General features: G+C 67.8%; 53 protein-coding genes (1 of these 53 only partly in view). 20 read left to right on the top strand and 33 right to left on the bottom strand.

Going from position 1 to position 55,455, the window contains the following annotated elements:
• Positions 1–51, top strand: the end of a protein-coding gene (locus AB4083_RS16385; protein WP_441609150.1) for an HlyD family secretion protein. The gene continues 966 nt to the left of window position 1, outside the view; only the last 51 of its 1,017 coding nucleotides appear in the window; its start codon lies beyond the left edge, outside the window; its stop codon occupies positions 49–51.
• Between the two features lie 100 nt (positions 52–151).
• On the opposite strand, the gene AB4083_RS16380 is transcribed toward AB4083_RS16385, so the two are convergent.
• The 4 genes from AB4083_RS16380 to hemH form a co-directional block, all read right to left on the bottom strand.
• Entirely contained in the window at positions 152–2,023 is a 1,872-nt protein-coding gene (locus AB4083_RS16380) for an aspartyl protease family protein (RefSeq protein ID WP_441609149.1), read from the bottom strand.
• Between the two features lie 74 nt (positions 2,024–2,097).
• Positions 2,098–2,844, bottom strand: coding sequence for a helix-turn-helix transcriptional regulator (locus tag AB4083_RS16375; RefSeq protein ID WP_441609148.1), 747 nt, complete (start codon positions 2,842–2,844; stop codon positions 2,098–2,100).
• Between the two features lie 105 nt (positions 2,845–2,949).
• The gene (locus AB4083_RS16370; RefSeq protein ID WP_441609147.1) at positions 2,950–3,798 is read right to left on the bottom strand and encodes an alpha/beta fold hydrolase; all 849 of its coding nucleotides are present in this window, start codon (positions 3,796–3,798) and stop codon (positions 2,950–2,952) included.
• On the bottom strand, positions 3,795–4,841 hold the full coding sequence (gene hemH, locus AB4083_RS16365; RefSeq protein WP_441609146.1) for a ferrochelatase: 1,047 nt from the start codon (positions 4,839–4,841) through the stop codon (positions 3,795–3,797). The genes AB4083_RS16370 and hemH overlap by 4 nt, the downstream gene beginning before the upstream one ends.
• 109 nt (positions 4,842–4,950) lie before the next feature.
• Here hemH and AB4083_RS16360 point away from each other — a divergent pair, with 109 nt between their 5' ends.
• From AB4083_RS16360 to AB4083_RS16340, 5 genes are all read left to right on the top strand, one after another.
• On the top strand, positions 4,951–5,637 hold the full coding sequence (locus tag AB4083_RS16360; protein ID WP_441609145.1) for a lipid-binding SYLF domain-containing protein: 687 nt from the start codon (positions 4,951–4,953) through the stop codon (positions 5,635–5,637).
• A gap of 67 nt (positions 5,638–5,704) precedes the next feature.
• Positions 5,705–5,935 carry a twin-arginine translocase TatA/TatE family subunit gene (gene tatA, locus AB4083_RS16355; protein ID WP_441609144.1) on the top strand — a complete coding sequence of 77 codons (231 nt, stop codon included), beginning with the start codon at positions 5,705–5,707 and terminating at the stop codon, positions 5,933–5,935.
• A gap of 21 nt (positions 5,936–5,956) precedes the next feature.
• Positions 5,957–6,349: a Sec-independent protein translocase protein TatB gene (gene tatB / locus AB4083_RS16350; RefSeq protein ID WP_441609143.1), complete on the top strand. Its 393-nt coding sequence runs from the start codon at positions 5,957–5,959 to the stop codon at positions 6,347–6,349.
• Entirely contained in the window at positions 6,336–7,094 is a 759-nt protein-coding gene (gene tatC / locus AB4083_RS16345) for a twin-arginine translocase subunit TatC (protein ID WP_441609142.1), read from the top strand. Before tatB ends, tatC begins: the two co-directional genes overlap by 14 nt.
• Positions 7,091–7,543 carry a cupin domain-containing protein gene (locus AB4083_RS16340; protein WP_441609141.1) on the top strand — a complete coding sequence of 151 codons (453 nt, stop codon included), beginning with the start codon at positions 7,091–7,093 and terminating at the stop codon, positions 7,541–7,543. Before tatC ends, AB4083_RS16340 begins: the two co-directional genes overlap by 4 nt.
• Before the next feature lie 92 nt (positions 7,544–7,635).
• On the opposite strand, the gene AB4083_RS16335 is transcribed toward AB4083_RS16340, so the two are convergent.
• The gene (locus AB4083_RS16335) at positions 7,636–9,732 is read right to left on the bottom strand and encodes a TonB-dependent receptor domain-containing protein (RefSeq protein WP_441609140.1); all 2,097 of its coding nucleotides are present in this window, start codon (positions 9,730–9,732) and stop codon (positions 7,636–7,638) included.
• A gap of 110 nt (positions 9,733–9,842) precedes the next feature.
• Between AB4083_RS16335 and AB4083_RS16330 the strand changes: the two genes are divergently transcribed.
• The 4 genes from AB4083_RS16330 (at position 9,843) to AB4083_RS16315 (ending at position 14,068) form a co-directional block, all read left to right on the top strand.
• Positions 9,843–11,030: a murein hydrolase activator EnvC family protein gene (locus tag AB4083_RS16330; RefSeq protein WP_441609139.1), complete on the top strand. Its 1,188-nt coding sequence runs from the start codon at positions 9,843–9,845 to the stop codon at positions 11,028–11,030.
• 119 nt (positions 11,031–11,149) lie between these two features.
• Positions 11,150–12,508 carry a S41 family peptidase gene (locus AB4083_RS16325; RefSeq protein ID WP_441609138.1) on the top strand — a complete coding sequence of 453 codons (1,359 nt, stop codon included), beginning with the start codon at positions 11,150–11,152 and terminating at the stop codon, positions 12,506–12,508.
• Between the two features lie 124 nt (positions 12,509–12,632).
• On the top strand, positions 12,633–13,262 hold the full coding sequence (locus tag AB4083_RS16320) for a thymidine kinase (protein WP_441609230.1): 630 nt from the start codon (positions 12,633–12,635) through the stop codon (positions 13,260–13,262).
• 41 nt (positions 13,263–13,303) lie between these two features.
• The gene (locus AB4083_RS16315) at positions 13,304–14,068 is read left to right on the top strand and encodes a hypothetical protein (protein ID WP_441609137.1); all 765 of its coding nucleotides are present in this window, start codon (positions 13,304–13,306) and stop codon (positions 14,066–14,068) included.
• A gap of 124 nt (positions 14,069–14,192) precedes the next feature.
• Here AB4083_RS16315 and mutM read toward each other — a convergent pair whose 3' ends face one another.
• From mutM to AB4083_RS16285, 6 genes are all read right to left on the bottom strand, one after another.
• The gene (mutM, locus tag AB4083_RS16310) at positions 14,193–15,020 is read right to left on the bottom strand and encodes a bifunctional DNA-formamidopyrimidine glycosylase/DNA-(apurinic or apyrimidinic site) lyase (protein ID WP_441609136.1); all 828 of its coding nucleotides are present in this window, start codon (positions 15,018–15,020) and stop codon (positions 14,193–14,195) included.
• A 12-nt stretch (positions 15,021–15,032) separates the two neighbouring features.
• A complete protein-coding gene (gene gndA, locus AB4083_RS16305) occupies positions 15,033–16,454 on the bottom strand; it encodes an NADP-dependent phosphogluconate dehydrogenase (RefSeq protein ID WP_441609135.1) in 1,422 nt (473 codons plus the stop codon).
• Positions 16,455–16,551: 97 nt separating this feature from the next.
• The gene (locus AB4083_RS16300) at positions 16,552–17,034 is read right to left on the bottom strand and encodes a hypothetical protein (RefSeq protein ID WP_441609134.1); all 483 of its coding nucleotides are present in this window, start codon (positions 17,032–17,034) and stop codon (positions 16,552–16,554) included.
• Complete coding sequence (locus AB4083_RS16295) at positions 17,031–18,383, bottom strand: GldG family protein (protein WP_441609133.1); 1,353 nt, start codon at positions 18,381–18,383, stop codon at positions 17,031–17,033. Before AB4083_RS16295 ends, AB4083_RS16300 begins: the two co-directional genes overlap by 4 nt.
• Entirely contained in the window at positions 18,383–19,171 is a 789-nt protein-coding gene (locus AB4083_RS16290; RefSeq protein ID WP_441609132.1) for an ABC transporter permease, read from the bottom strand. Before AB4083_RS16290 ends, AB4083_RS16295 begins: the two co-directional genes overlap by 1 nt.
• Positions 19,168–19,905, bottom strand: a complete 738-nt coding sequence (locus AB4083_RS16285; RefSeq protein ID WP_441609131.1) for an ABC transporter ATP-binding protein — start codon at positions 19,903–19,905, stop codon at positions 19,168–19,170. The genes AB4083_RS16290 and AB4083_RS16285 overlap by 4 nt, the downstream gene beginning before the upstream one ends.
• A gap of 161 nt (positions 19,906–20,066) precedes the next feature.
• Here AB4083_RS16285 and AB4083_RS16280 point away from each other — a divergent pair, with 161 nt between their 5' ends.
• The gene (locus tag AB4083_RS16280) at positions 20,067–21,263 is read left to right on the top strand and encodes a DesA family fatty acid desaturase (protein ID WP_441609130.1); all 1,197 of its coding nucleotides are present in this window, start codon (positions 20,067–20,069) and stop codon (positions 21,261–21,263) included.
• 54 nt (positions 21,264–21,317) lie between these two features.
• Here AB4083_RS16280 and AB4083_RS16275 read toward each other — a convergent pair whose 3' ends face one another.
• On the bottom strand, positions 21,318–23,102 hold the full coding sequence (locus AB4083_RS16275; RefSeq protein ID WP_441609129.1) for a hypothetical protein: 1,785 nt from the start codon (positions 23,100–23,102) through the stop codon (positions 21,318–21,320).
• Between the two features lie 100 nt (positions 23,103–23,202).
• On the opposite strand from AB4083_RS16275, the gene AB4083_RS16270 reads away from it, so the two are divergent.
• Positions 23,203–23,751: a DUF4166 domain-containing protein gene (locus tag AB4083_RS16270; RefSeq protein WP_441609128.1), complete on the top strand. Its 549-nt coding sequence runs from the start codon at positions 23,203–23,205 to the stop codon at positions 23,749–23,751.
• A 1-nt stretch (position 23,752) separates the two neighbouring features.
• Here AB4083_RS16270 and AB4083_RS16265 read toward each other — a convergent pair whose 3' ends face one another.
• Positions 23,753–24,862, bottom strand: a complete 1,110-nt coding sequence (locus AB4083_RS16265) for a saccharopine dehydrogenase family protein (RefSeq protein ID WP_441609127.1) — start codon at positions 24,860–24,862, stop codon at positions 23,753–23,755.
• A gap of 145 nt (positions 24,863–25,007) precedes the next feature.
• On the opposite strand from AB4083_RS16265, the gene AB4083_RS16260 reads away from it, so the two are divergent.
• The 3 genes from AB4083_RS16260 to AB4083_RS16250 all read left to right on the top strand — a co-directional run bounded on the left by AB4083_RS16260 (position 25,008) and on the right by AB4083_RS16250 (position 29,421).
• On the top strand, positions 25,008–25,856 hold the full coding sequence (locus AB4083_RS16260) for a C2 family cysteine protease (protein ID WP_441609126.1): 849 nt from the start codon (positions 25,008–25,010) through the stop codon (positions 25,854–25,856).
• Between the two features lie 189 nt (positions 25,857–26,045).
• The gene (locus tag AB4083_RS16255) at positions 26,046–26,696 is read left to right on the top strand and encodes a hypothetical protein (RefSeq protein WP_441609125.1); all 651 of its coding nucleotides are present in this window, start codon (positions 26,046–26,048) and stop codon (positions 26,694–26,696) included.
• 226 nt (positions 26,697–26,922) lie between these two features.
• Positions 26,923–29,421 (top strand): prolyl oligopeptidase family serine peptidase, encoded by a 2,499-nt coding sequence (locus AB4083_RS16250; RefSeq protein ID WP_441609124.1) that lies wholly within the window; start codon positions 26,923–26,925, stop codon positions 29,419–29,421.
• A gap of 81 nt (positions 29,422–29,502) precedes the next feature.
• On the opposite strand, the gene AB4083_RS16245 is transcribed toward AB4083_RS16250, so the two are convergent.
• From AB4083_RS16245 to rpmB, 4 genes are all read right to left on the bottom strand, one after another.
• Entirely contained in the window at positions 29,503–29,769 is a 267-nt protein-coding gene (locus AB4083_RS16245) for a Txe/YoeB family addiction module toxin (RefSeq protein ID WP_441609123.1), read from the bottom strand.
• A 17-nt stretch (positions 29,770–29,786) separates the two neighbouring features.
• Positions 29,787–30,041, bottom strand: coding sequence for a type II toxin-antitoxin system Phd/YefM family antitoxin (locus tag AB4083_RS16240; RefSeq protein WP_441609122.1), 255 nt, complete (start codon positions 30,039–30,041; stop codon positions 29,787–29,789).
• Between the two features lie 312 nt (positions 30,042–30,353).
• Positions 30,354–30,521 (bottom strand): 50S ribosomal protein L33, encoded by a 168-nt coding sequence (gene rpmG, locus AB4083_RS16235; protein ID WP_126685625.1) that lies wholly within the window; start codon positions 30,519–30,521, stop codon positions 30,354–30,356.
• Positions 30,522–30,534: 13 nt separating this feature from the next.
• Positions 30,535–30,771, bottom strand: coding sequence for a 50S ribosomal protein L28 (gene rpmB / locus AB4083_RS16230; protein WP_026635436.1), 237 nt, complete (start codon positions 30,769–30,771; stop codon positions 30,535–30,537).
• Between the two features lie 326 nt (positions 30,772–31,097).
• Between rpmB and secB the strand changes: the two genes are divergently transcribed.
• The 4 genes from secB (at position 31,098) to AB4083_RS16210 (ending at position 36,405) form a co-directional block, all read left to right on the top strand.
• A complete protein-coding gene (gene secB / locus AB4083_RS16225; RefSeq protein ID WP_441609121.1) occupies positions 31,098–31,589 on the top strand; it encodes a protein-export chaperone SecB in 492 nt (163 codons plus the stop codon).
• Between the two features lie 9 nt (positions 31,590–31,598).
• Entirely contained in the window at positions 31,599–32,624 is a 1,026-nt protein-coding gene (locus AB4083_RS16220; RefSeq protein WP_441609120.1) for an NAD(P)H-dependent glycerol-3-phosphate dehydrogenase, read from the top strand.
• 114 nt (positions 32,625–32,738) lie between these two features.
• The gene (locus AB4083_RS16215; RefSeq protein ID WP_441609119.1) at positions 32,739–35,765 is read left to right on the top strand and encodes a DEAD/DEAH box helicase; all 3,027 of its coding nucleotides are present in this window, start codon (positions 32,739–32,741) and stop codon (positions 35,763–35,765) included.
• 22 nt (positions 35,766–35,787) lie between these two features.
• Positions 35,788–36,405 (top strand): class I SAM-dependent methyltransferase, encoded by a 618-nt coding sequence (locus tag AB4083_RS16210; RefSeq protein WP_441609118.1) that lies wholly within the window; start codon positions 35,788–35,790, stop codon positions 36,403–36,405.
• Between the two features lie 102 nt (positions 36,406–36,507).
• Here AB4083_RS16210 and AB4083_RS16205 read toward each other — a convergent pair whose 3' ends face one another.
• From AB4083_RS16205 to kdpF, 16 genes are all read right to left on the bottom strand, one after another.
• Positions 36,508–36,831 carry a hypothetical protein gene (locus tag AB4083_RS16205; protein ID WP_441609117.1) on the bottom strand — a complete coding sequence of 108 codons (324 nt, stop codon included), beginning with the start codon at positions 36,829–36,831 and terminating at the stop codon, positions 36,508–36,510.
• Between the two features lie 84 nt (positions 36,832–36,915).
• Entirely contained in the window at positions 36,916–37,296 is a 381-nt protein-coding gene (locus AB4083_RS16200) for a nuclear transport factor 2 family protein (RefSeq protein ID WP_441609116.1), read from the bottom strand.
• Between the two features lie 16 nt (positions 37,297–37,312).
• Positions 37,313–38,002, bottom strand: coding sequence for an HAD family hydrolase (locus AB4083_RS16195; protein WP_441609115.1), 690 nt, complete (start codon positions 38,000–38,002; stop codon positions 37,313–37,315).
• A gap of 92 nt (positions 38,003–38,094) precedes the next feature.
• Positions 38,095–38,574 carry a DUF4189 domain-containing protein gene (locus tag AB4083_RS16190; protein ID WP_441609114.1) on the bottom strand — a complete coding sequence of 160 codons (480 nt, stop codon included), beginning with the start codon at positions 38,572–38,574 and terminating at the stop codon, positions 38,095–38,097.
• Between the two features lie 54 nt (positions 38,575–38,628).
• Positions 38,629–39,771, bottom strand: coding sequence for a type IV secretion system protein (locus AB4083_RS16185; RefSeq protein ID WP_441609113.1), 1,143 nt, complete (start codon positions 39,769–39,771; stop codon positions 38,629–38,631).
• A 43-nt stretch (positions 39,772–39,814) separates the two neighbouring features.
• Entirely contained in the window at positions 39,815–40,546 is a 732-nt protein-coding gene (locus AB4083_RS16180) for a hypothetical protein (protein WP_441609112.1), read from the bottom strand.
• Between the two features lie 136 nt (positions 40,547–40,682).
• The gene (locus tag AB4083_RS16175; RefSeq protein WP_441609111.1) at positions 40,683–41,534 is read right to left on the bottom strand and encodes a helix-turn-helix domain-containing protein; all 852 of its coding nucleotides are present in this window, start codon (positions 41,532–41,534) and stop codon (positions 40,683–40,685) included.
• 496 nt (positions 41,535–42,030) lie between these two features.
• Positions 42,031–43,374: an SGNH/GDSL hydrolase family protein gene (locus AB4083_RS16170; RefSeq protein ID WP_441609110.1), complete on the bottom strand. Its 1,344-nt coding sequence runs from the start codon at positions 43,372–43,374 to the stop codon at positions 42,031–42,033.
• 326 nt (positions 43,375–43,700) lie between these two features.
• Positions 43,701–44,396, bottom strand: coding sequence for a response regulator (locus tag AB4083_RS16165; RefSeq protein WP_441609109.1), 696 nt, complete (start codon positions 44,394–44,396; stop codon positions 43,701–43,703).
• A complete protein-coding gene (locus AB4083_RS16160) occupies positions 44,396–47,050 on the bottom strand; it encodes an ATP-binding protein (RefSeq protein ID WP_441609108.1) in 2,655 nt (884 codons plus the stop codon). Before AB4083_RS16160 ends, AB4083_RS16165 begins: the two co-directional genes overlap by 1 nt.
• 91 nt (positions 47,051–47,141) lie before the next feature.
• Complete coding sequence (gene kdpC, locus AB4083_RS16155) at positions 47,142–47,711, bottom strand: potassium-transporting ATPase subunit KdpC (protein WP_441609107.1); 570 nt, start codon at positions 47,709–47,711, stop codon at positions 47,142–47,144.
• Positions 47,712–47,721: 10 nt separating this feature from the next.
• Positions 47,722–49,188 carry an outer membrane beta-barrel protein gene (locus tag AB4083_RS16150; protein ID WP_441609106.1) on the bottom strand — a complete coding sequence of 489 codons (1,467 nt, stop codon included), beginning with the start codon at positions 49,186–49,188 and terminating at the stop codon, positions 47,722–47,724.
• Positions 49,189–49,278: 90 nt separating this feature from the next.
• Positions 49,279–49,473 (bottom strand): hypothetical protein, encoded by a 195-nt coding sequence (locus tag AB4083_RS16145; RefSeq protein WP_441609105.1) that lies wholly within the window; start codon positions 49,471–49,473, stop codon positions 49,279–49,281.
• Between the two features lie 31 nt (positions 49,474–49,504).
• A complete protein-coding gene (kdpB, locus tag AB4083_RS16140; RefSeq protein ID WP_441609104.1) occupies positions 49,505–51,577 on the bottom strand; it encodes a potassium-transporting ATPase subunit KdpB in 2,073 nt (690 codons plus the stop codon).
• Between the two features lie 19 nt (positions 51,578–51,596).
• Positions 51,597–53,399, bottom strand: coding sequence for a potassium-transporting ATPase subunit KdpA (kdpA, locus tag AB4083_RS16135; protein WP_441609103.1), 1,803 nt, complete (start codon positions 53,397–53,399; stop codon positions 51,597–51,599).
• Complete coding sequence (gene kdpF, locus AB4083_RS16130) at positions 53,396–53,488, bottom strand: K(+)-transporting ATPase subunit F (protein WP_081805176.1); 93 nt, start codon at positions 53,486–53,488, stop codon at positions 53,396–53,398. Before kdpF ends, kdpA begins: the two co-directional genes overlap by 4 nt.
• Positions 53,489–53,962: 474 nt before the next feature.
• On the opposite strand from kdpF, the gene AB4083_RS16125 reads away from it, so the two are divergent.
• Positions 53,963–54,988, top strand: coding sequence for a TraB/GumN family protein (locus tag AB4083_RS16125; protein WP_441609102.1), 1,026 nt, complete (start codon positions 53,963–53,965; stop codon positions 54,986–54,988).
• Positions 54,989–55,455: the final 467 nt, after the last annotated feature.

Below are 55,455 nucleotides of genomic sequence, written 5' to 3'. Positions count from 1 at the left end.
GCGACGATCGAAGTGCAGCCCCGCGCCGACGGGCGCAAGACGCTCGACTGAAGCATCTGTAGGTTGGGGTGAGCGCCAGCGAACCCCAACGGAGGTGACAGGCGCTGCACCATGTTGGGGTTCGCTGGTGCTCACCCCAACCTACGCCGGTTCAGCGTGGCGCTACGTCGCGCAGGCGCATCTCCAGCACCTTGCCGCCATCCAGCGTCAGCTTCAGCGGCGTGCCTTCCGGCAGGTTCATGACGGCGTCGCGCAGTTCGCCCAGGCCGATCGACTTCGCCGCCTTGTCGTTCACCGCCACGATAAAGTCGCCGGCCTTGAGTCCGGCCTCGGCCGCGGGACTGCCCGCCAACACCCAGGTCACCTTGTAGCGATCCGGCTGTTCCGCCGACTTGCCCGCGCGGAAGCCGGCCATCGCGTACTGCCGCGTGATGGCCGGACTGCGCGGCAGCAGCACCATCTCGCCGCGCCGGTAGTCGAAGTGCACGTTGAAGCGCGACAGGATGTCCTGCCCGATATTGCCCGCCTCGGTGGGATTGCCGGTGGCGCCGGCATCGGCGCGGGTCAGCATGGCCACCACGTTGTCCAGGCGCCGGCCGCCGAGCTGCAGCGACTGCGCATGCGCGAAGTGCGCGGTGAACAGGCCGCCGACACCGCCGGTGGGCGCTGGAGCGCCATGCTCATAATGCGTAGCAATGCCATTGCGCTCCGCCCACTGCGGAAACAGCAGGACCATGCCGCTGTTGCCGGTGTCGATGCCGAACACGCCGGGCTTGCCATCGAGGCTGGCATCGACCAGCGGCATATCGTCGGTGAACTTCAGCGGCACTCGCTCGCCGGGCTCTGCTGCCGGCGCTTCGCCGTGGTCGTAGGCCTGCAGCACCAGCTGCCGTTTGTCGTAGTCGAAGGTGACGGCGAAACGCTCGAAGATCTCCAGGCCCAGGATGCCCGCGATCGGCTCGCGGCCTTCGCCGCGTTCGTTGAACTCGTGCGGATACGGCATCACCAGGAAGGTGAGATCGCGGATGTCTGCATCGCCCATGCCCAGATGGCCCACCCGCGCATACGCCGTCGACATCGAGCCGGGACCGGAGCCGGTGCTGACGCCGGCGCCTTGAGTGGCGATGCCGAGCTTCTTCGCCGCATCCGTCGTGAGAATGGCATGGCCGCCGGTATCGAGGATGAAAGGCATCGGCCCTTTGCCGTCGATGGTCGCCTCGACCAGCAACATGCCTCCGGACAACTGCATCGGCACCGTGGTGCGGCGCGCGCCGCCGGCCAGGCTCACATCGCGCACGGTGTTGCCGGGACGGGCCAGCGCATCGGCCGGTACGCGTTCGAGCCAGCGGTAGTTCTGCACGATGTCGGTGCTGCTGCTGTCGGCGCCGCCCCCGGCGGTCACCGCGCTGGCGGTGATGCGGAACGGCAGTGGCACGCCGTCCACGTCGCGATAGTCGGCGTAGGCCTCGGTGGCGAGCAGGAAGGAGCTGGCCCAGGTGGCGTGGTCGAGGCGATGGGTGGACGGATCCAGCCACAGCGTGATCGCGCGGCCGCCGGCCGGGGTGGCTTCCAGGCGCTGGTAGTGGTGGCCGTTGGCGTCCGCTTCCGGCAATGCGCGGTAACGCGTGTCGTCGTTCGCGGCGAGGAAGGCGAAGCGGCGCAGCCAGTCCTGGTTGGTGGCGACGATCTTTGCCTCCGCCGAGTCGTACGGATGGCTCAGGCCGGTGATGTCCTGATGCCAGCGGCCCTGTTCGTTGGTTCCGTCGGCGCGGGTGAACATCGGCGTGCTGGCGTGTTCGGCGTAGTGGCCGTTGCGCAGGTCCACGGCCATCCGCCATTCGCCGCTGAAGCCATCGGCTTCCTCGCGGCCTTGCGCGACGAGCGCGCCGTGGCGGCGCCAGGCCTCCGCGCCATGCGCTTCGCGCAACTGGCGCAGCAGCGTGTCGGCGTCGCTGGCGCAGGCGAGCGCCGGCAATAGCAGGCTGGCGAGGATCAGCCGGCGGGGCAGGGATGGTTTCAGCATGGCGTTCGTCTCCGTGGCGTGCGGAACGCATGCTGCCGGCTGCGCTCCGTGCCGACTAGGACGAAGCTGAGGTTTCAGGACGCGCGTTGCGTTTTGTGCCGGTAGTCACGCGGCGTCTGGCCGGTGACGCGCTTGAACACGCGCGCGAAATGGCTCTGGTCGGCGAAGCCTGCTTCGGCGGCGACCTCGGCAATCGGCCGCACGCCATCGGCCAGGGCGCGGCAGGCCTGGCGGATGCGCAAGGCGCGCCGGTAGTCCCCCACCGACATGCCCTGCGCCTGCTGGAAGCGCCGCGCCAGATGCGCCGGATGCACACCGGCCAATCGCCCCAGTTCCGGCAGCGAGAGTTCGCTCAGCGGATCGTCGTGCAGCCGCTGCAGCACTTTCGCCAGCCAGGCCGGGCGCTTGTCCTCGCGCTCGTTGCGGCAGGCCAATGCGACCAGTTCGAACACCGCCGATTGCAGCGCCAGCGGCGCGGCATCGTCGTCGGCCGCCAGCTCGCGTTCGATGCGCGCCAGCAGGCGCGCGGCATCGGGCAGGCGCAGCGCCTGGTAGTCGCCGAGCAGCCGCTGCAATCCGCCGCTGTCGGCCAGTTCGCGCGAAGGAAAGATGCTGAGGCAGCGCGCGCCGCGCGTCGAAAAGCGATTGGCGTGGCGATGCCCTTGCGGATGCGTCAGCAGCAGGCCGGGCGAGCAGTCGGTGTGCGCGCCCGAGGCCTGCTGCGTATAGGCGCCGTCGGCGACCAGGCACAGGTAGGCGTCGTCATGCTCGTGCAGCGGCAATACGCCTTCGCCCGCATAGGTGGTGGCGGTGACCAGCATCCCGCCGATTGACAGGCGGTGCTGCGGAGATCCGAAGTTGGCGCGCCCTAGGTGCTGCATGGCTTGCAGTGTACGGACGCGCTGCGCCGCGCCGCGTGCCGTTGGTCAGGGGCCGAGCCGGGCCAGGGCCCAGGCCGCGACCGCTTGCGGGTGTTCCAGGTGCAGATGGTGGCCGCCTTGCAGGTGGCTGACCGCGATGTCGGCGACGCAGGCCGCGCGCTGCAGCATCGGCCCGCTGGGCAGGTACGAGGTGGCCGGTTCGGCCAGCAGCAGCGCCGTGGGCGCCGCGATGCCGCGCAGCAAGGCATGGATCTGCGCCTCGGCGATACGCAGCGGCGAGGTGCGGGTCAGGCGCGGATCGCTGCGCCAGCACCATCCGTCCGCGACTTCCGCCAGGCCGCGCTCGACGATCGGCCGGGCCAGCTCGGCGCGCAGGCCACCGGCGATGGCGCGTGCCGCGATGGCCTGGTCGATCTCGCGGAACACGCGCAGCCCCTTGCCGTTCGGCGCGGTGGCGATGCCGTCGCGGAAGCGCTGCAAGGTATGCGTGCCGTCGTCGCCCAGCGGGCCGAGTCCTTCGATCAGCAGCAGCTGGCCAATGCGCGCAGGCGCCGCGGCGGCCGACAGCGCGGCGATGCCGGCGCCGAGCGAATGGCCGAGCAGGTCGAAGCGTTCCAGGCCGAGCGCGTCCGCCGCGGCCAGCACGCAGCGCACGTAATCGACGAAGTGGTAGTGCAGGCCTGGCGGGAGATGGTCGGAGTGGCCGTGGCCGGGCAGTTCCAGCGCGATCACCTGGCGCTGTTGCGCCAGCAGCGGCGCCAGCCGCGCATAGCTGCCGGCGTTGTCCAGCCAGCCGTGCAGGGCAAGCAGCGGCGGCAGGCCGTCTTCGCCCCATACCAGGGCGCGCAGCGCCAGCGCCGGCAGTTCGATCGCGCGCTCGGTTGGCGCGCTCATGCGCCGTCGCGCTCCGGCCAGCCCTGCATATGGCGCAGGGCCAGCTCGGCCAGGCTGTCGACCTGGCCCGGGCTGTGGTTGAGCGCGGGGATGTAGCGCAGCTCCTGGCCGCCGGCCTCGATAAAGAAATCGCGGTTCTGCATGGCGATCTCTTCCAGCGTCTCCAGGCAATCGACCGCAAAGCCGGGGCAGGCCACATCGAGCCGCTTTACGCCCTGCGCCGCCAGTTCGCGCACGGTGGCGTCGGTGTACGGCTGCAGCCATGGCTCGCGGCCCACGCGGGACTGGAAGCTGACGATCAGCTGCTCAGGCGTCAGGCCCAGGCGTTCGCGCAGCAGTCGCGCGGTGGCCTGGCAGTGCAGGAAGTACGGGTCGCCGGCTTCGGTATAGCGCTGGGGAATGCCGTGGAAGGACAGCAGCAGCTTGTCGCCGCGCCCGTTGATGTTCCACCAGCCCTCGATGCTGCGCGCCAGCGCGTCGATATGGCCGGGATCGTCGTGATAGTCGTTGACCACGCGCAGCTCCGGTGGCCAGCGCAGGGTCTTGAAGCTGTCCGCCACCGCATCCAGCACCGAGCCGGTCGAGGTGGCCGAATACTGCGGATACAGCGGCAGCACCAGCAGCCGGCGCACGCCTTCGCGCATCATCTGTTCGATCTGCGCCGCCACCGACGGCTGGCCGTAGCGCATGGCCAGGGCCACCTTGAGCGGACCCGGCATGCGCCGCGACAGGGTTTCCTGCAGCGCCGCGGCCAGCGCCTCGCTGCCGACCCGCAGCGGCGAGCCCTGCGGCGTCCAGACGCGCTGGTAGGCATGCGCCGAGCGCGGCGGCCGGATGCGCAGGATCACCCCGTGCAGGATCAGCCACCACAGCCAGCGCGGAGACTCGATCACGCGCGGATCGCCGAGGAACTCCGCCAAATACGGACGCAACGCGCGCGCCGTGGGCGCCGCGGGCGTGCCCAGGTTCACCAGCAGCAATCCCGCCTGAACGGGCAGGTCATCGGAAAGTCCGGTGAGGCCGGTATAGTGACTGCGAGGCATGGTGGCGAGGTGGCGAATGCGGCCCCGAAGTCTGCCACAAGCCATGCGGCGCCCCCTGTGACTCACCGTCGCGGGCGCCAGTTAAGGAACCCCGGAACCGGAGTCACCCATGTTCAAAGCATCGCTGCGCCGTCTGCTGCTCGCCGCCCTGGTCATGCTGCCCGCCATGGCCGTCCACGCCGAGGACCCGCCGCTGGTGCGCGCCGAGAACGCAGTGCGCGTGCTGAAGGAAATCATGGAGGCGCCGGATAAATCGGTCCCGGTCGACCTGCTGAAGGAAGCCCATGCGATCGCGGTGATCCCGGACATGGTCAAGGCCGGCTTTATCTTCGGCGGCCGCCGCGGCGAGGGCCTGATCTCGGTCAAGGGTGCGGACGGCACCTGGTCCAACCCCAGCTTCATCTCGATCACCGGCGGCAGCGTCGGCTTCCAGGCCGGCGTCTCGTCCACCGACGTGATCCTGGTGTTCCGCACCCAGCGCGGCGTGGATTCCATCGTCAACGGCAAGTTCACCCTGGGCGCGGACGCCGCCGCGGCGGCCGGTCCGGTCGGCCGCACCGCCACCGCTTCCACCGATGCGCAGTTCAAGGCCGAGATCTATTCGTACTCGCGCTCGCGCGGCCTGTTCGCCGGCGTGGCCCTGGATGGCTCCGCTCTGCGCATCGACTACGACGCCAACGAGGCGATCTACGGCAAGGGCATCACCCCGCGCCGCATCTTCGAGGGTGGCGTCGGCAATGTTCCGTCCCAGGTCGTCGATTTCCGCGACCGCCTGGAGGAGTACACTCAGCGATGATTCGGAAAGACCGGCGCACCCGCGTGCGAACGTTTTCCAGTCTTCTTCCGTATTGAGGCCATCCCCCATGAGCATGACCCATCTCCTCATTCTGCTGGTCGTCGTGGTGCTGATCTTCGGCACCCGGAAACTGCGCAATATCGGTTCGGACCTCGGCGGCGCCGTGCGCGACTTCAAGAAGGGCCTGGACGGCGGCGAAGAGGGCAGCAAGCCCAAGGACGAGCGCCTGCAGGCCGATCCGCCGCCGGCTGCCGGCAGCCAGAACCAGTCGCAGCGCGACCCCAACGAAACCAAGTAAGCCTCGGCGGATTCTGCAGGCATGATCGAGATCAGCTTCGGCAAGCTGGTGCTGCTGGCGCTCGTCGCGCTGATCGTGCTCGGCCCGGAAAAGCTGCCCCACGCCGCGCGCACCGCCGGCGCCCTGCTGCGCCGCGTGCGCCTGGGTTGGGACAGCGTGCGGGCCGAGGTCGAGCGCGAGCTGCAACTGGAAGAAATCAAGCGCCAGGCGCGCGAGGCGGCGGACCACGCCCAGGCGGCGCAGTCCGAGCTGGACGCCACCTTGCGCAAGGTGCGCGACGCGGGCGCGGAGACGGTCGGGCCTGCCACCATCGCGCCGGCTGCCACCGAAACCGCCAGCGTGAAGGAGGAGCCGGCGCTCGGCTCCGAGACGCCACCCAAGGATCCGAAGGACTCCCCGCATGGCGGCGCCTGAGCAAGAACAAGAACCTGACGCAGTCGAAGAAGGCCTGTTCTCCCACCTGATCGAGCTGCGCTCGCGGCTGATGCGCGCGATCGTCACCCTCGCGCTGGTGCTGCTGGCGCTGATTCCGATCGCCAACCGGCTGTATGCGGAACTGGCCGCGCCGCTGGTGGCGCGCCTGCCGCAGGGTGCGCACCTGATCGCCACCGAGGTGGCGAGCCCGTTCGTCACGCCGTTGAAGCTGGCCTTCTACGCGGCGCTGTTCATCAGCATGCCGATGATCCTGTACCAGCTGTGGTCCTTCGTCAGCCCCGGCCTGTACAAGCATGAAAAGCGCCTGGCGCGGCCGCTGCTGGCGGCGGCGCTGGTGCTGTTCTACACCGGCTGCGCGTTCGCCTATTTCCTGGTGCTGCCGGCGGCGTTCCGCTTCCTTACCGCGGTGACGCCGGAAGGGGTGGAGATGATGACCGACATCACCCATTACCTCGATTTCGTGATGCTGATGTTCTTCGCCTTCGGCCTGTGCTTCGAGGTGCCGGTGGCGGTGGTGATCCTGGCCGCGATCGGCATCGTGAACCTGCAGCAGCTGCGCGACGGCCGCCGCTACGCCGTCGTCGGCGCGTTCACCATCGCCGCCTTCATCACGCCGCCGGACATCACCTCGATGATCATGCTGGCGGTGCCGATGTGCTTCCTCTACGAGGTCGGCCTGCTGGCCGTGCGCTGGCTGGTGAAGCCGGCCGCGGCGACGCCGTGAGCGGGTCCGGGCGCGCGGCGGAACTGATCGCCGAGCTGCGCCTGGAGCCGCATATCGAAGGCGGCCACTACCGCCGCTTCCACACCGCTGCCGCCCGGCATGGCGAGCGGCCGGTGCTCAGCGCCATCCATTACCTGATCGCCGCCGGCCAGGTCGGCGCCTGGCATGCGATCGATGCCGAGGAAGCCTGGCATTACGTGGAAGGCGATCCGCTGGAACTGCTGATCTATCACCCCGCCGAGCGCCGGCTGGAGCGCTATCGGCTTGGGCCCCTGGCGCAGGGCGCGACGCCGGTGTGCGTGGTGCCGGCGCATGCCTGGCAGGCGTCGCGCCCGCTGGGTGGGTACACCCTGGTGACCTGCACGGTCGCGCCCGCGTTCGAGTTCGGCGGTTTCCGCCTGCTTACCGACGAGCCGTTCGCCAACACGTTGCGGCAAGCGCTGGCGTAGGTTGGGGTGAGCCATCGGCGAACCCCAACAGTGCGGCGCGTTTGCAGGTGACGATGTTGGGGTTCGCCGATGGCTCACCCCAACCTACGCGATCAGAATTCCAGCTGCGCACCCAGCATGGCCGTGCGCCCCGGTGACGGTTCGTCATAGCGACCGTTACTCTCGTTGACGATCACCGAGCCGATCACCCGGCGGTCGAACAGGTTGTCTACGCGCGCGCTCAGATGCAGCTTCGCCGCGCCCAGCGCCACGCCGTAGCCGAGATCGACGCCAGTCAGCACATAGCCCGGCGCGCGCTCGCTGCCGCGGTCGTCCACGGTCACCGCGCCCACGCCCTGCCACTCCACGCCCATGCGCCAGCCGAGCGCACCGCCGCGTTCGATGCGCAGCGAGCCGTAGTTGTCCGGCACACCAGGCATGCGCGCGCCGGCGGGAATGCGCACCGTCGGCGTGCCGCTGAGAAAGGCATCGCGGAAGCGCGCCTGCAGATGGGTGGCACCCAGCGCCAGCCGCCAGTCGTCGCCGAGTTCGCCGCGCAGCGCAAGCTCGGCGCCCTGGCGCCGGCTGCGTCCGATATTGCGATAGCTGGAACGCCCGCCGTTGTTGCTGGCCACCGCCAGTTCATGGCGGGTGTCGGCGCGGAACAGCGCGGCCTCCAGTTGCCAGTCCGCCGCCGCCTGCCACTTCATGCCCAGCTCGCCTTGCCGGCTGCGCGCGGGCTGCAGGTCGAAGGCGAGGCCGGCGCCGCCGTCGGCCCGATAGCCCAGCTCGGCGAAGGTCGGCGTCTCGAAGCCTTCGCCGTAGCTGGCGTAGAAACGCAGCCGCTCGCCGGGGCGGTACTGCAGGCCGAGCACCGGCGTGGTCGCGCCGTAGCTGACGCTGCCGCTGTCGTCGGGATTGCCGGGCGCGATGTAGTGGTCGCGCGCCCGGAAGCGCACCTCGCTATGGCGCACGCCGGCCAGCAGGGACCACTGCTCGGTGAAGCGCCAGTAAAGCTGTGCGTAGGGGTCGAGATTCCATACCCGGTCGTCCTCGTCGCGGCGCAGCCGGCCGCTGACGCCCAGCGTGCTGCCGGCGAAATTCTCGTAGCCGCGGCGACGCTGCTGCTGGTCGTCGTAGGCCAGGCCGAGCACGGCTTCCAGCGGCCGGCCGGCCAGTTCGGCGCGGCGGGTCCAGCGCGCATCCAGGCCGCCATAGCTGCTGTCCAGGTCCACCACGCCGCCGGCGCTGAGCGGATTGCGCTGTGCCGCCACCGGCACCGACAGCACCTGCTGCACGCCGCGCTGGCCGTAATAAGCCATCAAACGCCATTGCGTATGCGCATCCGGCGACAGCTCGTAGATCGCGCCGCCCTGGGCCTGGTGCACGCTCTTGCGCGTGTCGAACTGGTCGGCGGCGGCGATCGCCTGGCGCGGATCGGCCATGGCCTGCGCGCGGGTCAGCCCGAGCGGATCGCGCGCCTGCGGCAGCGCCACCGTATTGAGCAGCACGGTGAGCTGGCCACGGGTGCCCAGATCGAAGCCCAGCCGCGCATTGCCCGATTCGCGCCGCGCGCGGCTGTGCTCGCGGTAACCCGCGCTCTGGAAGTGCGATAGCGCCAGGTTGTAATCGAAGCCGCCATCCTTGCCGCGCGTGGACAGCCCCACCCGCGCCGTGCCGTTGCTGCCGCCGAACAGGCCCACCCGCGTCAGCGGCGGATCGCTGCCCTCCGCGCTCCACAGTTGCACCACGCCACCGGAGGCGTTGCCGTACAGCGCCGAGAACGGACCGCGCAGCACCTCCACCCGCTCGGCCGCATCCAGGCTGAAGTGCGAAACCTGGCCCTGGCCGTCCGGCATCGTCGCCGGAATGCCGTCCGCATACAGCCGCACGCCGCGCACGCCGAAGGTGGAGCGCGCGCCGTAGCCGCGCAGCGAGATCTGTTCGTCCTGCGCGTAGTTCTGGCGGTCGCGGGCGAGCACGCCGGGGACGCCGACCAGCGCCTCGGAAAGATTGACGCCCGGCTTGCCGCTGTCGCCCGGCGCCACCGTCGCCACGCTCAGCGAGGCCGGCAGGTCCAGCGGCGGAATATCCAATCGGGTGGCATTGACCCGTACCGGCGGCAGCTCGGTGGTGTCGGTGGCCTGCGCCGTGCACGCCAGGCACAGCAGCAATGCACCGGTGGCGATCGACTTGCCGCTGCCGCGCATTGCTGCTCCGAACCCGGGGGAAGCTCGCGATGGTAGGGGATGTGCGGTGCGGGAGCAGTGGCCGGCGTCGGCCTCTCGCCACGTTCAGCCGGCCACCGCATAATCGCGCGATGCCCAATCCTCGCTGCTCCGTCCGTCTGATCGGCGCCGTCGCCCTGCTGTTCGCCGCGCTGGCGGCGGTCCCCGCGTTCGCGCAGGAAAAGACCAAGGCCGAACAGGCCGAGGCGCAGAAGAAGCTGGCCGACGTGCGCAGCAAGATGGAGGAGCTGGCCAGGGAGCAGGCCGATACCGCGAGCAAGCGCGACTCCGCCAACGCCGAACTGGCCAAGCGCGCCAACGCCGTGGCCGGCGCCGCCAAGGCGGTGCGCCAGACCGACGCGGAGCTGAGCTCCAAGCAGCGCGAACTGGAGAAACTGCAGCAGGAGCGCACCGCCCTGCAGAAGAACCTCGACGGCCAGCGCGCCGCGATTGCCGATCTGCTGCGCGCCACCTACACCCTGGGCCGCGGTTCGGACCTGCGCCTGCTGCTGGGCGACGACGACATCGCGCGGGTGGCACGGGCGCTGGCCTATTCGAAGTACTTCCAGGAAGACCGCGTCCAGAAAGTGCAGAAGCTGATGGGCGACCTGGCCCAGCTGCAGGACCTGGAAGCGCGCATCGCCACCGAACAGCAGGCGCTGCAGGCGACCAGGACGCAGCGCCAGGAACAGGCCAAGGCGCTGGAGCAGCAGCGCGCCGAACAGGCCCGGCTGGCGGCCCGGACCGACGCCCAGTACAAGGACCAGGGCGAGCGCCTGGCGCAGCTCAAGCAGAACGCGCAATCGCTCAACAGCCTGGTCGACAAGCTGCAGAAGGCTATCGACGAAGCCGCGCGCGAGGCAGCCAAGGCGGCCAAGGCCAATCCGGCCGGGCCCAGCGTGGCGCCGGGCAAGGGCAGCGCCAATATCCGCGGCAACCTGCCGTGGCCGGCCAACGGCGTGGTCAATACCTATGGCAACGGCGTACTGATCAAGGCCGGCGGCGGCAGCGAAGTGCGCGCGGTGGCGCGCGGCCGGGTGGTCTATGCGGCCTTCCTGCGCGGCTACGGCATGCTGCTGATCCTCAACCACGGCGGCGGCTGGCTCAGCATGTACGGCAACAACGAGACCCTGCTGCACGGCGTCGGCGACGAGATCGACGTCGGCCAGGCGGTCGGCACCGCGGCGGCGCCCACCGGTGTCAACACCGGCGTGTATTTCGAGTTGCGCCAGAACAACAAACCGGTCGACCCGCGCAGCTGGCTGGCGCGCCAGCGTTGACGTGGCGCGTACGCCGCAGCAGGCTAGCCTGCGTTGAATTCAGGCGTCCCCCCGCGGTCCAACCGGCCTGTCGCCGTCCCAGCCCGCGGTGCGTCCCCAAGCTTTCCCGGAGCAAGTTCATGCGGTTTTCCTCCCTGACCCTCGTCGCGCTGCTGCTGGCGGCGCCCATGCTGCCGCTGCAGGCCCTGCCCGCGAAGGGCGCCAAGCCGGCGGCCGAGCCGGCCAAGGCCGCGTCCACCGCCGCGCCGGACGTGGTCGACATGGACGACATCCGCAACTTCAGCCGCGTCTACGAGATGGTGCGGCAGGCCTATGTGGAAAAGGTCGACAACAAGACCCTGATGAAGGCTGCGATCAGCGGCATGCTCACCGGCCTGGACCCGCACAGCGAATACCTGGACAAGGACGGCCTGGCCGAACTGAGCGAAGACACCACCGGCCAGTACGGCGGCCTCGGCATCGAGGTGCTGCAGGTGGACGGCACGTTGCGCATCGTCGCGCCGATCGACGACACGCCCGCCTCGCGCGCCGGCATCAAGCCCGGCGACACCATCGTCAAGATCGACGGCACGCCGGTGGATTCGGAAAACATCGACGACATGTTCAAGAAGCTGCGCGGCGACCCGGGCAGCAAGATCGTGCTGAGCGTGCTGCACGAGAAGGGCGACAAGCCGGTGGACATGAGCCTGGTGCGCGAGCGCATCTCGGTCACCAGCGTGAAGGTGCGCGAACTGGAGCCCGGCTATGCCTATGTGCGGCTCAGCCAGTTCCAGGACGACACCACCGCGGACCTGGAAAAGAAGCTCGGCGAGCTGGTCAAGAAGAACGGCCAGCAGCGCGGCGTGGTGCTGGACCTGCGCTCCAATCCCGGCGGCCTGCTTACCGCGGCCGTGGGCGTGAGCGACGCCTTCCTCGACAGCGGCACCATCGTCACCACGCGCGGCCGCCTGCAGGACGCCAACCTCAGCTTCACCGCGCATCCGGGCGACCTGCTCAACGGCGCGCCGATGGTGGTGCTGGTGGACAACGGCACGGCCTCGGCGGCAGAAATCGTCTCCGGCGCGCTGAAGGACAACCATCGCGCGCTGATCATCGGCCGGCGCACCTTCGGCAAGGGCGTGGTGCAGACCGTGCTGCCGCTGGATGCCGAGCACGCGGTGAAGATCACCACGGCGCGCTACTACACGCCCAGCGGCACCTCGATCCAGGCCGAAGGCATCAAGCCGGACATCGCGCTGGCCGACCTGGCCGTGAACAAGGCCGACAGCGCCGCCAGCCTGATCGGTTCGGAAGCGGACCTGCGCAACCACCTCGCGAACGAGGACGGCGGCAAGGACCGCAAGGCGATCGACAACGACGGCAGCGCCGAGAACGCCGAGCTGGCCACCAAGGACTACGCGCTGTCGCAGGCACTGAACGTGCTCAAGGGCCTTTCGCTGAACCGCGGCAAGGCGGCGCAGACGGCCAAGCAGCAGTAGGCCAGCAGCAGGGCAGTTGTGGCTGGAGCGTGAAAAGCGCCGCTTGCGGCGCTTTTTGCTGGCTTACGCCAACCCCGAGTTGGCACGCGTTACCATGCGGACCTTCTATCGTCCCGGCGCGATCATGGCCAAGCTCTACTTCTACTATTCGGCAATGAACGCCGGCAAGACCACGACGCTGCTGCAGAGCGCGTACAACTACCACGAGCGCGGCATGCGCACGGTCATCCTCACGCCGGCGCTGGACAACCGCTATGGCGAAGGCGTGGTGGCCTCGCGCATCGGGCTGAAGGCCAACGCGCGGCGCTTCGGCACCGACGAAAACCTGCTGGCGCTGGTGGAGGCCGACATCGCCGCGCGCGGGCCGCTGCACTGCGTATTCATCGACGAGGCGCAGTTCCTGACCAAGGCGCAGGTGTGGCAGGCCAGCGACGTGGTGGACAAGCTCAATATCCCGGTGCTCGCGTTCGGCCTGCGCACCGATTTCCGCGGCGAGCTGTTCGAAGGCAGCCGTTACCTCCTGGCCTGGGCCGATAACCTGGAAGAGATCAAGACCATCTGCCATACCGGCCGCAAGGCCACCATGGTGGTGCGCGTGGATGAACGCGGCCGCGCCGTCACCGAAGGCCCGCAGGTTGAGATAGGCGGCAACGACCGCTATGTCTCGGTCAGCCGCGCCGAGTTCAAGAAGATCACCGAAGGCCACGGCCGCATCGAATTGCAGCAACCCGTATTGCCCCTGGGCGAGCACTGACCCAGGGCGCGGCACCGCCGCTCACTATAAGGAATTCCCCCATGACCGCACCGATCCGCATCCCCGCCTGGCAGCGTCCCCACTGGCATCCCGGCGGCGAGGAGATCTACCTGCACTACTACGTGTTCGGGAATTTCCAGAACGTGCGCGTGCCGTCCGCGCCCTATGGCAGTGATGGCCTGCCGCGCGGGATCGAAGTGACCAATCACCATCACTCGGTACTGCGCTCGTGGGAGGGTTATCCGCTCAAGGGCGAGCTGGGCCGGTTGTTCAAGGAAGAGGCGCCGGATGCGTACCGCGTCGCGGTGGATGCGCCGCAGGTGATGATCCTGCGCGGCACGCTGCCGGACCAGGGCGACGTCGGTTACCTGCGCGACACGCTGGGCGTGGTCGCCGGCCTGCTCGATATCGGTGGCGTGGCCGTGCTCGATCCGCAGATCGTCACGCTGTTCGGTGTGGATGCCTGGCGCGGCCACTACCTGGTGCGCGATGGCGCGCCGATCCGCAATCATTTGCTGATCCTGCGCGACGACGAAGAGGATGGCGACGGTTACTGGATCCGCAGCCGCGGCATGCGCAAGTTCGGCCGTCCGGATATCAGCCTGCGCCACGTGCCTGCCGGCGATACCGATCGCGCCGGCCTGATGTGCGAGCGGCTGTCGGAGATGCAGGCGCTGGGCGCCGGCTTTGTCGACGGGCAGGCGCTGGAAGCAGATGGCATGCGCGGCTTCATCGCGAAGCTGGGCGGCAGCGCGGTGGAAGCGCCGTTCTACAACACCTACGTCGAGTTCCACTGGCCGCATTGAGCCTCGCCGCCGAAGTAGGTTGGGGTGAGCGCAGCGAACCCCAACGATGCGCTGCGTTTGAAGGTCGCCACGTTGGGGTTCGCTGCGCTCACCCCAACCTACGCCGGACGTTGCGGGCCGGAGTTTATTTCTGGCAGGACGGGCACCAGAACGTCGAACGCTGCCCCAGCACCACCTGGCGAATCGCCGTGCCGCACACCCGGCACGGCTCGCCTTCGCGGCCATACACCTGCAGCTCGCGCACGAAATAGCCGGGCATGCCATCCGGGTTGATGAAGTCGCGCAGCGTGGTGCCGCCGCGCTCGATCGCCCACGCCAGGATGCGCTTCACTTCGCCAGCCAGGCGCGCATAGCGCGCACGCGATACCGAACCCGCCGCGCGGCGCGGATCGATGCCGGCCGCGAACAGCGCCTCGCTCGCATAGATATTGCCCACGCCCACCACCACCGCGTTGTCCATCAGGAACAGCTTCACCGCCGCGGTGCGCTTGCGCGATAGATGCCACAGCAGGTCGCCGTCGAACGCGTCGGTCAACGGTTCCGGGCCGAGGTTTTCCAGCAATTCGTGCGTCGTCCCGGGTGCTTGCCATAACAGGCAGCCGAAGCGCCGCGCGTCAGTAAAGCGCAGCACGCGGGCGCCGGCGGTCTGCGTCGCCTCCAGCGCAAGATCGACATGATCGTGCTTGCCCACTGGCGCATCCGGCGGCAGCACGCGCAGCACGCCGGTCATGCCCAGGTGCAGCAGCGCGCTGCCGACTTCGGTGTGCAGCAGCAGGTATTTCGCGCGGCGTTCGACATCCTCGATGCGCTGCCCGGGCAACAACTCGCGGATCTCGGGCGGAATCGGCCAGCGCAGATCCGGCCGGCGCAGCACCACCGAGGCGATGCGCCGGCCGATCAGATGCGGGGCGATGCCGCGCCGGGTGGTTTCGACTTCGGGCAGCTCAGGCACGACGCAGCGCGCTCAGGTCCAGTCGGCGTGGAAGCTGCCGGGACGGTCGATGCGTTCGAAGGTATGCGCACCGAAGTAATCGCGCTGCGCCTGCACCAGGTTCGCCGGCAAACGCTCGGCGCGGTAGCTGTCGTAGTAGGCGATCGCGGACGCAAAACCCGGCACCGGCACGCCGGCCTGCACCGCGGCGGCGACCACGTCGCGCAGCGCCTGCTGGTATTGCGCGGCGATATCGCGGAAATACGGGTCGAGCAGCAGGTTGGCCAGCGCCGCATCGTGCGCATAGGCGTCGGTGATCTTCTGCAGGAAGCGCGCGCGGATGATGCAGCCGGCGCGGAAGATCTTCGCGATGGTGCCGTAGGGCAGTTTCCACTGGTACTCATCGGATGCCGCGCGCAGCTGCGCGAAGCCCTGCGCGTAGGAGACGATCTTGCTCAGGTACAGCGCACGGCGCACGGATTCGATAAAGGCCGCGCGGTCGCCGGCAAAGGGCTTCGGCGCAGGGCCCGCCAGCACCTTGCTCGCCGCAACGCGTTCGTCCTTCAGCGCCGACAGCAGGCGCGCGAATACCGACTCGGTGATCAGCGGCAGCGGCACCGCCAGATCCAGCGCGCTCTGGCTGGTCCACTTGCCGGTGCCCTTCTGCGCGGCGCGGTCGAGGATGATGTCGACCATCGCCTTGCCGGTTTCCGGATCCTTCTTGCCGAAGATGTCGGCGGTGATCGCGATCAGATAACTGTCCAGCTCGCCCTGGTTCCAGTCGGTATAGACCTTGCCCAGCTCTTCGTTGGAGAGGCCGAGCACCTGCTTGAGCACGGCGTAGCTCTCCGAGATCAGCTGCATATCGCCGTACTCGATGCCGTTGTGCACCATCTTCACGTAATGGCCGGCGCCGTTAGGGCCCATATAGGCCACGCAGGGCTCGCCATCCGGCGCGCGTGCGGCGATCTCGGTCAGCACCGGCGCGACCAGGTCGTAGGCGTCGCGCGGACCGCCCGGCATGATCGACGGGCCATGCAGCGCGCCTTCCTCGCCGCCGGACACGCCGGTGCCGATGAAATGCAGGCCGGCCTCGTTCAATTCGCGCTCGCGGCGGATGGTGTCCTGGAAGAAGGTATTGCCGCCGTCGATCAGCACGTCGCCCTTGTCCAGCAGCGGCTTCAGTTCCGCGATGGTGGCGTCGGTGGGCTCGCCCGCCTTCACCATCAGCAGGATGCGGCGCGGCTTCTGCAGCGCGTCGACGAACTCCTGCACGGCGTACGTGGGCACCAGGCGCTTGTCGGGATGTTCGGCGACGACTTCGTCAGTCTTCTCGCGGCTGCGGTTGTAGATGGCCACGGTGTGGCCGCGGCTTTCGATATTGAGCGCGAGATTGCGGCCCATCACGGCCATGCCGACGACGCCGATGACGGGTTGCTCGACCGAACGATTCATGCGGATGCTCCCAGGGAGGATGACGGGAATGCCTCGGATATGGGGAGGTCGCCGGGGCATGCAAGGTGCCCGGCATCATACGCAGACGGTGGGTGGCTCAGGGCGCCTTGGTGGTGTTGGCCTTGGCCGGGCGCGGGGTGAAGCGCACCGAGACCAGGGCCACGCGATCGCCGGCGCGCACATAGCGCAGCGGACCGGTCACGGCGACTTCGCCGAAGCTGAGCGCCTGCCCGTCCAGCGTCAGCACCACCGGCGATGGTGCAAGACCGATCCTGGCCGGATCGAACTCCGCCAGCGGCCGCCAGCTCTGCACCGGCGCGGCCGCGGTGGCGGCGAGATCGGCCAGGCGGCCTTCGTCGACGGGCAGGGTGGTGCCGTCGACGGCCTGCCAGTGACCGTCGCGCCTGGCGTAGTGCTCGGTGACGCCGCCATGCCAGGCCAGGTCGATGCGCTGCACGGCCGTCGGATCCAGATCGAGCAGCGTGCCCAGCGCCTGCTGCTGGTCGTGACGCCATTGCCAGCCGGCGCCAAGCAGCAGCGCGGCGGCGATCACCACGAACAGCACGGTGCCGCGCTTCATGCGCGGCGTCGCCGCCACGCGATCCAGCCGCCGAGGACGAGCAGGCCCAGCGGCAGTGCCAGCAGGAAGCCGAAGGTGACCGCGTTGAGCTCGCCCTGGCTGAGCTGCATCGCGCGATCCGGCGCGCCGCGCGGCGGCAGGTTGACCAGCGTGTCGTCGCCCAGCACCCAGTCGAACACGCGCTCGCCCAGCGCGCGGTTGCCGCCGTTGCCGAGGAAGGTGTTGGAGAGGAAATCGCCGTCGCCGATCATCGCCACGCGCTGTTCGCTCTTGTCGGGGCTGGGCGAGAGGCGCGCGAAGGTGAGGCCGAAATCGAGCGGGCCTTTCAGCTCGCCGGCGTCCGCGTCGTAATGGATGCTGGAGCTGCCGGCATTGTCGATCGGCTGGAATTCGGTCCAGCTCTGCGGCCCGGAGCGCAGGAAGGGCTGCACTTCCCAATCGCTGCGCCGGGCCACCGCCAGCGCGGAAACCTGCGGGAACAGCGTGGTCAGCGTGAGGCCGCGCGTGATGGCGTGCACGGGGTAGCTGCCCACGGTGATCAGGCGGGGATCCTGCAGGCCCAGCGCGGTGCCCTGGCCGTCCACCAACACGCCGGACAGCACGTGCACGCCCAGCGCATCGGCCAGCGGCTGCAGGCCGAGATCGTCGTTGGCAGGCTCGGTCAGCCACAGCAGGTTGCCGCCCGCGGCGACGTAGTCGGTCAGCGCCTTCACCGCGCCCTGCGGCAGGGCCAGCGTGGGGCCGGCCAGTACCACCAGGTCGGTGTGCTGCGGCACCGCGGTGACCTGCGCGAAATTCAGCGGCACCGCGCGCATGCCGCGGCTTTCGAGCTGGGTCATGAACATGCCGAGGTCGGCGTTCGCCTTGCCGTCCGCGCGGCGTTCGCCGTCGCCGGTGACGAAGGCCACGATGCGTTCGCCGCCGCGCGCCAGGCGTTCCAGCGCATTGGTGAGGCTGCGCTCGGACAGCTCGTCCAGGCGTTCCTCGCGCTTGCCGTAATGCAGGATCAGCGCACCGTCGACGGTGATGCCGAGCTCGCGCATCTTCGCCGGGTCCTGCTGCGGGTCGACGAAGCGCACGCTGAGGTCGTGCTTGAAGCGGCGATAGCGTTCGACGAAGCCGCTCACCGTCTGCCGCAGGTCGCCCTGCGGATTGGCGTAGCTGACGATCTCGACCGGGCCGTTGAGCGCGTCGAGCACCGCGCGGCTCTCCTGCGACAGGCTGGAGCGGCTGTCGTGGCTCCAGTCGGCGACGTGGTCGTGGCGATAAGTGAGATAGCCGATCGCGCCCGCCGCGGCGAACAGCGCCAGCGTGAACAGCCATCCGTGCAGACGTCCCAGGCCGCGCATCAGCCACGCTCCTTGTCGGCACCGACCCGGCGCACGGCCAGGGTCAGCGCGAGCACGCTCACCAGCACGAACCAGATCAGGTCGGCGCTCGATACCAGGCCACGCAGCAAGGCTTCCAGATGCGTGCTCAGCGACAGCCAGTTCCAGAAGCCGTTGCCGATGCCGGCCTTCTGCGCGGCCAGGTTGGCGGTGAACAGCGCCAGGCCCAGGGTGAGGCTGGCGGTGGCGGCCACCGCGGGCAGTGAGGCGAAGGCCGAGCAGGCCACGCCGATCGCGCCCAGCGCGGCCAGGGTCAGCGCCAGGCCAAGTACCGCGGCGGCGAACTTGCCCCAGTCCAGCTGGGTGCCGTGGGCCAGGCTCAGCGGCATCGCCACCGTCAGCACCAGCCAGCCCAGCAGCCACAGCAGCACCGCCAGGTACTTGCCCAGCACGATGGCGGCGGGCGAGGTGCCGCTCGCTGCCAGCAGCGGCAAGGTGCCGTTGGCGCGGTCGCCGGCCAGGGTCGACATGGTCAGCAGCGGCACCACCAGCAGGGCCAGCTCGGTCAGGCCGAACGGCAGCACGCCCATGGTCAGCGTGCTGCCCAGCAGCGGGATGCCGACGAGGTCGGTATAGCCGGGGCCGCCGGGCAGGCCGGCCAGCTTCACCTGGTTGTCGAGGAAGCTGCCCAGCAGCAGCATGAAGCGCCAGGCGAGCTGGGCCAGGGTGAGCGCGGCCAGCACCCAGGCCAGGGGACGAACCAGCAGGCGGCGCAGCTCCAGGCGGGCCACGGACAAGGTCGAACTCATGCGGTCACGCCCTTTCCGCTCATCGCGATGTCAAAAAAGGTCTGCTCCAGCGCGCCATGCCCGCCATCGAGCGCGGCGTCGTGACGCAGCTGGCCTTCGTGCAGGATCGCCACGCGGTCGCATACGGCCGTGGTTTCGGCCAGCAGGTGGGTGGACAGGATCACCGCGGCACCGGCGGCGGCTTCCTCGCGGATCACCTTGCGCAGCGCCGACACCTGTACCGGGTCGAGCGCATTGGCCGGCTCGTCCAGCACCAGCAGCTTCGGTTTGTGCAGCAGCGCGCAGGCCAGACCCAGCCGCTGGCGCTGTCCCTGCGACAGCACACCGGCGAGGCGGCGCAGCAGCGCGGCCAGTTCCAGGCGCTCGATGCTGGACTCGCAGGCCTGCTTCAGTCCGCTGCCGCGCAAGCCACGCAGGCGGCCATGGGCCTGCAGGTGTTCCAAAACGGTCAGTTCCGGCCAATGCGGGGCACGTTCGGGCAGCCAGCCGATCCGCTCGCGGGCCAGTTCGGGGTGCTCGGCGAAGTCCTGGCCATCCAGTTCGATGCGGCCTTCGTGGGGCTTCAGCGCCCCGGCGATCATGGCCAGCGTGGTCGACTTGCCGGCCCCGTTGACGCCCAGCAGGCCCAGGATCTGCCCCCTGTCCAGCGTCAGGCTGAGACGCTCCACGGCCGGGCGCCCGGCGCGAAGGCGCCGAACCTGATCAAGCTTTAACAGGGGTTGTGGCAGAGTCATTGCATGATTGTCGGGGCGCCCCCACCGTTTGAACAGACGGCGGGGGCGTTCTTGCGCGTTAAAACACGTTCTGCGGCATAGCTACGCAGGCATGCTTTCCCATGCTGGTGGGTACGGAAACCCTCGATTAGACTGACTTTTCACCCTACTGAGTGTTTCCCATGCTCGATGCAGTGCTGAACTTCCTGTCCAACGGCCTTACCGGGGCCGGCTGGGTGTCCATGCTGGTCTACGTGCTGGTAGTGACGCAGCTCACCATCTTCACGGTGACGCTCTACCTGCATCGCAGCCAGACGCATCGCGGCGTGGACTTCCACCCCGTGCTGGCCAACTTCTTCCGTTTCTGGAACTGGCTGACCACCGGCATGGTGGTGCGTGAGTGGGTGGCGGTGCACCGCAAGCACCACGCCAAGGTCGAGACCGAAGAGGATCCGCATAGCCCGCAGATCTACGGCATCAAGAAGGTGTTCTGGGATGGCGTGTCGCTGTACCGCGACGCCAGCTACATCAAGGAAGACCTGGAGAAGTACGGCCGCGGCACCCCGGACGACTGGATCGAGCGCAAGCTGTTCGGCGGCCACCCGTACTGGGGTCCGACCCTGATGCTGCTGATCGACCTGGCGCTGTTCGGCGTCATCGGCGCGGCGATCTGGGCGCTGCAGATGATCTGGATTCCGTTCTGGGCCGCCGGCTTCGTCAACGGCATCGGCCACTGGTGGGGCTACCGCAACTTCGAGAGCGCCGACACCGCCACCAACCTGGCGCCGTGGGGCGTGTGGATCGGCGGCGAAGAGCTGCACAACAACCACCACGCGTTCCCGAGCTCGGCCAAGTTCGCCCTGCGCAAGTGGGAGTTCGATATCGGCTGGGCGGCGATCTGCACCCTGCGTGCGGTGGGCCTGGCCAAGGTGATGCGCGTGGCGCCGACGCTGGACGTCCGCCCGAACGTGCACCTGCCCGACGCCGAGACGCTGAAGGCCGTGCTCACCCATCGCTTCCAGGCGATGACCGACTACTACCGCGGCGTGATCGTCCCGACCCTGCGCGACGAAGCCCAGCACGCCGGCGAAAGCCTCAAGGCGATGCCGCGCCGCATGCGCCGCTCGCTGGCCGACGGTGGCCGCTGGCTGGACAACGAAGGCCGCGAGCGCCTGCAGGCCGCCCTGGCCAAGCGCCCGACCCTGCGCGTGGTGTGCGACTTCCGCACCCGCCTGGCCGAACTGATGGAACAGCGCGGCGCCGAGCAGAGCCTCAAGGGCCTGCAGCAGTGGATCGCGGAGGCCGAACAGAGCGGTATCCGCGTGCTGCAGGACTTCGCGCAGCGCCTGAAGAGCTACGCGGTCAGCGGCGCAGCGTAAGCGCGCTGTCCCGGTTCGACGAAAAGCCCGCCTCATGGCGGGCTTTTTTTATGCTCATTTCGCGCGCACGTGCACCGCGCCGAAGGTGGCGACATCGGGCTTGCCTCGGCCGGCCTGCTGGCCCGGCTCATCGATATCCACGCGCAGCCGCGCCTCGCCGAACATCTGCGCACTGCGTGGCAACGGCGCGAGATACGCCGACAGGTAGCCGGCGGCGTCCGTGTCCTGCGCGAAGTCGTACGCCGGCGCCGCCTTGGCCAGATAGGCGAACCACATGCCGTAGTAATACGGCTGCGGCGTCTCGCCCAGCGCCACCGGATGGCCGGCGGCGAGCGCGGGCAGGACTTCGCCGGCGTGCACCAGATCGGCGGTGACGCAGCGCTCCTTCGCCCAGGCCCAGGACTTGCGCAGCAAACTCGCCGACTTGCCCGCCATCACCAGCACGATCGCCAAGGCCAGCGCGGTTCCCGCACGCGCCAGCATCGAACGTTCGCCGTCTAGCGCCGCCAGCAGGACCGGCAGGCACGCCAGCAGCACGCCCAGCAGCAGCGGTGCGAAGTACTCGGAGATCTTCAGGCCGCCGTAGTCGAAGCCGCGCCAGCACATCAGCAACTGCGCCAGGGCGAACGCCGCGAGGATGCCGCACAGGAAGGAACGCATGCCGGCGCATGCAGCGTCGCGCGCCAACCCGCGCCAGGCCAGCGCGAGAGCCGCGGCGGCCGCGGCGGCCAGCGGCGCGCCCGCATACATGTTGCCCACCAGCGCGGCATGGCCGGCGCTCAAGCTGAAGGTGGTGCGATAGACGATGTAGCTGCCATGCGCAGCCCATGGGAAGGCGGCGCAGGCGAGGGCCAACTCGGCGGCCATCAGCGCCGCTTCGAGCAGCATGCCGCGAAGGTCGCGCCGGGCCACGCCCTGGAACACCACGCCCAGCCCACGCGCCATCGCCGCGAACACCATCATCTCCGGATAGCCGGACATCAATGCGCCAAGCAGCAATGCACCCACGATGCCGCGCATCCACCCGCGCGGCATCAGTGCGAGGGCAACGTACGCGGTGAGCGCAGGCAGGCCCAGCAGGTTGGCGAAATTCGAATTGACCGCGACGAACAGCAAGGTCGGGCAGGCCATGACGGTGAGCGTCGAGACCATCCACACCCAGCGCGAACGCGGTCGCCAATCCATCGGCGCGAACACCCATACCGTCCACCCGGCCAGCACTGCGCCGGCTGCCTGCACGGCGTTGTAGAGATACATCGGGTCCACCCCGCGCAAGGCGCTCAACCACGCGAGCAGGCCCTCCGCCGCCGGCCGCGGCTGGGTCGCGTACTGGCCGAGGTAGCTGCGCGTGATGGTGTAGACGGGATGTTCCGGGGTGAAGTCGTACGCGCCGTTGTAGGCATGCGCCAGCATGTACTGCGCGGTGGAGACGAAGGTGAAGCTGTCCGCATTGCGGTTGCCTTCGAACTCGATCGCGTTGCCGAACAGGGTCGGCGCATCCAGCAGCACGCCAACCAGCAGCGCCAGCACCAGCAGCGCAGCCAGGCGCCCGCCGTGCTCGCGCAGCAGCGCCATCGCGTCGCCGCGGACACCGCGCATGCTCCACAGCAGCAGCACTGCCAGACCCAGGCCGGCCAGCAGCCACCAGGCGAACGCCGCCACCGGCCACGCCATCTGCAAGCCGCGACAGGCGATCAGCAGCAGCGCCAGGCCGCACGCCATGCCATAGCCGGCGCCGCGCAGACCACGCCCGCATCCCGCCAGGGCGGCGAGCGGATAGCCGATCAGCCAGGGCAGCAGCAGGCAGGCCGCGAATGCGTAGATGAAATGCAAAGCCATGCCGATCCGTCACCGAGCCTGGAAGGCCGCCATGATCGCCGCTTTGCGGCCCCAGCGTCATGCGCTTGCCCGCCGCGCTGGCGCCGCCGATGATCGCGGCATGACCTCCGACGTCCTGTTTCCTTCGCTGCTCGGCCGCACCGACTGGTCGCTGCTGGCCGAGCCCGTGCGGCGAATGCATGGCGGGCGCGCTTCGCTGCGCGCCAGCGGCGAAGCCCAGGTCGAAGGCGCGACGCATCCATTCGCGCGCCTGCTGCGGCGCCTGCTCGGCTTGCCCGAACCCGGTGCGGGCCAGGCACTGACGGTGACCATCGAACGCCACGGCACCCGTGAAGTGTGGACCCGCCACTTCGCCGCCGGGCGCATGCGCTCCACGCTGGAACACGCCGCCGGCTCTTTGCTGCGCGAGCGGCTGGGCCCGGTGTGGCTCTACTTCGAACTGCGCCGCGAAGGCGACGCCATCGATTGGCGGCTGCGCCAGGGCAAGCTGCTGGGGCTGCCGCTGCCGCGCGCCTGCTTCGGCAGCGTGTTCTCGCGCAGCCTGGCCGAGCAGGGGCGCTATGTGTTCCAGATCGAGACGCGCTTGCCGGGCGTGGGTTTGTTGATCGCCTATCGTGGCTGGCTGGAGATCGAAGCGGCGCAGGACTGATTCACTCGAACGGCTCGACACCGGTACGCAACGCGTACCCGTCGAAGCCCGCTTCGATCTGCTCCAGCGTGATCAGGCCCATGCACGGCATGGCGCCTTGCGCAGCGATCAGCCCGTCGGCCATGCAGCGCGCCAGCACCACCGCGGGGGTCACCGGCACCTGCGGGCCATCGCCGGCATCCGCCGTCAGCCACCAGCGCAGCTTCAATGGATGACCATCCGTGCCGGTGCCGCTCAACTCCACCGTCATGCCGCCGACTTCGGAACCGAAGCGCAGAAACAGCTCGCTGAAGCGACGCAGCGTGGGCGCATATGCGGCCAGCTTGCGGATCAGCCCCAGCCGCACCAGCAGCGCCGCGCACCAGGTGCCGCCTTGTAGCAGCGGCAGTTCGAGGCCGGCGTGGAACATCACGGTGCGCACCTGCGGATAGCGCGCGGGGAACAGATCCAGATCCGGGATCTCGCAGGCGCCCACGCGGCGCCGGCCGAACGGAAACGCCTGCTGCTTGCTGTCCATCCAGCCATGCACCACCTGCCAGCGCCCGTCGCGCCATACCCGGATCGGACGGCCGCAATAGCCGAGGATCGAGGCGACCGTGGCATCGCCGCGCGGCGTCCGGTTGCCCGGATTGATGGTGTGCTCGATCGAGTCCAGCCTGGCGAAACGCGGCAGCAGCGCATCCACAGCCGCCGCGCTCAGCGCCGGCACGCTGGAGGCGCCGGTGACCAGCAGGCGTCCCGCCGCCTGCGCGCGTTCGTTCAAGCGCTCGATGCCGGTGACGAAACCGCGGCCGTCGGCGAGATCGACATAGTCGCTGCCTGCATCGAGGCAGGCTTCCGCCACGCGGTAGTCCTGGCCCTGGAACGGTCCGGCGGTATGAATTACCAGCTGCGGCTGCAGCGCGGCGAGCGCGCCGGCGAAACCCGCATCGTCCGTGTCGAGCGTAGCGATGCGCACTGACGGATCGTCGAAGGACGCACGCATGGCTTCGAGCGCATCGCGCCGGCGGCCCGCCAGCACCAGTTCGAAGCGCGCATCGTGCGCCAGGCGCCGCGCCACGCGCGAACCGAACACGCCGGTCGCACCGATCACCACCACACGCAAGGCCATCCCCGGGCGCTCCACTGTCCAAAGCGGGCATTACAGCATGACCTGGGGCTGGCCCTAGGTAGGGATCGACCTAGCTAGGCCCTGCGTGAGTGCATCGGGTTTCATTCGATGCAACAGGGTAAGCCACGGTTCGGAGCAAGCCATCATGTCCAGCGTCAACGTCGCGTTCGCCGGTGTCGATATCCAGCGCTACCTGGGCCTGGCCGAACACAACCCGGTGCTGGATCCGAAGATCGGCCCCGACACCAGCGCGCCGAACCGCTCGCTGTACAACAACGCCAGCGGCCAGCCGGACTTCTCCAACAACAGCCAGCCCAACCCGAACGACGTGAAGCAGGAAGGCTACGGCGACTGCTATTTCGACTCGACCCTGGCCGCGCTGGCGCAGCAGCATCCGGATCAGATCAAGAACATGATCCACGACAACGGCAATGGCACCTTCACCGTGACCTTCCCGCACCAGAAGGACAACGGCGCCGGCAATCTGTGGGGCCTGTTCGGCGACGACTATCACGACGTGAAGATCACGGTCAGCGACAAGGACCTGCCGACGAACGCCACCAGCTCCAGCGACGGCACCGCCAAATGGCCGGAGGTGCTGGAAGCGGCCTACGCCAAGCTGCGCGGCGGCTACGACGAGATCGGCCACGGCGGCAATCCCACCGCCGCGATGGCCGCGCTGACCGGCAAGAGCGCCGACTACTACTCGCCCAAGGACGGCGCCGGCAAGATCGAGCAGGCGCTGAAGGATGGCAAGCTGGTGACCATCTCCACGCCCGAATCCGACGGCGACCAGGGCGGCATGGAGGCCGGCAAGAACCCGCACGGTCTGGTGGGCGGCCACGCGTACACGGTGACCGGCGTATGCACCGGACCGGACGGCAAGAAGTACCTGGAGCTGCGCAATCCCTGGGGCTTCGACCATCCGCAGAACATCCCGCTCGACCAGGTGAACGACGGTTCGATCGCGGAAGTGGAGATCGGCAACGCCTGAGCCGCGCGCCACGCTGTGATGGCGGTCATCCGCCATCGACTACCCGCGTGGCAAGCTCGACCGATGACGATCATTCACGCACGCCCAGCCGAGTCGAGGCGCCCCAGCGCGGGGCGCCTTGTCGCGTTTGCGGCGCTGCTGCTACTTTCGGCCGGCACTTCCGCATGGTCGACGCAGGCAGGGAAATCCATGTCCAGCTCCAGCGATCAGCACCAGGCCGCTCCGGCCGACGCCGCTCCCACCGAAATCGAGATCCTGCGCGGCCGCGCCGGCGTGGTCGGCCGCTCCCGCGTGGGCGTGTCGTCCATCGTCGCCACGCCGCCGCCGTTCCAGGGCGGCTTGCCCGGCGCGCGCGCCACGCTGATCGAAATGCGTGACGCGCCGATGCATGTCGAAAGCACCCTGGTGGTGGGCGAGAAGATGCTGCTGCCGCTGGCGGATGGTTTGCATCGCGTGAGCAAGCTGGCCACGCCCAGCGAAAGCGATCGCCAGGGCCATGTGGTGATCGACACCGAAGCGGCGCGTGCGGGTTCGCCCCATACGGTGTTCGTCAGCGAAGAAGGGCGGCTGCGGATCGGCGGGCCCGAAGTGAAGGCCGCCTACGATGTGCGCGTGCTGGCGTGGACGCCCGACAAGCACGCACCGCAGAGCGCCACGCTGGAGTGGCTCACCGCGGCTTTTCCGCGCGACAGCGTGCCGGCGCAGCAGATCAAGCAGCAGGCGGTGAAAGTGGGCGATCGCCTGCAGGTCGGTGCTGCCACGCTTACCGTCAAGGCAGTCGAAGGACAGACGCAGGACCATCCGGCCTGGATCGAGTTCGAGCTCTCGCCCGGCGGTTGAGCGTGCAGATGTGTAGGTTGGGGTGAGCCGCAGGCGAACCCCAACAAAGTGAGGCGCATTGGAATATCGATGTTGGGGTTCGCCTGCGGCTCACCCCAACCTACGCTCTCTCCGGGCGAAGCCACCCCCCCTACATGACTAACGACACGGCGATGCCCCCACCGCCCGCGGTGTAACTTCCTACGGTCGCGCCCGCCACCCGGGCGCCCCTGCAGGAGACCGCACGATGCCGTCCGCCGCCCACAAGGGACTTTCCCTCGCCGTTGCCTTGCTCGCCGGCCTGCCCGCCGCCGTGCTGGCCGGCTACGACAAGCCGCCGGAGCCGCTGCTCGGCGTGATGCATGCGCCGCTGCCGGCGATCCCGCTGCTCGATCCCACCCGCACGCGCATGCTGCTGGTCGAGCAATCGCAGTACCCGCCGATCACGCGCGTGGCCGAGCCATATCTCAAGCTTGCAGGCCTGCGTATCGAGCCGGCCAATCATGCGCGGCACGATGCGTCGAGCGGCTATGGCATCCGCACCTGCCTGAAGAGCTTCACCGTGGAAGACGTGGCCAGCCACAAGCAACTGCCGGTGACGCTGCCGGCCGGCGCCTGCCCGAGCGTGCCGCAGTGGTCGCCCGACGGCCGTCGCTTCGCTTTCGCCAACACCACCAAAGAGCGCACCGAACTGTGGCTGGGCGATGCGCTCACCGGTCAGGTGCGCCGCGTGGAAGGCGTGTGGCTCAACCCGGTGATGGAAGACGACGTGCAATGGCTGCACGGCAGCGATTCGCTGCTGGTGAAGCAGGTGCCGGCGAATCTCGGCGCGGCGCCGAAGGTGAGCGAGACCGCCGGGCCGGAGATCAAGGAGTCGATCGGCGGCAAGGGCGAGAGCAGCACCTACGAAGCCCGCGACACGCTGGGCAGTCCCGAAGACGAAGCGCTGTTCGAGTATTACGGCACCGCGCAGCTTGCAGTGATCGACGCGGCCAGCGGCAGCGTCAAGGCGGTGGGCAAGCCGGGCGTGCTTGCCGGTGTTTCCGGCGCGCCGGATGGCGAGCACGTGCTGGTGGAAACGCTGAAGAAGCCGTACTCGTACGTCACCACCTATGAGCGGTTCGCGCGCGACGTCAGCGTGCTGGACGTGAGCACCGGCCAGTCCGCCGCGATTGCCTCGCTGCCGGTGGCCGACCGCGTGCCGGTGCGCGGCGTGCCGGTGGGGCCGCGCGATTTCGACTGGCGCGCCAATGCGCCGGCTACCCTGGTGTGGCCGGAGGCGCTGGACCAGGGTGACTGGAAGGTCAATGTCCCGCAGCGCGACAAGGTGATGCTGTGGAGCGCGCCGTTCAACGGCAAGCCGCAGGAAGTAGCGCGCACCACCCAGCGCTACAGCGGCATGCGCTGGCTGGCGCAGGGCGAGGAGCCCTTCGTCTACGAGTACGACGCCAACAAGCGCTGGATCCATATCGCACGCATCGACGTCGCGCATCCATCGAAGCCCGCGCGCACGGTGTGGGACTACTCGATGGACGAGAACTACAAGCAGCCCGGCTCGCTGCTGATGCAGCAGCTGCCGAACGGCGCGCGCGTGGTGCGGCAGGAAGGCGACTACGTCTATCTGGCCGGCACCGGCGGCACGCCGCAGGGCGACCGTCCTTTCCTCGATCGCTACGCCTTGTCGAGCGGACGCACCGAGCGCCTGTTCCGCGGCGACGGCGCGGACCACTACGAAAGCGCGCAGGCAGTGCTGCCGGGCGGCGAGCGCTTCATCACCGCGCGGCAGTCGCCGGCGGAGCCGCCGAACCTGTTTCTGCATGCGCTGGGCGCGCCGGTGAGCGACGCCAAGCCGGGCGAAGCGGTGTTCGCTTCCAGCAGCGACGCGATCACCCATATCGCCGACCCCACGCCGCAGGTGCGCGGCATCGCCAAGCGGCTGGTCACCTACAAGCGCAAGGACGGCGTGGAGCTGTCGTTCACCCTGTACACGCCGCCGGGCTACAAGGAAGGCACGCGCCTGCCGGCCGTGCTGTACGCCTATCCGCAGGACTTCGCCGACCCGAGCAAGGCCGGGCAGGTGAGCGGATCGCAGCAGAAGTTCGACATCCTGCGCGGCTATCGCCTGTTGCTGCTGTCGGGCTACGCCATCATCGACAATGCTTCGTTTCCGATCGTCGGCGATCCGCGTACCGCCTACGACACCTATGTCGAGCAGCTGGTGATGGACGCGCAGGCGGCGGTGGACAAGGCGGTGGAGCTGGGTGTGGTCGACCGCGAGCGGATCGGCGTCACCGGCCACAGCCACGGCGCGCTGATGACCGCCAACCTGCTGGCGCATACCGGGCTGTTCCGCGCCGGCGTCGCCACCAGCGGCGGCTACAACAAGGACCTCACTCCATTCGGCTTCCAGAACGAGCGCCGCTCGCTATGGCAGGCGCCGAAGGTGTACGAGCAGGCCTCGGCCTTCTTCAACGCGGACAAGATCAAGGCGCCGCTGTTGCTGATGCACGGCATGGACGATGCCAACCCCGGCACCGAGCCGATCCAGTCGCCCAAGCTGTTCCAGGCGATCCGCGGCCTGGGCGGCACCACCCGGCTGGTGATGCTGCCGCACGAGCCGCACTGGTACACCGCGATGGAGTCGAACGAGCAGCAGGTGTACGAGATGCTGACGTGGTTCGACAAATACGTGAAGAACGCCGCGCCCGCTGCGGCGGCGAAGGAGCAGGGCAAGGCCGCACCCTGAAGTCGGCATCGGCGCGGACGTTTCGTCCGCGCCGGCATCGTGTCGCCATGCTTGAAAGAGCGCGTATCTCGCGCTCCGATTTCAGTGATCGCCGTAGTGGAACTTGCAGCCGATGATGCAGATGCACTCATCATCGAAGGCATAGACAAGGCGATCCTTCTTGTTGATGGATCGGGACCAGAAGCCGGCCAGATCGCCGCTCAACTCGTGAGGATCGCCCAGGCCGTCGTTCGGAATCCTTTGCGCCTCTTTGATGAGGGCATGAATCTTCTTCAGGGTTTTCTTGTCTTCGGCCCAGTCCTGGTAGTCCTTCCAGGCTTCATCCGTGAACTTGATACTTCGTGCCATCAAGCGCGCTCCTTTTCCTACTCCTCGATCAGCGTGCGCTTCTTGGTCTTGCCCGCCTTGAACTGAGCGATGGACTTGGCGAGGTGATCGCGGTTGGCCTTGCTGCTGAGCAGGTGCACGGTGTCCGCCATCGAGTTGTAGTCCGCCAGGGACATGACTACGGCGTCTTCGTGATCGCGGCGATGGATGATGGTGATTGAGCAATCGCTTGCCACGGTATCCAGCACCTCTTTGAGATTGTTACGGGCGTCGGAAAAACTGACGACTCGCATGGGGTTCTCCTGTCTTGCCGATGTTCTGATGCCCTTCTTGACTTGTGCAGGTTATTGCACAAGTCAAGTTTAGGGCATGTCCTAAAGCCGCAACAAGCGGTCAGCTCAGACCTGTCCAGACACCCATGGCAAGACTTTCTTGATTCCCTATGGCTTGCCGAGGCTACTCGCCGGGCCTGACCTCAAGCCAGCTTCACGGCCAGAATTCAGACAAAAGGTGACTGCGCAAAGCGAAAAAAAACCCGCCACAAGGGCGGGGTTTTCATAAGGCATAGATCCTGGCTTTCGCCAGGATGACCCGCTAGACGCGGGTCACTTGATCTTGCCTTCCTTGTAGATCACGTGCTTGCGCACGACCGGATCGTACTTCTTGAATTCGAACTTTTCCGGCGTGTTCTTCTTGTTCTTCTGCGTCGTGTAGAAGTGGCCGGTACCGGCCGAGGAGATCAGGCGGATCTTGTCGCTTTTGCTCTTGGACATGGCTCAGGCTCCCTCAGATCTTCTCGCCGCGGGCACGCAGGTCGGCGATCACGGCCTCGATGCCCTTCTTGTCGATGGTGCGCAGCGCCTGGTTGGAGACGCGCAGTTTCACCCAGCGGTTCTCGCTGGCGACCCAGAAGCGACGCTCATGCAGGTTCGGCAACCAGCGGCGACGGGTCTTGTTGTTGGCATGCGAGACGTTGTTACCAGTCTGCACGCCTTTTCCGGTGACTTGGCATACACGGGCCATGATGACCTCCGTAGATTCGTTTACCGCCCGTTAGCCAGGGCGACATCGGCCCAGCGGCGCCATGCGCCACGCGATGCTGGAGGGTGCTGCTTGTCGGGGGCTGCCGTGAGGACCGCATCGCGTCGCGGACGTGCCCGTAAGGCCGGGCCGGCTTGGCCGAGCCGTGAATTCTCTCAGAAACCCGGGGGGTTGCGCAATCTTTAAGCAGGGGCCGGGGCTTGGGGCTGGTCCGAAAGCCTGGATAGATCGCATGGCGGCCTGCCGGGATGTATGGAACAATCGGCCTCTTTGTCCTTTTCCGTAATCCAGATCGAGGGGTTTCACAGATGGCAGACGTCAACGCCAACGGCCAGGCCGGCCAGCCGCAGCTGGTGCTGCAGAAGATCTATGTGAAGGACGTGTCGTTCGAGGCGCCCAACGCTCCGCACATCTTCCAGGAGATCGGCGAGACCGAGCAGCAGCCGCAGGTCCAGCTCAACCTGGGCCAGCAGGCCACCGAGCTGGGCAACGACCTGTACGAAGTGGTGCTCAGCCTCACCCTGACCTGCACCCTGGGCGAGCGCACCGCTTACCTGGCCGAGGTCAAGCAGGCCGGCGTGTTCGGCGTGTCCGGCTTCAACGAGGCCGACCATGCCGGCATCATCGGCAGCTACTGCCCGAACCTGCTGTTCCCCTACGCCCGCCAGGTGATCTCCTCGCTGGTGATGGAGGGCGGCTTCCCGCCGTTCCTGCTGCAGCCGATCAACTTCGACGCGCTCTACGCCGAGCAGCAGCGCCGCAGCACCGGCGGCGACGAGGCTCCGGTCCTCAACAGCTGAGTCACCCTCATGGCTGAACGTCCGACCCTGGCGGTCCTGGGAGCCGGCTCGTGGGGGACGGCGCTGGCCGCCCTGACCGCGCGCAACGGCGTGCCGACCCGTTTGTGGGGCCGGGACGCCGCAGCGCTCGCGGCGATGGCCGCAAGCGGGCAGAACCTGCGCTACCTGCCGGAGATCCAGCTGCCCGCCGAGCTGCGCTACGAAAGCGACCTGGCCGCCGCCGTGCGCGGCGCCGGGATCGTGCTGATCGTGGTGCCCAGCCATGCGTTCGCCGCCATGCTGGACGAACTGGCGCCCCTGCTCGATGCGGGCGCGAGCATCGCCTGGGCCACCAAGGGCTTCGAGCCCGGCACCGGCCGCTTCCTGCACGAACTGGTCGACGAGAAGCTGCCCGGCCGCGCCGCGGCGGTCATCACCGGCCCGTCCTTCGCCAAGGAAGTCGCACTGGGGCTGCCCAGCGCGGTCACCGTGCATTCCGACGACGAAGCCTTCGCCCAGCAGCTCGCCTCCATGCTGCACGCGCCGAATTTCCGCGCGTACTCCGGCGGCGACGTGCTCGGCGCGGAGCTGGGCGGCGCGATGAAGAACGTGCTGGCGGTCGCTACCGGCGTCGCCGATGGCATGGACCTGGGGCTCAACGCCCGTGCCGGCCTGATCACCCGCGGCATGAACGAGATGCTGCGCCTGGGCGTCGCGCTCGGCGCCCGTCCCGAGACCTTGATGGGCCTGTCGGGCCTGGGCGACCTGGTGCTGACCTGCACCGGCGATCTCTCGCGCAACCGCCGCCTGGGCCTGGCCCTGGGCCGCGGCATCGCCATCGACGAAGCGGTGCGCCAGATCGGCCAGGTGGTCGAAAGCGTGGTCACCGCCGACGAAGTCGCCCGGCTGGCGGCCAAGCACGGCCTGGACCTGCCGATCAGCGGCGGCGTGCGCGCCGTGCTGCACGGCGAAGTGACGCCGGTCGAAGGCGTGCGCGCACTGATGTCGCGCGAGCAGAAGCCCGAATATCCGCAAGGACTTTTCGGGGTCGCCTAAACCTTGGACTGTATCGCTTTCACGCCCGCAGAAAAAATCGGGCGTGAAGGCGCGCATCTGCACATCGCCCTTGCTAAGCTCGGTCTTTTGGTCTTCCCGGCGGACCGCACGCGCATGCAGCAACCCGACGAGAAACGCCTCGCCGAATCCACCTCGCAGCGCCACGAGGAGACTGCGGAACCGCTGCCGTCCGTCTGGCGCCGCCTGCTGGACGAAGGCGCCGATGCTGCGGTGGCCGAGCGCGGCGTGCTGGGCTTCTTCCTCGATGCGATTCCCGAGGAAGGCGCGCCTTACGTGCGCCTGGAACTGGCGCCGGTCTTGCTGAAAGTGGCCGAGCAGGGCCGCTTCGCGCGACCCGCGCCGCTGGATAGCCGCCATCTCGCCCATCTTCCGCTGGACCCGCCCGAGCAGCGCCTGGCTGCCACCGTGCTGGGCCTGCCGCAGACCGTGCGCAAGAGCCGCAGCTACGCGCGCCTGGCCGGCCACGTCGGCGACACCTTGCTGGCCGAAGTGCTCGACACCGCGCCGTGCTTCCTCGGCGGCCTCGCCGGGCTGCGCCTGTCGCGCGGCAAGGGGCACCTGCTCAACTGGCATTGGCACCTGGAAAAGGACGGCAGCCAGAAACTGCTGCCCGCGCTGCCGGCCAACCATCGCCTGGTGCGCATCGACGGCCTCTGGTACCTCGACGCCGAGCGCGCCGAGCTGGGCCACCTGGAAGCGCCCGCCGAGGAAACCCAGTGGCTGGACCTGCCGCTGCTGAAGCACGAGGACAGCGCCACCCTGCGCGCCGCGCTGCCGGGTAGCCGGCTGGCCCATCGCGTGCCCGCGCCGCAGGTCTTCGACGAGCTGCGCCGCTCCGAGCAATCCCCGCGTCCGGTGCTGATCCTGCACGCACTGACCCGCCACGCCCGCCTCGCTGCCGGCACGCCGCCGCTGGCCTATGCGCGCCTGGCTTTCGACTATGCCGGTGAGCGCCTGCCCGGCCGTGGCGGCGAGCCGCTGGTGCGCCGCGTGCGCCAGGGCACGCTGGTGGAGATCACGCGCCGCCGCGCCGAAGAACTCACCGCGATGGAACAGCTCGAACGCGTTGGCCTCACCCCCGGCGTGGATACCGAAGGGCTGCCCTGGGACCTGGCCGACACGCTGCCGGAAGACGCCTGGCTGTTCCCCGGCAAGGGCTACGCCGGCGCGCTGGAAGTGAATACGCCGGCACGCTGGCTGGCGCTGCGGCCCAAGCTCGAAGTCGAGGGCTTCGTGCTCGAGTACGCGCCCAGCTTCCCGTTCGAGGTGCTGGAAGGTCCGGTGCAGTGGTACGGCAACGCGGTGGAAGACGCCGACGACCACGCCTTCGACCTGGAGATCGGCATCGAGCTGGAAGGCAAGCGCCACAACCTGCTGCCCGCGGTGGCGCAGGCGCTGGCCGAGCACACGCTCAATCTCAGCCCCGCGCCGAACGAGCCGGAAGACGCCGTGTGGTACGCGCCGGTGGACGAACGCCGCCGCGTGCCGGTGCGCCTGAAGGAACTGCGCGGCCTGCTGGCGCCGCTGGCCGAATACCTGGAGAAGCCGCGCAAGAAGCTGCATCTGCCGCGCGTGCAGGCCGGCCGCCTGGAGGAAATCGTCGAGGCGCTGCCGGCCGGCGCCGCGCTGGAAGCGCCGGAGCAGCTGCGCGGCTTCACCGCGCGCCTGCGCGACGCCGCCGAGCGCGCCAGCGACGTGGTGCCGGAAGGCCTCACGGTGGAATTGCGTCCGTACCAGCGCGAAGGCCTGCGCTGGCTCAACGCGCTGGCCGAGGCCGGCGTCGGCGGCGTGCTCGCCGACGACATGGGCCTGGGCAAGACCTTGCAGCTGGTCACCCATCTGCTCGCGCTCAAGGAACACGGCGCGCTGACCCAGCCGGCGCTGATCGTGGTGCCGACCAGCCTGATCCCGAACTGGCAGGCCGAGATCGCGCGCTTCGCGCCCGCGCTCAAGGTGCTGGCGCTGCATGGTCCGCAGCGCGGCGGCGATTTCTCGCAGCTCGGCGCGCAGGACATCGTGCTGACCAGCTACGCGCTGCTGCCGCGCGACGTGGTGGCGCTGCGCAAGCAGCCGTTCGCGCTGATCGTGCTGGACGAGGCGCAGCAGGTGAAGAACCCGCGCACGCAGGCACGCCGCGCCGTGCTGAGCCTGCGCGCGCCGCGCTGCGTCTGCCTCACCGGCACGCCGCTGGAAAATCACCTGGGCGAACTGTGGTCGCAGGTAGACCTGGCCGTGCCCGGCCTGCTCGGCGACGAAGGCGCATTCCGCCGCCACTACCGTGTGCCGATCGAGAAGCAGCAAGACACCGAGTGCCAGGACCGCCTCAATCGCCGCCTGGCCCCGTTCATCCTGCGCCGGACCAAGTCGCAGGTGGCCTCCGAGCTGCCGCCCAAGACCGAGATCACCCGCCGCGTGGTGCTGGAAGGCCGCCAGCGCGAGCTGTACGAGGGCCTGCGCCTGTCGCTGGCGGAGGAACTGCGCGAGGTGATCGCGCAGCGCGGCATCCAGCACAGCGGCATCGTGGTGCTGGATGCGCTGCTCAAGCTGCGCCAGGTCTGCTGCGATCCGCGCCTGGTCAAGCTGGAGGCCGCGCGCGGCGTGCGCGACTCGGCCAAGTTCGACCTGCTGATGGACATGCTGCCGGCGCTGCTGGCCGAAGGCCGCAAGGTGCTGCTGTTCTCGCAGTTCACCGAAATGCTGCGGCTGATCGCGCAGGAGCTGGACCGCCGCCGCATCCACTACGTGGTGCTCACCGGCGAGACGCGCGATCGCGCCGAGCCGGTGCGCCAGTTCCAGGAAGGCGACGTGCCGCTGTTCCTGCTGTCGCTGAAAGCCGGCGGCGTGGGCCTCAACCTCACCGCCGCCGACACCGTGATCCACTACGACCCGTGGTGGAACCCGGCCGCCGAAGCGCAGGCCAGCGACCGCGCGCACCGCATCGGCCAGGACAAGCCGGTGTTCGTGTTCCGCCTGATCACTTCCAGCACGGTCGAGGAGCGCATCGAGGAACTGAAGGCGCGCAAGGCCGAGCTGGCCGAAGCGGTGCTGGAAGGTGGCGGCACGCGCGAGCGGCTCAGCTTCGACGAGGACGACCTCGACGCGCTGCTCGCGCCGGGCTGACCGCGATGAAGGCGCGCCTGCCATGAGTGACCGCGGTTCGCGCTGGGACGAGGTGTATCGGAACAAGAGCGCCGACACGGTGAGCTGGTTCCAGGCGCGGCCGACGCTGTCGTTGACGCTGATCGAGCACGCCGGCGTGCCGAAAGGTGCTCCCGTCATCGATGTGGGCGGCGGCGCTTCGTCGCTGGTCGACCATCTGCTGCGCGAAGACTACGCGGATCTGACCGTGATGGATTTGTCGGACAGCGCACTCGCCACCTCGCGCGAACGCCTGGGCGACAGCGCAAGACAGGTCGACTGGATCACCGGCGACGTGCTCGCCTTCGCGCCATTGAAGCGCTATGCGCTTTGGCACGATCGCGCCGTCTTCCATTTCCTGGTCGACGCCGACAGCCGCCGCCGCTATCTCGATGCGCTGCGCCGCGCCTCGCAGGCGGGCACGCAGATCGTCATGGCCACGTTCGCCGAAGACGGTCCGGACCGCTGCAGCGGCCTGCCGGTGGCGCGCTACGGCGTGCGCGAACTGCACGCGATGTTCGGCGCGGACTACGAGCTGCTGGAAAGCACGCGCGAAACCCATCGCACGCCGGGCGGCACCGACCAGCACTTCAGCTGGGTGCGGCTGCAGCGAGTGCGTTAGCTCGTCATCCCGGCGCAGGCCGGACAAGCGCGTAGCGCGAAGAACGCCCGCAGGGCGGCCCCGAAGGGGTGAGCGAAGTGGGTGACGTTTTGTCTGCACTTGTCACTGCGCCCGCGTGCGCAGCAGCGCATCCACCGCCTGCTGCCATTGCGGCGAACCGGGCTGGGATTGCGGGGCTTCCTCGCCGAGCTTGCGCTGCACCGCGCTGTTCCATTCGTCCGAGCCGCCATCCGGGCCGTGTCCGTCGCCATCGGCGATGGCCAGCCGCTGATCCACCCACCGATACCACTCGTGCGAGCCCAGCGCGGCGTTGGCCGGTGTCGCCGCGGAGGCCTGTGGCTTGGGCTGCTGTTCCGGTTGCGGTGCTTGCGGTGATGAACAGGCGGCCACGAGCACGGCCATGGGAAGAAAGACGAGTCGACGCATGACAGCTACCCCGAAAACTCCGAGGGTTCAGCCTAACCCCGGACGCTGGCGTGGCGGTGAATCGTGCCTGACACGCGTGGGCGCTTAACTGCCGTCGAGCACTAGCGTGCCCTGGTGATAGAGGATCTTCCATACCTCGCCGTCACGCCGCCAGATCGTCGCCCTGCGCGTGATCCGCTGGCCCTGGTGCAGCGTATAGGTGACCAGATAGGCCTGGCCGTCGAGCGGTGCGCAGTGGAAATCCTCGACCTCCAGCGCCTCGTCGAGCCAGCCCTCGCGATGGCGTTCTTCCAGCATCGCGAGTACGTACTCGCGGTCGTAACGCCGGCCCGAGGCGCCGACTTCGTGGAACGCCGCCGCCGTCATGTGCTCGAAGTCGGCGCGCGCATGGCCGAACTCCGGGCAATGAAAGATCGGCTCGCGCCGGCGCAGCGCTGCGCGCACTTCATCGAGTTCGGTCGCCATGCGTGGCTCCTTCGCCTCAGAGCCGCGCCGCGACTTCGTCGATATGCTTGAGCAGGTCGGCAGGGTCGTCGTACACGCGGAACGCACCCGAGCGCGCCAGCTCATCCTCGCCATAGCCACCCGACAGCAGCCCTACGCCGAGCGCGCGGGCGCGCTGCGCGGCCAGCATGTCCCAGATGCTGTCGCCGATCACCAGCGACTGCTCGATATCCACGCCGAGCTTTTCCGCCGCCGCCAGGAACAGGTCGGGATCGGGCTTCGCATGGCGCACCTGGTCGCGCGTGATCACCGGCACCTTGGACGGATCCACGCCCAGCGCCTCGATATTGTGCGCCGCCGTGGCCATCCGCCCGCTGGTGGCGATCGCCCACGGATAACCCTGCTCGGTGAGATAGGCGAGCAATTCGCGCGCGCCGGGCAGGGGCCGCACCAGACCCTGCGTGTGCTGCCGGTTGAACGCTTCGACGTGGCGCTGGTGCAGCCGCGCCAGGCGCTCCTCGGTGATCTCCAGCCCGGTCTCGCGCAGCAGGATGTTGGTGAACAGTCCGCCGCTCATGCCGATCTTGCGATGAATGCGCCACACCGACAGTTCCACGCCCTCGGCGTCGAGCGCTTCCTTCCAGGCCAGCACGTGCTGATAGACGCTGTCGACCAGGGTGCCGTCGAGATCGAACAGGAAAGCGGTGCTGCTGCGGGGGCGGTGCATGGCGGAGCTCCGGCGGGGCATGGGGCATACAGTGTCGCCCATCTGGTGGGAGCGGTGCATCGCCGATATCGATGCGCTGGACATGGCTGGCGTCATGGAACGGGCTCGGCAGGACTACATTCGGTGTAGACGATCTCGCAGTCGCTGGTTTTCTTCTGGCAGCGCTTCATCGATGTCGCGATGGCTTCGTCTACGGTCATGGCACTGCTCATGGAGGAATAGGTGACCCCCCATGCGACGGCTACGCATTGATCGCGATAGGTGAAATCTACTCGGCAGTCCGGCGTGCCACATCGATCCATGGCGCTACGTTGGGCGGCGAGCTTGCTTCTCTCGCCGAAGGAGACGCCCATGTTGAGCGACGTATTGCTGGTGGCGATGGCTCCCCATCGGCTTGCATAACGGGCCATTCCGACGGGATTGCCGGTTTCATCGCAAGGTTCTCCGCCTGAGTCATACAGGCCCGGACCACGCGGGCCTTCGGGCCGCCAATGGCAATACTGAGCGTGCAATGCCGTGCTCAGGCATAGCGGCCAAAGTAAGACGGGCAGCTTCAGCAATGAGGAAGTCATCAGTTTCTCCAGGAAAGAGGAGCCGGCGATCGTTTGTCCACCGGATCGAATACGTCATGCACGCGGACTTCGCTTTATGACGTCCTGTGCCAGGGCACCTGGATGGCCGGACGGATTCCTGAGCGGCTGGATCACGTTTGGCAGTGACTTCGGATTGCCCGCGTGATGTGGCCTGCGCTGTGCTGCCGGCGCCTGATCCGGGTCGGGCCGGTAGCCGTGCGAAGCAGACGCGGCGGGGCTCCCGCTGCCGCGGCCAAACATCGAGTAAGCACTGAACTGCCCCAACGCCCCCATGAAAAACTCCGCCGTCATCTGCGGCACGGTGACGATCAGCAAAGTCATGATCAGCCCCAGCCCACCCTGCTGCAGCGCCATGCTCGACACACCCTCGGCCATATGCAGATCGACGGCGCCGTTGCTGAGCTTCTGCACCGCGGCATTGAGCAGCTTGTCGGCCCAGAACGCCGCCGCCACCGCGCACACCATCTTCAGCGCCACCGAGGTCATCACGGCAGTGACGGCGAGCCGGAACAGCGAACCGAAGCAGTACTGCAGCCAGCGCTGGAAGATCGGCCGGGTGCCCCGGAACAGCAGGCACATCACCGCCAGCGGCGCGACCGCGACGAGGAAGCGCAGCACGATCTGCAGCAGCATCAGCAACGTGCCGCCGACCACCACCGGGCCGGCGGTGCCGATGCCGGCGAACCACAGGCTGCGTTCCCTGGCGGTGGCGACGGCCGCATCGCCGCCGGTGGGCAGGGCATCGATGCTGGACAGCGCGAACTGCATCCAGGCCAGCCCTTCGCGGATCTGCCCGTCCATGTCCCGCTCGCCGCTGACCAGCACGCCGACCAGTTGATCGAGCTCGTTGATCCGCGCCGCCAGCCATGGATTGCCCATGCTGGTGGCGCCGACCACGAACACGATCAGCGCGGCACGCGCGGCATCGACCACCAGCGCCATCATCGGCTCGCGCGAGCGTCCGCTGACGATGCGATAGCCGTGCAGCATGATCCAGCTGGTGAGCAGCGGCAGCGCGAGCATCGCCAGCAGCGTGCCCAGGCGTTCGGCCATGCCGGCGGTCCACTGGGTGATCAGGCCGTCGTCGTCGAGCAGGAACGCGCGGATGGCGGAGAAGAACATGAAGTTGCCGAGGTCGCCGGAAGGCGCGAAGGCGGCGAGCGCGAGATTGGGCATGACGTCATCCATGACAGTGCGGGGATCGAATGGAGTCGTGCGCTCAGGGATGCCTGGCGGCATCGAGCGCCTGCTTGAGCGTCGCGCCCTGGATCAGGGTGCCGGCCAGTCCTGCGCCAGCGGATGACGCATTGCCGAGCACCTGTCCGGTGAGCTGCGCCTGCTGCTCGCGGACCGCCTGGCCCAGCGTGGCGTACCGGTCCAGCGCGGCCCTGGCGCCGTGCATGTCGTGCCCGAGGTTGGCGGTGAAGGCCTGCATCTCGGTATCGAACGCCTTCAATCCACCCAGATTGCTGGAGCCCGCCTCGGTGATGCGCCTGGCCAGGATCGCCTGCATCTCGCGATTGCGCCGCTCGACCTGCCGGTTGAGATCGACCAGGACGTTGTAGCGGCGGTTGTCCAACTGCAGCAGCAGCTGGCAGAACGCGTGCTGCTGCTGCGCCAGCTTGCCCGCCTGCATCGACGGGCCGGGGCAGCGTTGCGCCAGGCCGTCATCCACGCCGCGATACTGCAGCGTGCCGTCGAAGAACGACGGGCCGGCTTGCACCACGTTGAGCATGGTGAAGTACTGCTGTTCCCATTGCGCGAACTGCTGCGTCCACTGCAGCCATTCCTTCGCCCACGCCTCGGTGCCGATACGGTTCTGTTCCACATCGACGACCGACCATTGCGCGACGACGTCGGCTGCTGCGCAGCACCCGAGAAGCAATAACGCCACCCGCAGGAAGCAGCGGCGGCGTTGTCCCGTGCCGGAATGGCCGATTCGCGATCGCACGTGCTGCTCCTGCGGCTGGGGCCCGGAAAGCCGGATGGCTCATTGAAGCCGCAGGGCTGGACGATTAGCTATCGGACTAGGCTGAAAGTGCGGACCTGCCACGCCGATCTGCGAACGGCCCTGCATTCGCCCGCCATCACGGCGCGCTCTGGCAGCTCCCCTGATTCGACGCCGTCGCCGCTTTTACCGCGCGCATCTCGCCGGGACACATGCCCTGGATACGCTTGAACAGTCGATAGAACGCCGCCTTGCTCGCATAGCCGACCTGCTCGGCCACGTCGGCGACCGACAGCCGCGGGTCCTGCAGCAGCCGTTCGGCCAGGTGCATGCGCCAGTAAGTGATGTACTGGCCGGGCGGCATCTTCATCAGCTGGGTGAAGCGCTGGGTGAAGGAAGAACGCGACATGCAGGCGAGTGCGGCCATGGTCTGCACGTTCCAGCCGCGGCCCGGGTCCTCGTGGATGGCGTTGAGCACCTTGGAAATGCGCCGGTCCGAAAACGCGGTGAACAAGCCCAGGTTGGCGTCTGAGCGCTTCGCGTAATGGCAGATCGCGATGGTGAACAGGATCTCGGCGAGCTTGTTGAGGATCACCCCGCGGCCGGTGATGCTGGAATGCGAGACCTCGATCATCGCGTTGGAAATCCGCCGATAGACGTCGCCCGCGTCGCCGGGGCGGATCACGAACCATGGTGGCAGCACCTCGTGGAACTGCCGATGCCAGCCGCCGGTGAAATACAGCCGGCCGCGGATCAGGCTGGGCCCGCTGATCTGCAGGTCGATCACCTTCAGGTCGCCATGGGCATCGAAGGAGGCGATCAGCAGGTCGCCGGGCTCCAGCCGGATCGGCGCGTCGATCGAGGCGCCGTGCACCTGGCAGGGATGCATGCCGGCCATATGGAACAGTCCGCAGTACTGCCTGGACGGCGCGTGCTGCTCGTCGGCATCGGCGCCCTGGATGTCTACGTGGACCAGTGACAGATCGAGCAAAGTCTCCAGTGAATGGATGAGGTCATCACGATGGTGTCGCTTGACGAGAGAAGTTTTCAGCTCGGTATACATACGGATGTCCTTCCTCTTTGCTTCGTCGGCATGGCGTTGCGCGAGGTTTGTTCATGCGCTTGCGGCTCCAGGTGGTGGAACGATGAGGGATACGTGGCTAAGAAGTTTCCTAATCGGCGGGTATCCACATCAGGCGTCACGCTGCACGCGTCGATCCAGGTGGACGGGCTTGCCTGCATCTGTGATTCGGCAAGCGGGTCGTGTGCAGTGGCGGCGGACTTCGTGCCTGATGCAGGCGTGTCGACTTTATCGAAGCACGCCGGAAGATTTCGTTCCCCTGCGCCGGCAGCAAGCCCACGCTGTGTAGTCAGTAGTGATGCTTCGAAAGCATTGATCTGCTGGTTACCGTTGGACGCCGCAATGCATGCGAAAGTTGCGCGTCGAACCACGGTGATGAATGCATCGCAGCGATATCGGATTTATCTCATTGCGTTGCTTCGGATAATTCTTCATGGAAATTTCCTAGTACGAACGATGTAACTTTCTGCGCCAGGATCTGGTGGCCCTTCGTGGTCGGATGCAAGCCATCCCAGAAGAAGTGCTGGTCGGCGCGGGTGCAGGCCCGGCGCGGGCGGTGCTCCCTGGTGTAGGCGAGGGCGCTGCCGTAGTCGATCTGCAGGCACGCGTCGACGAAGTTGGTCAGGCCATGGCTTTCGGGGTCCGCGGCGACTTCATCGAGCAGCGGGAAGTTGTCCATCAGCACCAGGCGAACGCCGCGGTGCTGTTGCTGCAGGCGATCGACGATGCCGCGCAGCTGCTGGTTGTAAGCGGCGACCTCCCCGGCCACTTGCGCCTTCTTGGTGGACGTACGCAGACCAGGAGCAAGGGTCAGGTCGGGAAGGTTCATCACCAGCAGATGCTTCGCGCCTTGTGCGATCAGATCGCGCAGCGAGGCTTCGACGTGCAGCGCGATGCTGTCGACGGAACGACCGTAGTTGATGATGTCGTTGGCGCCGATCCACAGCGTGAACAGCGTCCGCGCCGGCTGGTAGTCCCGCGCCACCCGCATGTATTGCTTCCAGGAGGCGACCTGCTCGCGCACGCCCGGTATCACCATGTGCTGGTCGCCCGCTGCGCCGCCCACCGACCAGTTGTACAGCGGAATGCGCAGGGCGGCGGCCACCTGCTCGTTCCACAGCGGGCCATTGCTGAAGCGTCCCAACAACCAGCTCTTGCGGTTGGGCATCTTCCACAGCGATCCGTTGTATAGATTCATCGTGTCGGAAAGGCTGTCGCCGAAGCTGACCATGCGATTGATCGACGTGCCGCCCTGCTGCTCGCCGTACGTCCATATCAGGTAGTTGAACGAACGCCGGTTATCGGCGGCATGCAGGTCGAACAGCGTCGCGGGCAGCCCTTGCCGGCGCAGCGTGTCGCGGCAGACCTGCTCCAGCTCCGCGCGTGCCGTGCTGGTGTAGAACATGTTGCGCCAGCGGAACACGAAGTTGTCGTACCAATAGCCGCGCAGCAGGTAGTACGAGCCGTCGGCGATGCGCGCCCAGACGTAGTCCGAACGCGGATTCAGGTCGCTCGCGTCCTTCCGGTACCAGCAGCGCATATACGTGTAGTCACGATCGGAGGAGGTACGCAGCAGCGAAGCGTCGCGCTGGCCGGCTGGCGCGTCCGGCCCGTTGTCGGAGATCTCGCGGCCGTCGTAAGAGCTGGGTACGTCATCTTCATGCGTCGCTGCAGTCTGGGCATGCAGCTGGCTGAAGCTGCCCAGCAGCGGGACAGCAAAGAGAAGAAGACGCGGGCGTGGCTTGCTCATGGCGTTGCTCCGTTGGCGGCGCGCGGGTCCATGCCCGGCAAGGCCGCTCAAGGCCGCAGATGCACCCAGTGCGTGCGGCGTGGAAGCGATGGCGGGGTGACAAGGCGCGATGGCGTTGCGTAACCCGGATCGCGGATCGGGAACTCGATGCCCGACTCGGCAAGGCCGTCGGTTCGCGACGGCATGAAAGGATTCTTATGCCAGCGCGCCCGGGGCTCCATCGCCTGTTGCCTTGGCTGCGGTGCCCAGGTGTCCGATAGCGCACGCAGCGCGTGGCCGACAGCCTGCCGTCAGCCGTCAGCCGTCAGTGTCGATGGTGCGCGTAATCAACCGGCGAGGAAGCGGTAGCCGACACCGGCTTCGGTTTTCAGCCAGCGCGGCTCGGCCGGGTCGTCGCCCAGTTTCTGGCGCAGCTTGCCCAGCACGATGCGCAGGTAGTGCGTGTCCTGCACATGGGTGGGGCCCCAGATCTCACGCAGCAATTGCTGCTGCGTCACCACGCGGCCGGCGTGGCGCAACAGCATCGCCAGCACCGCGTATTCCTTGCGCGTGAGCGCGAGCGCTTCGCCGTCGAGCTGCACTTCGCGGCGCGCCAGGTCGATGGCGAGGCGGCCGTCGTCGTAGCGCTGCGCGGCCGGTTCCGGTTCGCCCGGACGGTTGCGCAGCAGCGCGCGCAGGCGCGCCATCAGTTCCTGGATGCCGAACGGCTTGGTCACGTAATCGTTGGCGCCGGCATCGAGCGCGCGCACCTTCTCGCTCTCGGCATCGCGCACCGACAGCATCAGCACCGGCACCTGGCTCCACTGCCGCAGTTCCTTCAGCACTTCGTGCCCTTCGCGGTCGGGCAGGCCGATATCCAGGATCACCAGGTCGGGCGAACGCGTGGCCGCCTTGGCCAGGCCTTCCTCGGCATTGGCGGCCAGCACCACCTCGTAGCCTTCGGCGCGCAGGCCGATATCGAGGAATTTGCGGATCTGCGCCTCGTCGTCGATCACGAGCACGCAGGGTGCGGCAGCGGTCATCAGGGCGGCGTCGGCAGCGGCAGGGTGATGCGAATGGTGGTGCCCCCGCCGTCGCCGGGCAAGGCCTCCACCGAACCGCCGTGGGCGCCGATCATGCCGCGGCAGATCGCCAGCCCCAGGCCGGTGCCCTGCGGCGCGCGGTCGCCGCGCGAGACCGAATAGAACATGTCGAAGATCAGCGCCCGCTCGTCCTCGGGAATGCCGGGGCCGCGGTCGCTGACATCCAGAACCAGCTTTTCGTCCTGCGTGCGCACCATTACCCGCACCGCCTCGCCGGGCGGCGAGAAGCGCGCGGCGTTCTCCAGGATATTGAACAGCGCCTGCTCGATCAGCGCCGGATGCACGTACAGCAGCACCGTGCCGGGGGGCAGCATGGTGTCCACCTTCAGCTCCGGGAACAGCTTGTGCAGCCGCGTCACCGCGGCGGCCACGATCTCGGCCACGTCGGTCCAGTCGCGATTGAGCTTGAGAGTGCCGTGGCCGAGCCGGGTCATGTCCAGCAGGTTCTGGATATAGCGGTCCAGCCGCTGGCCCTCGCCGAGGATGGCGTCGAGCAGCTCCTGGCGCTCCTGCCGCGGCAGCTGCTCGCCATAGCTGGACAGCGTGCCGGCCGAGCCGATCATCGAGGCCAGCGGCGAGCGCAGGTCGTGCGAGACGGAGGAGAGCAGGGCGTTGCGCAGGCGTTCGGTCTCGCCCTGCACCCGTGCGCCTTCCAGTTCGTCGGCAAGGCGCGCGCGTTCCAGCGCCTGGCCGATGTCCTGCACCATGGCCATGGCCAGACTGCGCTGGTCCGGCGAGAGGTCGCGCTGCTCGGGCGGGAAGCGCATCGCGGCGATGCCGAGCGGGCGGCTCTCGCTGCCCAGCGGCAGCACCCAGCACGGCGCGGCGTTGAGCGTGTCGGTATAGCGTCCCGCGGCTTCGGCGTGTTTCTCGCTCCAGTCGGCGGCGCCCAGGTCCTGCGCGGTGAGGCGGAAATCGCGCGGCGATACCGAGGCCACCTGCAGCACGCGGCCGGGATCGCGCATCAGCACCGCCGCGTCGCAGCGCAACGCCCGCGCCAGCGCGGCGGCGCCGACGTCGCGGATGCCGCTGGCGTCGGTGCTGGCGGTCAGCCGCTGGCCCAATGCCAGCAGCGCGCGCGCCTGCGCATGCGCCGCGCGCATCGATTCCACCTGGCTCGACAAGCGTGTCGCCAGCCGGCTGCACACCAGCGCCGCGACGAAGAACAGGCATACCGCCAGCACGTCGTCGAAGTTGGCGATCATCAAGGTGTAGCGCGGCGGCGCGAAAAAGAAGTTGTAGCCGACGAAGCACAGCGTCGCCGCGTATACCGACACCGCCATGCGCGTACGCACCGCCACCACCAGCACCGCGGTGAGGAAGATCAGCGCCAGGTTCGCCACCGACAGGTAGCGGTCGGCGACGAAGGCCAGCACGAACGCCACCAGCGCGGCGAGGGTCGCGTAGACGTACTCACCGCGCCGCCCGCGTCCACCCGGCATGCGCAGCCGCAGGCGCGACTGCGCGCGCTCGGTCGGCGTGGCGATGATGGTCAGTTCCAGATGCGCGCCACGGCGCAGCAGCTGCTGGGTCAGCGAGCGTCCCAGCATGCGCGCCAGCGGGCGCTCGCGCGTGCGTCCGAGCAGGATCTGGCCGACGCCTTCGCGGTCGGCGTGGGCCAGGATCTCGTCGGCGACGGCGTGGCCGCGCAGCACGATGGTCTCGCCGCCGAGGCGCCGGGCCAGGCGCATCGCGGCATCCAATTGCTCGCGGCGTTTGACGTCGAGGTCGGCGCCGGTATCGACGAAGGCCACGCTCCACGGTGCGCCGCGGCGCTCGGCGATGCGCCGCGCCACGCGCACCAGGTATTCGCTCTGGCCGTGGCCATCGATCGCGGCCAGCACGCGCCGCCGCACCGGCATCGCGCCGCCGCGCGCCAGCATGTGCCCGCGCAGGTCGCTGTCCACGTGGCCGGCCACGGTATCCACCGCCAGCTCGCGCAGCGCGGCCAGGTTGGTCGGCGAGAAGAACGCATCCAGCGCCGCCGCCGCGGTTTCCGGCACGTACACCTTGCCCTGCTTCAGGCGCTGGATCAGCTCGCGCGGCGGCAGGTCGACCAGCACGATGTCGCGCGCGCGGTCGAGGAAGGCATCCGGCACGGTTTCGCGCACGGTGACGTTGGTGATGCGCCGCACCTGGTCGTTGAGGCTTTCCAGGTGCTGCACGTTGAGCGCGCTGTACACCTCGATGCCGGCATCGAGCAGCTCGGCGATGTCCTGCCAGCGCCGCTCGTGGCGCCCGCCGGGCAGGTTGCGATGGGCCAGTTCGTCGACCAGGATGACCGCTGGCTTGCGCGCCAGCGCGGCGTCCAGGTCGAATTCGGTGAAGTCGCGGCCGCGGTATTCGACCGGGCGGCGCGGCAGCACTTCCAGGCCGTCGACCAGCGCTTCGGTCTCGGCACGGCCATGCGTTTCCACCAGCCCGATCACCACGTCCACGCCCTGGCGCTTCAGCTCGCGCGCGGCGGACAGCATGGCGAAGGTCTTGCCCACGCCGGGGGCGGCGCCGAGGAAGATCTTCAGGCGGCGGTGACGCTCATCCTGCACGCTGTCGAGCAGCGCATCGGCGCGCAGTTCCCTGGAGAGATCGGACATGGAGGCATTGTAGGTTGGGGTGAGCCAAAGGCGAACCCCAACAACGGGGTTCGCCTGGAATGCGCGGCGATGTTGGGGTTATCACCCCAACCTACAGCTGGTCCAGCGCCAGATTCAGTTCCAGCACGTTGACCCGCGGCTCGCCCAGCACGCCGAACTGCCGCCCGCGGGTGAACTGCGCCACCAGCTGCTGCACCCGGGCCGCCCCCAGCCCGCGCGCCTTCGCCACGCGGGCAAGCTGGTACTGCGCGGCGGCGGGGCTGATCTCCGGGTCCAGGCCGCTGCCCGACGCCGTGACCAGCTCCACCGGCACCGGCGCCGCATTGCCCGGATCGGCGGCGCGCAGCGCATCGATGCGCTGCTTCGCCGCGTCGGTAAGCGCCGGGTTGGTCGGGCCCTGGTTGGACGGCGTCGACGAGGCGCCGTTGTTGGCCATCGGCGAGGTTGCCGACGGCCGTCCCCAGAAATACTTCGGCTCGGTGAACGACTGGCCGATCAGGCTGGAGCCGACGGCCTTGCCGTCCTTGGCGATCAGGCTGCCGTTGGCTTGCGCCGGGAACAGCAGCTGGGCCAGGCCGGTGGTGGCGAGCGGATAGAGCAGGCCGAGGATCGCGCTCATCAGCACGAGCATGGCGATAGCGTTGAGTATCAGGCGTTTCATGCGCGTGGCCTCAGTAGTGCAGGATCGCGTCCATCAACGCGGTCATCTGGTAGTTGCGGCGGCCGCGGTCGTAGATCGGCTGGTCGTACGAGCGCTCGTAGCGGATTTCCGGGCGCAGCTCCAGGTCCTGCGAGACCCAATGGGTCAGGCCCAGGGTGTGGCTGGAATAACGCGTGGCGAAGCCGGTGCGCTGGCCTTGCAGGTCGCGGTAGTACTCGTTGCGGAACGACAGCATGTTCTTCGGGTCCAGCTCGAAGTTCAGATAGTTGACGACACCGTAGGCACCGGCCTGCCCCGCGGTGGAAGCCGAGCCGGGCACGCCGGGAATGCCATCCGCGCCGTAGCCGGGGATATTGCGGCCGTAGATGCGATAGGCCTCGGTCAGCATGTGCACGTTCTTGCTGAAGCGATGGCCCCAGGTGGCCACGTACATCTGGATGTTGTTGTAGTTGTAGTCCGACTTGTTCCAGTTATTGATGCAGGGGTAAAGCATGTCGTTGTTGTCGGCCGAGACCCAGCGCACGCAGGCCTGCAGCGACGGGCGCGACGAGTGGTTCCACACGGCGACGTCGTTGCCTCCGTTCACGCCCAGCTGCACCGTCCACTGGTCGCTGAGCTTGGTGGTGGTCATCACGCCCATCTGCGTATACGGGTCGACCGTGTAGAGGATGGAGTGGGTCAGCAGGTAGTTGTTCGGCGAGAACTGCGCCTCGATATCCGGCAGCGACAGATAGCGGCCGACGCGCACGTTCATGCCCTGCGCCACCGACGGGAAATACACGTCGATATAGAACAGCATCGGGTCGACGCCGTAGGTCTTGCCCGCCAGCGGCTGGTCGGCACGCGGGTTGTTCAGCAGCTGGTTGCTGAAGACACCCTTCATCGTCGTGTAGTGATAGTCGTAGCCGTACAGGATATCCAGGTGCATACCCCAGTCGATGTGGTCGGTCTGCACGGTGTCCGGCACGCGCTCGATGCGGAACAGGAACTGGTTGAACTCCACCCGGTTCGGGCGCGTCGCATACGACAACGGATAGTTGGTATGGCTGGACGAGCTGATATTCACCGAGGGATTGATCCAGCCGTATACCTCGATGCGGTTGTCCTTCATCCAGTGGCCCAGCTTGGTGCACGACAGCGCCTTCTCCAGCGGGTACTGGCTGTTGAGATTGGGCACGCCGATCGGATAGGCCACGCCGCCGAGCTGCCATTCCGCCGAGGGGAACGGCGCCGAGTCGAACGGCGATTCCATGGCGCGGCGCTTGGGCGCCGGCGCGTTCGGATCGGCCGGCTGCGCGTTCTCGCGGTAGGCGGCGGCCAGGCGGCTGACGAAGCCGGCGGAGCAGTCGTCGCTTGCCGTGACCGACGCGCCGGGCGCGGGGCCCAGGTCCGACGCCGCGGCCTGGCTGGCCATGGCTTTGCCGGCCGGTGCCAGCGCGAACAGAAGCGCGAACGCGAGTGCCTTCTTGTGCTGCATAAAGTCCTGTGAGAACCGGTCCGGAGGGACCGCCTTGTTTTGGTTGAAAGTCTTGGTTGAAGCGTGTTGGTTAATGAAGGGTGTCGCCGCTCAAATGCCGGCGTAGCCACCCAGTACGTAATCCTCCTGCTCGGGCGTCGCGGCCGCGTCATCGCGGCGCAGCTCGCGCGAGCGCACCGGCAGCGCGATCACCACGTCGCAGGCGGATTCGTCGGCGGAGAGCCGCAGTTCCACGCTGTCGTGGTCGGCGTCGGGCAGGGAAACGGAAAGCTTCAGGGTTTGCATGGGGAAACCAACTCCTCGTGATGGATCGCGCTCAGGCCAGGCCGAGCCATACCAGCAACAGGTCGATCAGCTTGATGCCCACGAACGGCACCGCGATGCCGCCCAGGCCGTACACCAGCAGGTTGCGGCGCAGCAGCGCACCGGCGCCGAGCGCGCGGTACTTCACGCCCTTCAGCGCCAGCGGAATCAGGAACACGATGATCAGCGCGTTGAAGATCACCGCCGACAGAATCGCGCTCTGCGGCGTGGCCAGCTTCATCACGTTCAGCGTATTGAGCGCCGGATAGGTGGTGGCGAAAGCCGCCGGGATGATCGCGAAGTACTTGGCGATATCGTTGGAGATGGAGAACGTGGTCAGCGCGCCGCGCGTGATCAGCATCTGCTTGCCGATCTCCACTACCTCGATCAGCTTGGTGGGATTGGAGTCGAGGTCCACCATGTTGCCGGCTTCTTTGGCCGCCTGCGTGCCGGTGTTCATCGCCACCGCCACGTCGGCCTGGGCCAGCGCCGGGGCGTCGTTGGTGCCGTCGCCGCACATCGCCACCAGGCGGTTCTCGGCCTGGATCTTGCGGATCAGTTTCAGCTTCGCTTCCGGCGTGGCTTCGGCGAGGAAGTCGTCCACGCCGGCCTCGGCCGCGATGGCGGCGGCGGTCAGCGGGTTGTCGCCGGTGATCATGATGGTCTTGATGCCCATCCGGCGCATTTCGGCGAAGCGCTCGCGGATGCCGCCCTTGACGATGTCCTTCAGCTCGATCACGCCGAGCGCGGTGCTCCCTTCGACGACGATCAAGGGGGTGGCGCCGCGGCGTGCGACGTCCTCGGCCATGCGCTTGACCAGCGGCGGCAGGTGGCTGCCGGCGGCTTCGAGATAGCGCTCCACCGCATCGAGCGCGCCCTTGCGGATGCGGCGCTCGCCGACGTCGACGCCGCTCATGCGGGTCTGCGCGGTGAACGGCACGAACACGGCGTGGCTGTCTTCGAGATGGCGCTCGCGCAGGCCGAAGCGTTCCTTGGCCAGCACCACCACGCTGCGGCCTTCCGGCGTTTCGTCGGCCAGCGAGGCGAGCTGCGCGGCGTCGGCCAGGATCGCCTCTTCCACGCCCGGCGCCGGCATGAAGGCCACCGCCTGGCGGTTGCCCAAGGTAATCGTGCCGGTCTTGTCCAGCAGCAGCACGTCGACGTCGCCGGCCGCTTCCACCGCGCGGCCGGAGGTGGCGATCACGTTGGCGCGGATCATGCGATCCATGCCGGCAATGCCAATCGCCGAAAGCAGGGCGCCGATGGTGGTCGGGATCAGGCACACCAGCAGCGCAATCAGTACAGTGAGCGTGATCGGGTTGCCGTGGCCGCTGGCCTGCACGCTGTAGATCGAGTACGGCAGCAGGGTGGCGCAGGCCAGCAGGAAGATCAGGGTGAACTTGGCCAGCATGATGGTCAGCGCGATCTCGTTCGGCGTCTTGCGCCGCGCGGCGCCTTCCACCATCGCGATCATGCGGTCCAGGAAGCTCTCGCCCGGGTTGGCGGTGATGCGCACGATCAGCCAGTCCGACAGCACGCGGGTGCCGCCGGTGACCGCGCTGCGGTCGCCGCCGGACTCGCGGATCACCGGCGCGGATTCACCGGTGATCGCACTCTCGTCCACGCTGGCGGCGCCCATCACCACCTCGCCGTCGCCCGGCAGCTGCTCGCCGGCATCGACCAGCACGTAGTCGCCGGTGCGCAGCTCGCTCGACGGCAGGAAGCTCACCGTGGCATCGCGTTGCGGCGCGGCCAGCTTCTTGGCGATCACGTCCTTGCGCGAGCCGCGCAGCGCGGCGGCCTGCGCCTTGCCGCGGCCTTCGGCCAGCGCCTCGGCGAAGTTGGCGAACAACAGGGTGAACCACAGCCACAGCGACACCCAGAAGATGAAGCCGGTCGGTGCTTCGCCGTGGCCGGCCAGCGCCTGGCCCCACAGCAGGGTGGTCAGCACGCTGCACACGAACACCACGAACATCACCGGATTGCGGAACTGCTGGCGCGGCGACAGCTTGCGGAACGAGTCTGCGATGGCCTTGAGGATCAGATCGCGGTCGAAGGAACGCACCGCTTGGGCATGCGAATTCATGGAACGTTGTCCCTGTAAATCAGTGAGCCGACATCAGGAATTCGGCGATCGGGCCGAGCGCCAGCGCAGGCAGGAAGGTCAGCGCGCCCACCACGATCACCACGCAGGCCAGCAAGGTCACGAACAGCGGCGTATGCGTGGGCAGGGTGCCGGCCGAAGGCGGCACGTGGCGCTTGGCGGCCAGCGAACCGGCCAGGGCCAGCATCGCGATGGCCAGCGGGAAGCGGGCGATGAACATGCACAGGCCGGTCAGCACGTTCCAGAACGGGGTGTTGGCGGAAAGGCCGCCGAACGCGCTGCCGTTGTTGTTGGAAGCGGACGTCACCGCGTACAGGATCTCGCTGAAGCCGTGCGCACCCGGGTTGCTCACGCCGGCCACACCGGCTGGTGCCATCACCGCGATCGCGGTGCCCACCACCACCAGCGCGCAGGGAATCAGCACGGCCAGGCTGGCCATCTTCATCTCGTGCGCTTCGATCTTCTTGCCGAGGTATTCCGGCGTGCGGCCCACCATCAGGCCGGCGATGAACACCGCCACCACCGCGAAGGCGAGCATGCCGTACAGGCCCGAGCCGACGCCGCCGAAGATCACTTCGCCCAGCTGCATCAGCCACATCGGCACCAGGCCGCCGAGCGGGGTGAGCGAGTCGTGCGCGTTGTTCACCGCGCCGCAGGAAGCGGCCGTGGTGATGGCGGTGAACAGGCCGCTGGCGGCGATGCCGAAGCGCGTTTCCTTGCCTTCCATATTGCCGCCGGACTGCAGCGTGCTGGCCTTCTGGTCGACGCCCAAGCCATGCAGCGCGGGGTTGCCGGCCTGCTCGGCGGCGACCGCGCCGATCGCCAGCGGCACGAAGATCAGCAGCATGGTGGCGAGGATCGCCCAGCCCTGGCGACGGTCGCCGACCAGCACGCCGAAGGTGTAGCAGAGGCCGCCGGGGATCAGGAAGATCGCCAGCATCTCCAGGAAGTTGGCGAACGGCGTCGGGTTCTCGAACGGGTGCGCCGAGTTGGCATTGAAGAAGCCGCCGCCATTGGTGCCGAGCTGCTTGATCGCGATCTGCGAGGCGGCCGGGCCCATCGGCAAGGTCTGCACCGTGGCCGGCGATTCCTTGGTGAGCGGATTGCCCTTGGCGTCCTTCAGCGGATTGCCGTCGGCATCTTTCAGCTGCTCGACCTGGGTGATGTGCTGGGTGAGCGGCACGTCGACGTAGGGCTTGAGGTTCTGCACCACGCCCTGCGAAACCAGCAGCAGGCTGAGGATCAGCGAGAACGGCAGCAGGATGTACAGCGTGCTGCGCGTCATATCGACCCAGAAGTTGCCGATCGACAGCGAGCTGCGGCGCGAGAAGCCGCGCACCACCGCCACCAGCACCGCGATGCCGGTAGCCGCCGACAGGAAGTTCTGCACCGCCAGGCCCAGCATCTGGGTCAGGTAGCTCATGCTGCTTTCGCCGCCGTAGCCCTGCCAGTTGGTGTTGCTGGCGAAGCTGATCGCGGTATTGATCGCCGAATCCGGCGTCACCGCGGCGAAATGCTGCGAGTTAAGCGGCAGCCACGGCTGCACGCGCTGCAGCAGGTACACGGCGAGCAGGCCGACCATGTTGAAGACCAGCATGGCGATCGCATAGCGGCGCCAGCCCATGTCTTCCTCGGCGCGGATGCCGGAAAGGCGATACAGCAGCCGTTCGACCGGTGCGCCGAAGCGCGTGACCCGGTTCGGCTGATCGGCGAAGACCTGCGCCATATAGCTGCCTACCGGCTTGATCAGCAGCAACAGCACGACCAGGAAAACAGCGATCTGGATAAAGTCATTGGTGGTCATTCGAACCACTCCGGCTTAAGCAAGGCCACGCACAGGTAGCCGAGCAGGGCCACCGCGATCACGGCGGCCACGGCATAGAAGAAAGTCATGGGGATTCCCGCGAAAGGTGCGATCAGCGGCCTCGGCCCAGCCGGTCGCAGATCAGCAGGAAGCCGATCGTGGCGGCGAAGAGCACGAAGGAGAACAGCAGATAGATGGCGTCCATGGCGAACGTAGGTACCGGCAATGCAACGGTGCGTATTGTCGAAACCCGGGTATAAGAAAGGGGTAGCGAATCGGGGATGGGGCGTATAGAACGCGTAAAATTTCGTGCGAGCCTCAATGCCCAACCTGGAATCCTTCTCCCTCCGGGAGCACGCGGGGAGGGCACAGGGATGTGCCCGGCTTTGAGGAGCGAGGAAGGTGGCGGCAGCCGGATGAGGGTTCGGCCGGAGCGGGGCGCCCCACTCCGCCCGTACCCTCACCCCAACCCCTCTCCCAGTGGGAGAGGGGCTCTACGTTGAACCTTCATGCAATGCTTCAGTCCGACCACCGTCCCCCGTTCTCTCCGGAGTCACCAACGTATGCGCCTGGTCCCCCTCGCCATCTGCCTGGCGCTGCTTGCCACCCCCGTGTTCGCACAGCAGGCACCCCCCGCCCCGGCGCCCGCCACTTCCGTCACCAACCTCGAATCCGTCGTCGTCAGCGGCGTCGTCCCCGGCCCCGGCCTGTGGAAGGTGAGCAAGGGTGATCACGTGATGTACGTGCTCGGCACGCTGTCGCCGCTGCCCGAACACATGCAGTGGAAGACCGACGAGGTGGAAGGCGTGATCGCCGCCTCGCAGGAGGTGCTGACCTCGCCCTCGGTCTCGATCAAGCCCAAGGCCAGCTTCTTCGGCAAACTCTTCCTGCTGCCTTCGCTGATCGGCGCGCGCAAGAACCCGGATGGAATCACCCTGCAGCAGGCGCTGCCCGCGGACGAATACGCGCGCTGGACGGTGCTCAAGCAGAAGTACATCGGCAGCGATCGCGGCGTGGAAAGCTGGCGCCCGATCTTTGCGGCCGTCGAGTTGTACGAGAAGGCGGTCAAGCGCAGCGGTCTCAATGCTTCCGGCGGCGTAAAGGACGCCGTGCGCGACCTGGCCAAGAAGCACGGCGTGAAAGTCAGCGCGACGCGCTACGAGATGGTGATCGAGGAACCGCGTGCGGCGCTGAAGACCTTCAAGACTTCCTCGATGGAAGACAAGCAATGCTTCAGCCAGACACTGGACACGGTGGAGCATGGCCTGGACAAGGTCACCGCGCGTGCGAATGCGTGGGCAGTGGGCGATATCGAAGCGCTGCGCGGCTTGCCGATGAACGACCAGCGCGAGGCGTGCATCGAGGCGATCACCGGCGCGGGATTCGCCGAGAAACTGGGCTTGAAGGACGTGCCGGGGAAGGTCGAGGCGACGTGGGTGGCGGCGGTGGATCGGGCGCTGGGCGCGAATGCGCAGACCTTTGCCTTGCTGCCGATGGAAGAGGTGTTGTCGCCAAAGGGTTTGTTGGCGAAGTTGAAGGCGCGTGGCTATACGGTGACGGCACCCGACGAGGAAGAATCCTCACCTTGATCGTCATTCCGGCGCAGGCCGGAATCCAGTGGCGATACGTCCAGTGAGCGAACGGCCTTCTACCCTTGTGGTGGAAGGCCGATGCGACGGAACGCGTAGGATTTTTCTGCAAATGTGTCTGGCACGCGCAACGCGGGCGTACACCTACAGACAACCAAAAATCGATTTGATAGTGTCGATGGCGTTGCCCGCGGAGTGTTTTCAACGCGCGTCGCGGGCAACCATGGCAGCAATGCTGTGAGAAGCGCGGGCCAAGGGTGTTAGAGCACCCCTGACCCGCTAACCATCACCAACTAGCTAGGAGTTGATCATGGCTGTGCCAGATCATACGTCATGTATGGACGCCTCCCGTTTGGCAAGATCCTTGGCTGTGTGATGAAGCAACAGGACACGGTTGCAGTTATGTATTCGGCCTGTAGTTGCAGGCCTTATGCCTGCTGGCCCTGATGGAATTCGCTGACCCGCGC

The sequence above is a fragment of the Dyella sp. 2RAB6 genome (assembly GCF_052115385.1).
In the GTDB taxonomy this organism is placed as follows: Bacteria; Pseudomonadota; Gammaproteobacteria; order Xanthomonadales; family Rhodanobacteraceae; genus Dyella_D.
The sequence above is the reverse complement of the archived record's forward strand: the minus strand, read 5'-3'. Positions and strand labels throughout refer to the sequence as shown.

Excerpts from the sequence above, each read along its gene's own strand:
- AB4083_RS16265 (WP_441609127.1), bottom strand. The coding sequence starts at position 24,862 with ATGGCCTTGCGTGTGGTGGTGATCGGTGCGACCGGCGTGTTCGGTTCG.
- AB4083_RS16125 (WP_441609102.1), top strand. The coding sequence starts at position 53,963 with ATGCGCCTGGTCCCCCTCGCCATCTGCCTGGCGCTGCTTGCCACCCCC.
- AB4083_RS16195 (WP_441609115.1), bottom strand. The coding sequence starts at position 38,002 with ATGCACCGCCCCCGCAGCAGCACCGCTTTCCTGTTCGATCTCGACGGC.
- AB4083_RS16160 (WP_441609108.1), bottom strand. The coding sequence starts at position 47,050 with ATGTCCGATCTCTCCAGGGAACTGCGCGCCGATGCGCTGCTCGACAGC.
- tatC (WP_441609142.1), top strand. The coding sequence starts at position 6,336 with ATGGCGGCGCCTGAGCAAGAACAAGAACCTGACGCAGTCGAAGAAGGC.
- AB4083_RS16300 (WP_441609134.1), bottom strand. The coding sequence starts at position 17,034 with ATGAAGCGCGGCACCGTGCTGTTCGTGGTGATCGCCGCCGCGCTGCTG.
- secB (WP_441609121.1), top strand. The coding sequence starts at position 31,098 with ATGGCAGACGTCAACGCCAACGGCCAGGCCGGCCAGCCGCAGCTGGTG.
- AB4083_RS16295 (WP_441609133.1), bottom strand. The coding sequence starts at position 18,383 with ATGCGCGGCCTGGGACGTCTGCACGGATGGCTGTTCACGCTGGCGCTG.
- AB4083_RS16190 (WP_441609114.1), bottom strand. The coding sequence starts at position 38,574 with ATGACTTCCTCATTGCTGAAGCTGCCCGTCTTACTTTGGCCGCTATGC.
- gndA (WP_441609135.1), bottom strand. The coding sequence starts at position 16,454 with ATGAATCGTTCGGTCGAGCAACCCGTCATCGGCGTCGTCGGCATGGCC.
- AB4083_RS16245 (WP_441609123.1), bottom strand. The coding sequence starts at position 29,769 with ATGGCACGAAGTATCAAGTTCACGGATGAAGCCTGGAAGGACTACCAG.
- AB4083_RS16360 (WP_441609145.1), top strand. The coding sequence starts at position 4,951 with ATGTTCAAAGCATCGCTGCGCCGTCTGCTGCTCGCCGCCCTGGTCATG.
- AB4083_RS16335 (WP_441609140.1), bottom strand. The coding sequence starts at position 9,732 with ATGCGCGGCAGCGGCAAGTCGATCGCCACCGGTGCATTGCTGCTGTGC.
- AB4083_RS16150 (WP_441609106.1), bottom strand. The coding sequence starts at position 49,188 with ATGCAGCACAAGAAGGCACTCGCGTTCGCGCTTCTGTTCGCGCTGGCA.
- AB4083_RS16375 (WP_441609148.1), bottom strand. The coding sequence starts at position 2,844 with ATGCTGGTCACCGCCACCACCTATGCGGGCGAAGGCGTATTGCCGCTG.
- hemH (WP_441609146.1), bottom strand. The coding sequence starts at position 4,841 with ATGCCTCGCAGTCACTATACCGGCCTCACCGGACTTTCCGATGACCTG.
- AB4083_RS16170 (WP_441609110.1), bottom strand. The coding sequence starts at position 43,374 with ATGAGCAAGCCACGCCCGCGTCTTCTTCTCTTTGCTGTCCCGCTGCTG.
- AB4083_RS16240 (WP_441609122.1), bottom strand. The coding sequence starts at position 30,041 with ATGCGAGTCGTCAGTTTTTCCGACGCCCGTAACAATCTCAAAGAGGTG.
- kdpA (WP_441609103.1), bottom strand. The coding sequence starts at position 53,399 with ATGACCACCAATGACTTTATCCAGATCGCTGTTTTCCTGGTCGTGCTG.
- AB4083_RS16220 (WP_441609120.1), top strand. The coding sequence starts at position 31,599 with ATGGCTGAACGTCCGACCCTGGCGGTCCTGGGAGCCGGCTCGTGGGGG.
- AB4083_RS16250 (WP_441609124.1), top strand. The coding sequence starts at position 26,923 with ATGCCGTCCGCCGCCCACAAGGGACTTTCCCTCGCCGTTGCCTTGCTC.
- kdpC (WP_441609107.1), bottom strand. The coding sequence starts at position 47,711 with ATGAAACGCCTGATACTCAACGCTATCGCCATGCTCGTGCTGATGAGC.
- AB4083_RS16145 (WP_441609105.1), bottom strand. The coding sequence starts at position 49,473 with ATGCAAACCCTGAAGCTTTCCGTTTCCCTGCCCGACGCCGACCACGAC.
- AB4083_RS16330 (WP_441609139.1), top strand. The coding sequence starts at position 9,843 with ATGCCCAATCCTCGCTGCTCCGTCCGTCTGATCGGCGCCGTCGCCCTG.
- AB4083_RS16185 (WP_441609113.1), bottom strand. The coding sequence starts at position 39,771 with ATGCCCAATCTCGCGCTCGCCGCCTTCGCGCCTTCCGGCGACCTCGGC.
- AB4083_RS16270 (WP_441609128.1), top strand. The coding sequence starts at position 23,203 with ATGACCTCCGACGTCCTGTTTCCTTCGCTGCTCGGCCGCACCGACTGG.
- AB4083_RS16260 (WP_441609126.1), top strand. The coding sequence starts at position 25,008 with ATGTCCAGCGTCAACGTCGCGTTCGCCGGTGTCGATATCCAGCGCTAC.
- AB4083_RS16255 (WP_441609125.1), top strand. The coding sequence starts at position 26,046 with ATGTCCAGCTCCAGCGATCAGCACCAGGCCGCTCCGGCCGACGCCGCT.
- tatA (WP_441609144.1), top strand. The coding sequence starts at position 5,705 with ATGAGCATGACCCATCTCCTCATTCTGCTGGTCGTCGTGGTGCTGATC.
- AB4083_RS16320 (WP_441609230.1), top strand. The coding sequence starts at position 12,633 with ATGGCCAAGCTCTACTTCTACTATTCGGCAATGAACGCCGGCAAGACC.
- AB4083_RS16210 (WP_441609118.1), top strand. The coding sequence starts at position 35,788 with ATGAGTGACCGCGGTTCGCGCTGGGACGAGGTGTATCGGAACAAGAGC.
- AB4083_RS16380 (WP_441609149.1), bottom strand. The coding sequence starts at position 2,023 with ATGCTGAAACCATCCCTGCCCCGCCGGCTGATCCTCGCCAGCCTGCTA.
- kdpF (WP_081805176.1), bottom strand. The coding sequence starts at position 53,488 with ATGACTTTCTTCTATGCCGTGGCCGCCGTGATCGCGGTGGCCCTGCTC.
- AB4083_RS16275 (WP_441609129.1), bottom strand. The coding sequence starts at position 23,102 with ATGGCTTTGCATTTCATCTACGCATTCGCGGCCTGCCTGCTGCTGCCC.
- AB4083_RS16280 (WP_441609130.1), top strand. The coding sequence starts at position 20,067 with ATGCTCGATGCAGTGCTGAACTTCCTGTCCAACGGCCTTACCGGGGCC.
- AB4083_RS16165 (WP_441609109.1), bottom strand. The coding sequence starts at position 44,396 with ATGACCGCTGCCGCACCCTGCGTGCTCGTGATCGACGACGAGGCGCAG.
- rpmB (WP_026635436.1), bottom strand. The coding sequence starts at position 30,771 with ATGGCCCGTGTATGCCAAGTCACCGGAAAAGGCGTGCAGACTGGTAAC.
- rpmG (WP_126685625.1), bottom strand. The coding sequence starts at position 30,521 with ATGTCCAAGAGCAAAAGCGACAAGATCCGCCTGATCTCCTCGGCCGGT.
- kdpB (WP_441609104.1), bottom strand. The coding sequence starts at position 51,577 with ATGAATTCGCATGCCCAAGCGGTGCGTTCCTTCGACCGCGATCTGATC.
- AB4083_RS16325 (WP_441609138.1), top strand. The coding sequence starts at position 11,150 with ATGCGGTTTTCCTCCCTGACCCTCGTCGCGCTGCTGCTGGCGGCGCCC.
- tatB (WP_441609143.1), top strand. The coding sequence starts at position 5,957 with ATGATCGAGATCAGCTTCGGCAAGCTGGTGCTGCTGGCGCTCGTCGCG.
- AB4083_RS16315 (WP_441609137.1), top strand. The coding sequence starts at position 13,304 with ATGACCGCACCGATCCGCATCCCCGCCTGGCAGCGTCCCCACTGGCAT.
- AB4083_RS16215 (WP_441609119.1), top strand. The coding sequence starts at position 32,739 with ATGCAGCAACCCGACGAGAAACGCCTCGCCGAATCCACCTCGCAGCGC.
- AB4083_RS16205 (WP_441609117.1), bottom strand. The coding sequence starts at position 36,831 with ATGCGTCGACTCGTCTTTCTTCCCATGGCCGTGCTCGTGGCCGCCTGT.
- AB4083_RS16285 (WP_441609131.1), bottom strand. The coding sequence starts at position 19,905 with ATGACTCTGCCACAACCCCTGTTAAAGCTTGATCAGGTTCGGCGCCTT.
- AB4083_RS16370 (WP_441609147.1), bottom strand. The coding sequence starts at position 3,798 with ATGAGCGCGCCAACCGAGCGCGCGATCGAACTGCCGGCGCTGGCGCTG.
- AB4083_RS16290 (WP_441609132.1), bottom strand. The coding sequence starts at position 19,171 with ATGAGTTCGACCTTGTCCGTGGCCCGCCTGGAGCTGCGCCGCCTGCTG.
- AB4083_RS16200 (WP_441609116.1), bottom strand. The coding sequence starts at position 37,296 with ATGGCGACCGAACTCGATGAAGTGCGCGCAGCGCTGCGCCGGCGCGAG.